The 46,672-nt window shown below is 69.9% G+C and carries 47 protein-coding genes and 1 pseudogene (1 of these 48 cut by a window edge); 31 read left to right on the top strand and 17 right to left on the bottom strand.

Going from position 1 to position 46,672, the window contains the following annotated elements; genetic code table 11:
* The 8 genes and pseudogenes from MKL09_RS15345 to MKL09_RS15310 all read left to right on the top strand — a co-directional run.
* Positions 1–115 (top strand): annotated as a pseudogene (locus MKL09_RS15345) (D-alanine--D-alanine ligase); the annotation flags it as partial.
* Positions 82–1,038 (top strand): cell division protein FtsQ/DivIB, encoded by a 957-nt coding sequence (locus MKL09_RS15340; protein ID WP_244021418.1) that lies wholly within the window; start codon positions 82–84, stop codon positions 1,036–1,038. The pseudogene MKL09_RS15345 and the gene MKL09_RS15340, both read left to right, overlap by 34 nt.
* A gap of 52 nt (positions 1,039–1,090) precedes the next feature.
* On the top strand, positions 1,091–2,413 hold the full coding sequence (gene ftsA / locus MKL09_RS15335) for a cell division protein FtsA (protein ID WP_243968722.1): 1,323 nt from the start codon (positions 1,091–1,093) through the stop codon (positions 2,411–2,413).
* 92 nt (positions 2,414–2,505) lie between these two features.
* Positions 2,506–4,269, top strand: coding sequence for a cell division protein FtsZ (ftsZ, locus tag MKL09_RS15330; protein WP_244021417.1), 1,764 nt, complete (start codon positions 2,506–2,508; stop codon positions 4,267–4,269).
* Between the two features lie 439 nt (positions 4,270–4,708).
* A complete protein-coding gene (gene lpxC / locus MKL09_RS15325) occupies positions 4,709–5,656 on the top strand; it encodes a UDP-3-O-acyl-N-acetylglucosamine deacetylase (RefSeq protein WP_244021416.1) in 948 nt (315 codons plus the stop codon).
* 192 nt (positions 5,657–5,848) lie between these two features.
* Positions 5,849–6,730, top strand: coding sequence for an outer membrane protein assembly factor BamD (locus MKL09_RS15320; RefSeq protein ID WP_244021415.1), 882 nt, complete (start codon positions 5,849–5,851; stop codon positions 6,728–6,730).
* A 179-nt stretch (positions 6,731–6,909) separates the two neighbouring features.
* Positions 6,910–8,583 (top strand): DNA repair protein RecN, encoded by a 1,674-nt coding sequence (gene recN, locus MKL09_RS15315; protein WP_244021413.1) that lies wholly within the window; start codon positions 6,910–6,912, stop codon positions 8,581–8,583.
* A 117-nt stretch (positions 8,584–8,700) separates the two neighbouring features.
* The gene (locus MKL09_RS15310) at positions 8,701–8,901 is read left to right on the top strand and encodes a hypothetical protein (RefSeq protein WP_244021411.1); all 201 of its coding nucleotides are present in this window, start codon (positions 8,701–8,703) and stop codon (positions 8,899–8,901) included.
* An 81-nt stretch (positions 8,902–8,982) separates the two neighbouring features.
* Here the strand turns inward: MKL09_RS15310 and MKL09_RS15305 are convergent, their stop codons facing one another.
* Positions 8,983–9,243, bottom strand: coding sequence for a hypothetical protein (locus MKL09_RS15305; RefSeq protein ID WP_244021409.1), 261 nt, complete (start codon positions 9,241–9,243; stop codon positions 8,983–8,985).
* Positions 9,244–9,508: 265 nt separating this feature from the next.
* Here MKL09_RS15305 and pstS point away from each other — a divergent pair, with 265 nt between their 5' ends.
* The 6 genes from pstS to phoB all read left to right on the top strand — a co-directional run bounded on the left by pstS (position 9,509) and on the right by phoB (position 15,313).
* Positions 9,509–10,549, top strand: coding sequence for a phosphate ABC transporter substrate-binding protein PstS (pstS, locus tag MKL09_RS15300; RefSeq protein ID WP_244021407.1), 1,041 nt, complete (start codon positions 9,509–9,511; stop codon positions 10,547–10,549).
* Between the two features lie 85 nt (positions 10,550–10,634).
* On the top strand, positions 10,635–11,612 hold the full coding sequence (pstC, locus tag MKL09_RS15295; RefSeq protein WP_244021405.1) for a phosphate ABC transporter permease subunit PstC: 978 nt from the start codon (positions 10,635–10,637) through the stop codon (positions 11,610–11,612).
* A 12-nt stretch (positions 11,613–11,624) separates the two neighbouring features.
* Positions 11,625–12,521, top strand: coding sequence for a phosphate ABC transporter permease PstA (gene pstA, locus MKL09_RS15290; RefSeq protein WP_244021403.1), 897 nt, complete (start codon positions 11,625–11,627; stop codon positions 12,519–12,521).
* Positions 12,522–12,604: 83 nt separating this feature from the next.
* Positions 12,605–13,420, top strand: a complete 816-nt coding sequence (gene pstB, locus MKL09_RS15285) for a phosphate ABC transporter ATP-binding protein PstB (protein ID WP_243945425.1) — start codon at positions 12,605–12,607, stop codon at positions 13,418–13,420.
* A gap of 315 nt (positions 13,421–13,735) precedes the next feature.
* Positions 13,736–14,458 (top strand): phosphate signaling complex protein PhoU, encoded by a 723-nt coding sequence (gene phoU, locus MKL09_RS15280; RefSeq protein WP_244021401.1) that lies wholly within the window; start codon positions 13,736–13,738, stop codon positions 14,456–14,458.
* Between the two features lie 159 nt (positions 14,459–14,617).
* Positions 14,618–15,313, top strand: coding sequence for a phosphate regulon transcriptional regulator PhoB (gene phoB, locus MKL09_RS15275; RefSeq protein WP_243945579.1), 696 nt, complete (start codon positions 14,618–14,620; stop codon positions 15,311–15,313).
* A 17-nt stretch (positions 15,314–15,330) separates the two neighbouring features.
* Here the strand turns inward: phoB and MKL09_RS15270 are convergent, their stop codons facing one another.
* The 4 genes from MKL09_RS15270 to MKL09_RS15255 all read right to left on the bottom strand — a co-directional run bounded on the left by MKL09_RS15270 (position 15,331) and on the right by MKL09_RS15255 (position 20,388).
* A complete protein-coding gene (locus MKL09_RS15270; protein WP_244021399.1) occupies positions 15,331–17,478 on the bottom strand; it encodes a protein-disulfide reductase DsbD family protein in 2,148 nt (715 codons plus the stop codon).
* A 155-nt stretch (positions 17,479–17,633) separates the two neighbouring features.
* Complete coding sequence (locus tag MKL09_RS15265) at positions 17,634–18,143, bottom strand: hypothetical protein (RefSeq protein WP_244021397.1); 510 nt, start codon at positions 18,141–18,143, stop codon at positions 17,634–17,636.
* Complete coding sequence (locus tag MKL09_RS15260) at positions 18,130–18,423, bottom strand: hypothetical protein (RefSeq protein WP_244021395.1); 294 nt, start codon at positions 18,421–18,423, stop codon at positions 18,130–18,132. Before MKL09_RS15260 ends, MKL09_RS15265 begins: the two co-directional genes overlap by 14 nt.
* A gap of 132 nt (positions 18,424–18,555) precedes the next feature.
* Complete coding sequence (locus MKL09_RS15255) at positions 18,556–20,388, bottom strand: aminopeptidase P family protein (protein ID WP_244021393.1); 1,833 nt, start codon at positions 20,386–20,388, stop codon at positions 18,556–18,558.
* A gap of 187 nt (positions 20,389–20,575) precedes the next feature.
* Here MKL09_RS15255 and MKL09_RS15250 point away from each other — a divergent pair, with 187 nt between their 5' ends.
* Positions 20,576–20,836 (top strand): hypothetical protein, encoded by a 261-nt coding sequence (locus MKL09_RS15250; RefSeq protein WP_244021391.1) that lies wholly within the window; start codon positions 20,576–20,578, stop codon positions 20,834–20,836.
* A 184-nt stretch (positions 20,837–21,020) separates the two neighbouring features.
* Here the strand turns inward: MKL09_RS15250 and MKL09_RS15245 are convergent, their stop codons facing one another.
* Entirely contained in the window at positions 21,021–21,941 is a 921-nt protein-coding gene (locus MKL09_RS15245; protein ID WP_244021390.1) for a 50S ribosomal protein L11 methyltransferase, read from the bottom strand.
* A 314-nt stretch (positions 21,942–22,255) separates the two neighbouring features.
* Here MKL09_RS15245 and MKL09_RS15240 point away from each other — a divergent pair, with 314 nt between their 5' ends.
* The 3 genes from MKL09_RS15240 to modB all read left to right on the top strand — a co-directional run bounded on the left by MKL09_RS15240 (position 22,256) and on the right by modB (position 24,394).
* Positions 22,256–22,399, top strand: a complete 144-nt coding sequence (locus MKL09_RS15240; protein ID WP_244021389.1) for a hypothetical protein — start codon at positions 22,256–22,258, stop codon at positions 22,397–22,399.
* A 477-nt stretch (positions 22,400–22,876) separates the two neighbouring features.
* Positions 22,877–23,686: a molybdate ABC transporter substrate-binding protein gene (modA, locus tag MKL09_RS15235; protein ID WP_244021388.1), complete on the top strand. Its 810-nt coding sequence runs from the start codon at positions 22,877–22,879 to the stop codon at positions 23,684–23,686.
* 15 nt (positions 23,687–23,701) lie between these two features.
* On the top strand, positions 23,702–24,394 hold the full coding sequence (gene modB / locus MKL09_RS15230) for a molybdate ABC transporter permease subunit (protein ID WP_244021387.1): 693 nt from the start codon (positions 23,702–23,704) through the stop codon (positions 24,392–24,394).
* Between the two features lie 39 nt (positions 24,395–24,433).
* Here modB and MKL09_RS15225 read toward each other — a convergent pair whose 3' ends face one another.
* Positions 24,434–25,090 (bottom strand): glutathione S-transferase family protein, encoded by a 657-nt coding sequence (locus tag MKL09_RS15225; protein ID WP_244021386.1) that lies wholly within the window; start codon positions 25,088–25,090, stop codon positions 24,434–24,436.
* 65 nt (positions 25,091–25,155) lie between these two features.
* Here MKL09_RS15225 and modC point away from each other — a divergent pair, with 65 nt between their 5' ends.
* The 3 genes from modC (at position 25,156) to MKL09_RS15210 (ending at position 28,476) form a co-directional block, all read left to right on the top strand.
* Positions 25,156–26,262: a molybdenum ABC transporter ATP-binding protein gene (modC, locus tag MKL09_RS15220; RefSeq protein WP_244021385.1), complete on the top strand. Its 1,107-nt coding sequence runs from the start codon at positions 25,156–25,158 to the stop codon at positions 26,260–26,262.
* Positions 26,263–26,425: 163 nt separating this feature from the next.
* On the top strand, positions 26,426–26,830 hold the full coding sequence (locus tag MKL09_RS15215) for a TadE family protein (protein WP_244021384.1): 405 nt from the start codon (positions 26,426–26,428) through the stop codon (positions 26,828–26,830).
* The gene (locus MKL09_RS15210) at positions 26,827–28,476 is read left to right on the top strand and encodes a TadG family pilus assembly protein (protein WP_244021382.1); all 1,650 of its coding nucleotides are present in this window, start codon (positions 26,827–26,829) and stop codon (positions 28,474–28,476) included. Before MKL09_RS15215 ends, MKL09_RS15210 begins: the two co-directional genes overlap by 4 nt.
* Before the next feature lie 123 nt (positions 28,477–28,599).
* Here MKL09_RS15210 and MKL09_RS15205 read toward each other — a convergent pair whose 3' ends face one another.
* A complete protein-coding gene (locus MKL09_RS15205) occupies positions 28,600–29,202 on the bottom strand; it encodes a PAS domain-containing protein (protein WP_244021374.1) in 603 nt (200 codons plus the stop codon).
* Positions 29,203–29,734: 532 nt separating this feature from the next.
* Here MKL09_RS15205 and MKL09_RS15200 point away from each other — a divergent pair.
* The 4 genes from MKL09_RS15200 to MKL09_RS15185 all read left to right on the top strand — a co-directional run bounded on the left by MKL09_RS15200 (position 29,735) and on the right by MKL09_RS15185 (position 32,553).
* Positions 29,735–30,634: an alpha/beta hydrolase gene (locus MKL09_RS15200; protein ID WP_244021372.1), complete on the top strand. Its 900-nt coding sequence runs from the start codon at positions 29,735–29,737 to the stop codon at positions 30,632–30,634.
* Between the two features lie 10 nt (positions 30,635–30,644).
* Entirely contained in the window at positions 30,645–31,424 is a 780-nt protein-coding gene (locus MKL09_RS32210) for an AraC family transcriptional regulator (RefSeq protein WP_244021371.1), read from the top strand.
* 101 nt (positions 31,425–31,525) lie between these two features.
* Positions 31,526–31,993, top strand: a complete 468-nt coding sequence (locus MKL09_RS15190; RefSeq protein ID WP_244021368.1) for a DUF1348 family protein — start codon at positions 31,526–31,528, stop codon at positions 31,991–31,993.
* Between the two features lie 5 nt (positions 31,994–31,998).
* Positions 31,999–32,553 carry a TetR/AcrR family transcriptional regulator gene (locus tag MKL09_RS15185; RefSeq protein ID WP_244021366.1) on the top strand — a complete coding sequence of 185 codons (555 nt, stop codon included), beginning with the start codon at positions 31,999–32,001 and terminating at the stop codon, positions 32,551–32,553.
* A 9-nt stretch (positions 32,554–32,562) separates the two neighbouring features.
* On the opposite strand, the gene MKL09_RS15180 is transcribed toward MKL09_RS15185, so the two are convergent.
* Together MKL09_RS15180 and MKL09_RS15175 are read right to left on the bottom strand one after the other, a co-directional pair.
* Positions 32,563–33,723: a M20 aminoacylase family protein gene (locus MKL09_RS15180; RefSeq protein ID WP_244021364.1), complete on the bottom strand. Its 1,161-nt coding sequence runs from the start codon at positions 33,721–33,723 to the stop codon at positions 32,563–32,565.
* A complete protein-coding gene (locus tag MKL09_RS15175) occupies positions 33,720–34,997 on the bottom strand; it encodes a GNAT family N-acetyltransferase (protein WP_244021356.1) in 1,278 nt (425 codons plus the stop codon). The genes MKL09_RS15180 and MKL09_RS15175 overlap by 4 nt, the downstream gene beginning before the upstream one ends.
* 130 nt (positions 34,998–35,127) lie before the next feature.
* Between MKL09_RS15175 and MKL09_RS15170 the strand changes: the two genes are divergently transcribed.
* Positions 35,128–35,514, top strand: coding sequence for a hypothetical protein (locus MKL09_RS15170; RefSeq protein ID WP_244021354.1), 387 nt, complete (start codon positions 35,128–35,130; stop codon positions 35,512–35,514).
* A 51-nt stretch (positions 35,515–35,565) separates the two neighbouring features.
* On the opposite strand, the gene MKL09_RS15165 is transcribed toward MKL09_RS15170, so the two are convergent.
* Together MKL09_RS15165 and MKL09_RS15160 are read right to left on the bottom strand one after the other, a co-directional pair.
* Positions 35,566–36,315, bottom strand: coding sequence for a glycerophosphodiester phosphodiesterase family protein (locus MKL09_RS15165; RefSeq protein ID WP_244021353.1), 750 nt, complete (start codon positions 36,313–36,315; stop codon positions 35,566–35,568).
* A 2-nt stretch (positions 36,316–36,317) separates the two neighbouring features.
* Complete coding sequence (locus tag MKL09_RS15160; protein WP_244021351.1) at positions 36,318–36,791, bottom strand: RidA family protein; 474 nt, start codon at positions 36,789–36,791, stop codon at positions 36,318–36,320.
* A 270-nt stretch (positions 36,792–37,061) separates the two neighbouring features.
* On the opposite strand from MKL09_RS15160, the gene MKL09_RS15155 reads away from it, so the two are divergent.
* From MKL09_RS15155 to MKL09_RS15145, 3 genes are all read left to right on the top strand, one after another.
* Positions 37,062–38,252 carry an aspartate aminotransferase family protein gene (locus MKL09_RS15155; RefSeq protein ID WP_244021349.1) on the top strand — a complete coding sequence of 397 codons (1,191 nt, stop codon included), beginning with the start codon at positions 37,062–37,064 and terminating at the stop codon, positions 38,250–38,252.
* A gap of 179 nt (positions 38,253–38,431) precedes the next feature.
* A complete protein-coding gene (gene argF, locus MKL09_RS15150; RefSeq protein ID WP_244021347.1) occupies positions 38,432–39,412 on the top strand; it encodes an ornithine carbamoyltransferase in 981 nt (326 codons plus the stop codon).
* A 279-nt stretch (positions 39,413–39,691) separates the two neighbouring features.
* Positions 39,692–40,717: an Hsp33 family molecular chaperone gene (locus MKL09_RS15145; protein ID WP_244021345.1), complete on the top strand. Its 1,026-nt coding sequence runs from the start codon at positions 39,692–39,694 to the stop codon at positions 40,715–40,717.
* A gap of 186 nt (positions 40,718–40,903) precedes the next feature.
* On the opposite strand, the gene speG is transcribed toward MKL09_RS15145, so the two are convergent.
* The 3 genes from speG to apaG are packed head-to-tail and all read right to left on the bottom strand — an operon-like array spanning position 40,904 to position 43,079.
* Positions 40,904–41,452, bottom strand: coding sequence for a spermidine N1-acetyltransferase (gene speG, locus MKL09_RS15140; protein WP_313901186.1), 549 nt, complete (start codon positions 41,450–41,452; stop codon positions 40,904–40,906).
* A 14-nt stretch (positions 41,453–41,466) separates the two neighbouring features.
* Complete coding sequence (gene argE, locus MKL09_RS15135; RefSeq protein WP_244021341.1) at positions 41,467–42,651, bottom strand: acetylornithine deacetylase; 1,185 nt, start codon at positions 42,649–42,651, stop codon at positions 41,467–41,469.
* Between the two features lie 35 nt (positions 42,652–42,686).
* Entirely contained in the window at positions 42,687–43,079 is a 393-nt protein-coding gene (apaG, locus tag MKL09_RS15130) for a Co2+/Mg2+ efflux protein ApaG (protein ID WP_007562424.1), read from the bottom strand.
* A 263-nt stretch (positions 43,080–43,342) separates the two neighbouring features.
* Here apaG and MKL09_RS15125 point away from each other — a divergent pair, with 263 nt between their 5' ends.
* Positions 43,343–44,467 (top strand): 2'-deoxycytidine 5'-triphosphate deaminase, encoded by a 1,125-nt coding sequence (locus MKL09_RS15125; RefSeq protein ID WP_244021339.1) that lies wholly within the window; start codon positions 43,343–43,345, stop codon positions 44,465–44,467.
* A gap of 38 nt (positions 44,468–44,505) precedes the next feature.
* Positions 44,506–44,967 carry an Lrp/AsnC family transcriptional regulator gene (locus MKL09_RS15120; protein ID WP_244021338.1) on the top strand — a complete coding sequence of 154 codons (462 nt, stop codon included), beginning with the start codon at positions 44,506–44,508 and terminating at the stop codon, positions 44,965–44,967.
* Positions 44,968–45,027: 60 nt separating this feature from the next.
* Here MKL09_RS15120 and MKL09_RS15115 read toward each other — a convergent pair whose 3' ends face one another.
* A complete protein-coding gene (locus MKL09_RS15115; protein WP_244021336.1) occupies positions 45,028–45,549 on the bottom strand; it encodes a cysteine dioxygenase in 522 nt (173 codons plus the stop codon).
* Positions 45,550–45,940: 391 nt separating this feature from the next.
* Positions 45,941–46,672: the 3' portion of an HD-GYP domain-containing protein gene (locus tag MKL09_RS15110; RefSeq protein ID WP_244021334.1), read on the bottom strand. Its footprint extends 336 nt past the window's final position; 732 of the gene's 1,068 nt are visible here — the last part of the coding sequence; the start codon falls outside the window, past its right edge — the gene reads right to left on this strand; the stop codon is at positions 45,941–45,943.

Here is a 46,672-nt window from a genome sequence, read left to right as displayed (position 1 = left end):
CACGCAACCCGGCATGACCCAGACGAGCCTTGTGCCTGAGATGGCGGCCCATGCGGGCCTGGGTTTCGGTGAGCTCGTCCGATGGATGGTGGAGGACGCTTCTCTGAATCGCTGAGCGGCGGTGACGCTGCCGGTCGCAGCCTTCCCGCGCGCCTCGTCGGCGCCGCGCTGGACCGGCTCACCGGACGCGCGCCCGCCCGCTCCCTCTCGGTGCGCCGGGCCCGCAAGGGCCAGCTCCTGACCGAGCGCCTGCCGCGGGGCGTCGGCACCGTGGGCGTCTCCGTGTCCCTCGCCGCCGTGGCGCTCGCCGGCTTCGTGGCGAGCGGGCGCTACGACTCCTTCGTGACCGAGCAGGGCCGGCCCCTCGATATCGCCGCCCGTGTCCTCGGCTTCGGCGTCCAGCGCGTGACCATCTCGGGCATCTCGCGGATGTACGAGCGTGAGGTGCTGGCCGCGGCCGGGATCGACTGGCGCTCCTCCGTTCCGTTCCTGGATGTCGTCGAGGTCCGCGAGAAGCTGCTGCGCGTGCCGCTGATCGCCCAGGCCTCGGTGCGGAAGATCTACCCGAACGAGATCGCCATCACCCAGGTGGAGCGCGAGCCCGCCGCCCTCTGGCAGAAGAACGGCGAGATCAACGTGATCGCCGCCGACGGCACCGTGATCGACGCCATGCGCGACGACCGCTACGCCACCCTGCCGCTGGTCGTCGGCGACGACGCCAACAACAAGCTTCCGGAATATCTCGCCCTCATCGCCGCCGCCGGGCCGCTCTCCGAGCGGATCAAGGCCGGGACCTACGTCTCCGGCCGGCGCTGGACGCTCAAGCTCGACGGCGTCGACGTGCGGCTGCCCGAGATCGACCCGGCCGCGGCGCTCGCCCGCCTCGTCCGGTTCGAGCGCGAGGCCGGCCTGCTCGAGAAGGACATCATCGCGGTGGACCTGCGCATGCCGGACCGCCTGGTGGTGCGCCTGACCGAGGAGGCCGCCGCCGCCCGCGCGGAAGCCCAGAAGGCGAAGAAGAAGGGCGCGGCCAGCTGATGCCCTCAACCGCAATCTCCGCCCGTCCCGCCTTCTGCGTCCGGTAGTGTCAATGCACAGCCAACACGGCCTCACGCCGCGACTGAAGCCGCTCTCGGCCCGACGCTCGACCACCCTGTCGGTGCTCGACATCGGCACCAGCAAGGTCGTCTGCCTCATCGCCGAATTGCAGCCCGCCGAGGCGCTCTCGACCCTGCGCGGCCGGACGCACCTCGCCCGGATCATCGGCATCGGCCATCAGCGCTCGCTGGGGCTGAAGGGCGGAGCGATCGTCGATCTCGCCGCCGCCGAGGGCGCGATCCGTCAGGCGGTCCACGCCGCCGAGCGGATGGCCAAGGTCGAGGTCCAGTCGGTCATCGTCAACATGTCCGGCGGGCGGCTCGCCTCGCAGCACTTCCAGGCCCGGGTGAACGTCCGCTCCGGCACCGTCACCGGCAGCGATGTCGAGCGGGTGCTGGAGACGGCGAGCGCCCACGGCGTCAGCCCCGGCCGGGCCGTGCTGCACGCGCTGCCCACCGGCTACGCGCTGGACGGGCAGGGCGCGGTCATCGATCCGTCGGGCATGATCGGCGAGGCCCTCGGGGTCGACCTGCACGTCGTCACCAGCGAGTTGGCCGCCGCCCGCAACGTCATGCTGGCGGTGGAGCATTGCCACCTCGGGGTCGAGGCGGTGATCGCCACGCCCTACGCCGCCGGGCTCTCGGCCCTGGTGGATGACGAGGCCGAGATGGGCGTGTGCGTCGTCGACATGGGCGGCGGCACCACCAGCGTCGGGGTGTTCTCGGGCGGCCACCTCGTCCACGTGGACGCTGTCGCGGTCGGTGGCCATCACGTCACCATGGACATCGCCCGGGGCCTCTCGACCCGCATGGCCGCGGCCGAGCGGTTGAAGACCCTCTACGGCTCGGCCCTCTCCACCCCGTCCGACGAGCGCGACATGATCGCCGTGCACGGGGTCGGCGAGGACGAGGGCGAGGCCCCGGCCCACATCCCGCGCTCGCAGCTGGTGCGGATCATCAAGCCGCGGGTCGAGGAGGTGGTCGAGCTGGTGCGCGACCGCCTGCGCGATGCCGGCTTCGCCGCCCAGGCCGGCCGGCGGGTGGTGCTGACGGGCGGCGCCAGCCAGCTCGTGGGCCTGCCCGAGGTCGCCCGCCGCATCCTCCAGGGCCAGGTCCGGATCGGCCGGCCGCTCGGGATCCGCGGCCTGCCCGAGGCGGCCAAGGGACCGGCCTTCTCGGCCGCCGTCGGCCTGCTGGTCTACCCGCAGGTGGCGCATGCCGAGCATTTCGAGCCGCGGGGGCACGGCGCCTTCGCGGCCACGGGATCGGACCGGTACATCAACCGGGTCGGCCGCTGGCTCCGGGAGAGCTTCTAGGGTTTCACCCCCGCCCTCACGGGCGGGGGATCGAAAAAATATCGGCGCCGCAGCGCCGCACGGAAAGCAGAGTAAGCGAGAGGCTCGACACCATGGCCATTACCCTCCAGGCGCCGGACATCCGGGAACTCAAGCCCCGCATCACCGTCTTCGGTGTCGGCGGCGCAGGCGGCAACGCAGTCAACAACATGATCGAGTCGGGCCTGCTCGGCTGCGAGTTCGTGGTCGCCAACACCGACGCGCAGGCGCTCACCTCCTCGAAGGCCGAGCGGGTGATCCAGATGGGCCTGGGCGTGACCCAGGGTCTGGGCGCCGGCTCGCACCCGGAGGTCGGCTCCGCCGCCGCCGACGAGGTGATCGACGAGATCCGCGACCAGCTCTCGGGCGCCCACATGTGCTTCATCACCGCCGGCATGGGCGGCGGCACCGGCACCGGCGCCGCGCCGGTCATCGCCCGCACCGCCCGCGACATGGGCATCCTGACGGTCGGCGTCGTGACCAAGCCGTTCCAGTTCGAGGGCGTGCGCCGCATGCGCACCGCCGAGTCGGGCATCCAGGAGTTGCAGGCCGCGGTCGACACCCTGATCGTGATCCCGAACCAGAACCTGTTCCGCGTCGCCAACGAGAAGACCACCTTCGCCGACGCCTTCGCGATGGCCGACCAGGTGCTCTACTCCGGCGTCGCCTGCATCACCGACCTGATGGTCAAGGAAGGCCTGATCAACCTCGACTTCGCCGACGTCCGGGCGATCATGCGCGGCATGGGCAAGGCCATGATGGGCACCGGCGAGGCGTCGGGCGAGAAGCGCGCCAACCGCGCCGCCGAGGCCGCCATCGCCAACCCGCTCCTCGACGACGTCTCCATGAAGGGCGCCCGCGGCCTGCTGATCTCGATCACCGGCGGCTCCGACCTGACCCTGTACGAGCTCGACGAGGCCGCCACCCGCATCCGCGAGGAGGTCGATCAGGACGCCAACATCATCCTGGGCGCCACCTTCGACGAGAGCCTCGACGGCATCATTCGCGTGTCGGTGGTCGCCACCGGCATCGAGCCGCTGCTGATCTCGGCCAACGCGACCAACAACCCGGTGATCGCCGAGACCGAGCAGCGCATCGCCGAGGTCGCCGAGCGCCTGCGCGCGGAGGCCCGCGCCCGCGCGTCGTCGCCGGTCCCGAGCATTCGCACGGACTCGATCGCCCAGGCCCCCGCGCAGAACCCGGCGCCGGCCGCCCCGCAGCCGGCCCCCGAGGCCCGGACCGAGACCCGGTTCGAGGCGCCCGCGCCGGTCGCCCGTGACGAGGTCGTCCTCGCCCCGTCTCAGCCGCGGGCCGCCGCGCCGTTCGTCCCGGCCCCCGCCCCGCAGCAGGCCGAGCCGGCGCCGCAGTTCCAGGCCGGTCCGTTCGTCCCGCCGCGCCCGGCCGCCCCGGCCGCCGCGCCGCTCGCCCGCGCCCCGCGCATGCCGCAGATCCACGAGCTGCCGCCGATCGCCCAGAACCAGATCCTGGCGAGCCGGTCGGCGGAGGAAACCGCTCCGGAATCCAAGCGGACCTCGCTGCTGCGCCGTCTCGCCACGGTCGGCTTCGGCGGCCGGCGCGACGAGATGGAGGGCGTGCCCGCTCCCCGGGCTGCGGCCCCGGTCGCGCCGCAGCCGCACATGGCGCAGCCTCCGCTGGCTCAGTCCCCGCTGGCTCAGTCCCATGTGCCGCCGGCCCCGCGCGCTCCGCTTCCGCAGGCGCCGCAGTACCGGCCGGCCCAGGGCGGCCTCGATGCCCAGGGTCGCGTCGCGCCGCAGTCCCGGATGATGGACGACGATCAGCTCGAGATCCCGGCCTTCCTCCGCCGCCAGGCGAACTGAACGGCCGAGCGACGGGACGGAACCGGGGAGCCGGCGGGAAACCGCCGGCTCTTCGCGTCGCAATGAAGCAACTCTTGGTTGCGGAGGGAAAGGACTGGAGTCACAGTCCGGTTAACGTCTGTGACGCTATCCCCAGCTGCGTGATGTATCGGCGCCACAGAATGGCCGTCGGTTAGCCACGCATTAACCAAGCTTTAAGCCTTTGTGCCGACAGGATTTTAGCTGCTCCAAACAGCAAGCGTGTCTGTAACAGAGCGTAAGAATCCGTGATTTGGCTGCCCTGTGCGGTGCAGCTATAGACACTCGCAGACCAATGAGACGCGCTGCAGGACACAACCTGATGGCGCGGATAGGGGCTTCAAGCAGCGGACGGATCGGACAGTTTCCTCACCATCCTGGGTCGGGATGGCGGGACCTGATCGCGGCCGGGGGCTAATGAATGCGAACGCATAAACAGACGACCCTGAAGGGGCCGGTGACACTCTCGGGCGTAGGGGTCCATTCCGGGAACCCGGCCGAGATCACGATCCGCCCCGCTCCGGCCAATCACGGCATCGCGTTTCTTCGTACCAGCACCACCCACGGCAACGACCGCCTGATCAAGGCCCATCACGCCCTCGTCTCCGCCACCGAACTCTGCACCGTCATCGGTGACGTCGAGACCGGTGCCGTCGCCACCATCGAGCACCTGATGTCCGCCCTCTACGGATTGGGCGTCGACAACGCCCTCGTGGAGATCGACGGGCCCGAGATGCCGATCCTCGACGGCTCCGCCCTCCAGTTCGTTCAGGCCATCGACGCGGTCGGGATCGCCTCCTGCGGCACCCCGCGCCGCTGGCTCAAGGTCCTGCGTCACGTCCGCATCGAGACCGGCCGCGCCTTCGCGGAACTCCGTCCGATCGACCGGGGCTTCCGCCTCGACGTGGAGATCGATTTCGACAGCCCGGTGATCGGCCGCTCGCGCAAGGCGATGGACCTGTCGCCCGCCACCTACCGCCGGGAGATCGCCGGCGCCCGCACCTTCGGGATGATGAAGGACGTGGAGCGCTACTGGAAGGCGGGGTTCGCGCTGGGTGCCTCCCTGGAGAACACCGTCGCGGTCGGCGAGACTGCGGTGGTCAACCCCGAGGGCCTGCGCTTCCCGGACGAATTCGTCCGCCACAAGATCCTCGACGCGGTCGGCGACCTCGCCCTGGCCGGCCTGCCGATCCAGGGCGCCTACCGGTCCTATTGTGGCGGCCACCGGATGAATGTCGGCGTGCTCTCCGCGCTGTTCGCCGACCGGTCGAACTACGCCATCGTCGAGGCGCAGGGCTCGCGCCGCGAGGCCGTGCTCTCGGAACTCGGCGTCGGCTTGAACATCGCCGCCTTCGCGGGCGAGCTCTGACCCCGGACCTGTAACCCGCGAGCCACAGCCGGCAACCGATCCTGGCTGCCGCAGCCTTGCCGCTTTCGTGCCCGAATCGAACGTCAGGGTTTAACGGTCCGTGAATGACGGGCACGGCCCGGTCGGGCCGGATCCACTCACGCGATGGCACGACGGCGCGGGACGTGCGCCGGTCCCGGGAAAGAACGCCAGATGCCTGTCACCATTCGTCATCGCCGGGCGGCGGCCTTCATGGCGCCCCTCGTGGCCGTTCTCGGCCTGGGCCTCGGCGGCTGCGACTTCGACCCGACCAATCTCTTCGCCGAGAAGTACAAGCCCGAGGTCGTGCCGGATGTTCCGGCGGACAAGCTGTACAGCGAGGGCTTGGCCAAGCTGGAAGACAGCGACTACGAGGGCGCCGTCAAGAAGTTCGATAATCTCGACAAGCAGTACCAGTATTCCGAGTGGTCCCGGAAGGCGCTGCTGATGACGGCGTACGCGAACTACGAGGGCCAGAAATACGACGAGGCGATCAGCGCCGCGAAGCGGTACCTGCAGCGCCACCCGGCCAGCAAGGATGCCGCCTACGCGCAGTACTTGATGGCGATGTCGAACTACAAGCAGATCCCGGACGTGACCCGGGACCAGGATCGCTCCGAAAAGGCGCTCGTCTCCCTGCAGGAGCTGGTCCAGAAATACCCGACCTCCGAGTACTCGACCGATGCGCGGTCCAAGATCCAGATTACCCGCGATCAGCTCGCCGGCAAGGAGATGGAGGTGGGCCGCTTCTACCTGGAGCGGCGCAACTTCCCGGCCGCGATCAACCGGTTCCGCGACGTGGTCGCCAAGTACCAGACCACCCGCCACGCGGAAGAGGCGCTTGAGCGCCTGACCGAGGCGTACTGGGCGCTCGGCATCACCCAGGAGGCGCAGAACTCCGCGGCCGTGCTGGGGCACAACTTCCCGGACAGCCCCTGGTACAAGGATGCGCACGCGCTCCTGGCCACGGGCGGCGTCGAGCCCCGCGAGGAGAAGGGTTCGTTCCTCTCGAAGATCTACCGCTCCGTGACGGGCAAGACCGCCTCGGCCGAGTGACGTCACCGGCAGGCCGCGGCCTGCCCGATCGAGCCTCAGGGCCCGGAGCCGCCGCTCCGGGCCTTTCTCGTCCGCGCAGCCCCGCGTCACCGGAGATGCGCCGCGACGCATTTTTGGGATGAATCTGCGCCGCAGCGGCCTTATGTCTGCGGTCCCGCCCTCAGGAATCCCGTCGCCGCATGCTGGCGCAGCTCGCGATCCGCGACATCGTTCTGATCGACAGGCTCGAACTGAATTTCCGGACGGGGCTGAGTGTCCTGACCGGAGAGACGGGCGCGGGCAAATCGATCCTGCTCGACGCCTTCGCCCTGGCTCTGGGCGGTCGCGGCGACGGCCGGCTCGTGCGCCACGGCGAGCCGCAGGGCGGCGTCACCGCAGTGTTCGACCTGCCGCTCGATCATCCGGCGCGCGCGATCGCGGCCGAGGCCGAGATCGACACCGAGGGCGACCTGATCCTGCGCCGGACCCAGATGGCAGACGGCCGCACCCGCGCCTTCGTCAACGACCAGCCGGTCGGCGTGCAGGTCCTGCGGGCGATCGGTGCGGCCCTGGTCGAGATCCACGGCCAGCACGACGACCGCGCTTTGGCCGATCCGGCCTCCCACCGGGCGATCCTCGACGCCTTTGGGGGCCTGCAGGCTCAGCTCACGAAGGTGGCCGCAGCGGCCAAGGCCGTGCGCGCGGCGCGTGGCGAACTGGCCGAGCACCGCGCTCGGATCGAGGCGGCCCGCAAGGAGGCCGATTTCCTGCGCCACGCGGTCGAGGAGCTCGCCGCCCTGGCGCCGCTTCCCGGGGAGGAGGCCCAGCTCGCCGAGCGCCGCAGCGTCATGCAGCAATCCGAAAAGGTCGCGCGCGAGCTGAACGAGGCGCTGGACGCGGTCGGCGGCCCGCATTCCGGGGTGCCACACATCTCGGCCGCCCTGCGCAAGCTGGAGCGCCGCGCCGGTCAGCTCCCGGCGCTGATCGATCCCTGCGTCAACGCCCTCGACGCCGCCATGGTCGCCCTCGACGAGGCACGCGCGGTACTGGACGCCGCCGTCTCCGAGACCGAGTTCGACCCGCGCGACCTGGAGCGCGCGGAGGAGCGGCTGTTCGCGCTCCGGGCGGCGTCCCGCAAATACGACGTCCCGGCCGACGACCTCGCGGCTCTCGCGGAGCGCTATGCCGGCGAGGTCGCGACCCTCGATGCCGGGGAGGCCGCCCTCGAAGGCCTGGAACAGACCCGCGCCAAGGCCGAGGCGCACTATGCCGAAGCGGCGGAAAAACTCAGCGCCGGGCGCCGCCGGGCGGCCAAGCAGCTCGACGCCGCCGTGAAGGCCGAGCTGCCGCCGCTGAAGCTCGAACGCGCCCGATTCATCACCGAGATTGCCACCGACCCGGAGGCGCGCGATCCCGCGGGGATCGACCGGGTCGAGTTCTGGGCGCAGACCAACCCCGGCACCAAGCCCGGTCCGATGATGAAGGTCGCCTCCGGCGGCGAGTTGTCGCGCTTCATGCTGGCCCTGAAGGTCGTGCTCGCCGACAAGGGCTCGGCCCCGACCTTGATCTTCGACGAGATCGACACCGGGGTCGGCGGCGCGGTGGCCGACGCGATCGGCCTGCGCCTCGCCCGGCTCGCCGCAACCGTGCAGGTGGTGGCGGTGACCCATGCGCCCCAGGTCGCGGCCCGCGCGAGCACGCACTTCCTGATCGCCAAGGCCCCCGTGAAGGGCGCCGGCCGGGTCGCGACCCGGGTGGCGAGCCTGCCCGTGGCCGAGCGCCGCGAGGAGATCGCCCGTATGCTGGCAGGCGCCACGGTGACCGACGAGGCCCGGGCGGCGGCGGCCCGGCTGCTCCAGGGCGCGGATGCGTGAACGGACGTCAACCTTAACCGCTGGTTGAGCGTAACGCTTCATTAACCATTTTCGACGAGACTGATTGCATCCCGGGACCGTGGTCAGGAGCGCGCGGTTGAAGGGCGGGAGGAACGCATGAAGCCGTCAATCGTCGCGTCCCAGGGGCGCCCGCATCTGGGTCGGTCCCTCAAACAGGCGATCGATACGCAGCAGCTCGGGCTGACGCTCCGCACCGTCTACGAGGGCAGCGTCGACACCCAGCCGATCACCGACACCCAGGTGGAACTGCTCCTGCGCCTGCGCCAGAAGGAGCGAGAGCTGCGTCGGGCCGGATAAGGCTCCCATCCGGGACCCGTCATCCCCGAATCGGTCTTCGTATCCGCGCAGAGTTTTTTTCAGACACACCGTCGCCGAGCGCTACCAGCGCCGCGAGCCGGGCCGCCGGCGGTATTCCGCCGCCCGGATCAGCGTCAGGATCCTGTCGAGATCCACCAGAAGTTCGGCTTCCTCGACGCGCGCCTGGGCGATGGCGTCGGCATCGGTGCCGAAGCGCTGGCGCGCCTGCGCCAAGGTCAACGCACGCTCCACCGCCTCACGGTCGGCATGCAGCGCAAGCCATGCGGCGTCCGGACCTGCCGCGTCGGGACCTTTCTCTGCATCGGTCCCCTGGTCAGTCACGATCCGAATACCTTCCTGAAGCCGCGCGCAGCATCGTCCGCCGATCGGCCCGGGCCGCCACCGGGCATGAACGCGCGAGCGCCCCGAACCGTGCCGTCGGTGGTGCGGCGCGGTGTCATGGCGGTGTCATCTCTCTGTCGTAACGCCCGGCCCATCGGGCGGCCGGCGCCGGGTCTCTTGGAAGACCGGCCGCACAGCTCTGCCGCGGGCATGGGCTTGCCGGCAGGGAAGCGCAGGCTTTCGCCCGACGGCAACGGAGATACCCTTGAGACCCTTCGCTTACGCGCTCGCCGTCGGCCTCGCGACGGTTCAGCTGGCGTCCGCGGCACTCGCTGCCGATATCACGGGAGCCGGCGCCACGTTCCCGTTCCCGGTCTACTCCAAGTGGGCCGAAGCCTACCGCAAGGAGACCGGCTCGGGACTGAACTACCAGTCCATCGGCTCGGGCGGCGGCATCAAGCAGATCCAGGCCAAGACCGTCGATTTCGGCGCCACCGACGCGCCGCTCAAGGGCGAGCAGCTGGCCAAGGACGGCCTCATCCAGTTCCCGACCGTGATGGGCGGCGTCGTGCCGGTGGTGAACATCGCCGGCCTCGAGCCCGGCAAGCTGAAGCTCACCGGCGACATCCTGGCCGACATCTACGCCGGCAAGATCTCGAAATGGTCCGACCCGCGGATCGCGAAGCTCAACGAGGGCGTGAAGCTCCCCGACGCCACCATCACCCCGGTCTACCGCTCCGACGCCTCCGGCACGACCAACATCTTCACCACCTACCTGTCCCAGGCCTCCGAGACCTGGAAGAAGGAGTACGGTGCGGCCACCACGATCTCCTGGCCGGTCGGGCAGGGCGGCAAGGGCAACGAGGGCGTGACCGCCACCGTGAAGCAGGTGCCGAACGCCGTCGGCTACGTCGAATCCGCCTACGCCAAGCAGAACAAGCTCGCCTACGCCCTGCTGCAGAACAAAGCCGGCAAGTATCCGCAGCCGGAGGACAAGGCTTTCCAGGCGGCCGCCGCCAGCGCCGACTGGAAGTCAGCCCCGGGCTTCGGGATCTCGCTGACCAACCAGCCGGGCGACGACGCGTGGCCGATCACGGCGGCGACGTTCATCCTTGTCCACAAGGAACCGGCTGATCCGGCCAAGGCCGCCGATACGCTCAAGTTCTTCGATTGGGCCTACAAAAACGGCGACAAGCTCGCCTCGGACCTCGATTACGTGCCGCTTCCGGACAATGTCGTCGGTCTGATCCACGAAGAGTGGAAATCCGTGAAGGGCAAGGACGGTAAGCCCGTCTTCAACATGTGAGTGAGACAGGGAGGGGGTGTGTCGCCCCCTCCCTCGCATCGCGGCCCGCACCGCGCTACCACGCCCCCTTCGCAGAGAATCGCGGATGCCCGCTTTGACCGAGACGATTGCCCTCGCACGACCCCGCGCCGCCGCCGCGCGCAAAGGGCCGAGCCGGAGCCTCGACACCCTGTTCCGGGTCTGCTCCTACGGCGCGGCCCTGTTCGTGCTCGTCGTGCTCGCCGGAATCCTGGGGTCGATCCTGTACGGCGGCTGGCCCGCTTTCCGCGAATTCGGCTTCGCCTTCCTGACCTCGAGCGCCTGGAACGTCGGGACCGAGCAGTACGGCGCCCTGGTCGCCGTCATCGGCACCGTGGCCTCCGCCACCCTGGCGCTGCTGATCGGCGTGCCGGTCTCCCTCGGGATCGCGGTCTACCTCACGCAGCTCTGCCCGGGCTGGGCGCGCAAGCCGGTGGCGATGACCATCGAGCTGCTCGCCGCGGTGCCGAGCATCATCTACGGCATGTGGGGCCTGTTCGTGTTCGCGCCGCTCTTCGCGCGCGTCATCCAGATCCCGGTCTCGAACGTCGTCGAGGGCCTGCCGATCGTCGGCACGCTGTTCTACGCCCGGGTGCCGTCGGGCGTCGGCGTGTTCACCGCCGGCATCATCCTGGCGATCATGATCGTGCCGTTCATCGCCTCGATCGCCCGCGACATGCTCGACCAGATCCCCACCGTGCTGCGCGAGAGCGCCTACGGGATCGGCTGCACCACCTGGGAGGTGGTGCGTCACGTGCTGGTGCCGCAGGCCTCCGTCTCGATCATCGGGGCGATCATGCTCGGCCTCGGGCGGGCGCTCGGCGAGACGATGGCGGTGACCTTCGTGATCGGCAACGCCAACCGCCTCTCGGCCTCGATCTTCGACCCGAGCTCGACGATCGCGTCGCGCATCGCCAACGAGTTCAACGAGGCGGACGGCCTGCAGCTCAACGCCCTGATGGCCCTGGGCTGCATCCTGTTCGTCATCACCTTCGTGGTGCTCATCATCGCCCGGCTGCTGACGCGCCGCGTGAAGGCGGCCTGAGGAGGGCTCACGATGGACGCGTCCAACCCCATGACCCTCTCCGACTCCGCGCCGCACCGCACCGGGCGCGTCCGCTCCAGCCGGCGGATCGCCGACCGGGTGCTGCGGACCGCTTGCCTGGTCGCCACGATCGTCGGCGCCGTGGTGCTCGGCTCGATCCTGCTGATGCTGATCATCCAGGGCGTGCGCGGCTTTACCCCCGCCATGTTCGTGCATCCGACCCCGGGGCCCGGCTCCGAGGGCGGCGGCATCGCCAACGCGATCCTGGGCAGCCTCGTGCTCACCGGCATCGGCATCACGATCGCGACGCCGATCGGCGTCATGGCCGGGACCTACCTCGCCGAATACGGCCGGTTCTCGAAGATCGCCGGGCTGATCCGCTTCCTCAACGACATCCTGCTCTCGGCGCCGTCGATCCTGATCGGCCTGTTCGTCTACACCCTGATGGTGCGGCCGATGGGGACCTATTCGGGCTGGGCCGGCGGCGTGGCGCTCGCGATCATCGCAGTTCCGGTGATCGTGCGCACCACCGAGGACATGATGCGCCTGGTGCCGGGCACCCTGCGCGAGGCCGGCGCGGCGCTCGGCGCTCCGGCCTCGACGGTGATCATCAGCGTCACCTGGCGGGCGGCCTCGGCCGGCATCGTCACGGGCATTATCCTGGCCCTGGCTCGCATCGCGGGCGAGACCGCGCCGCTCCTGTTCACGGCGCTCAACAACAATTCCTGGTTCTCGCCCGACCTGATGGGCGGCGTCGCGAACCTCCCGGTGATGATCTACCAGTTCGCCCTCTCGCCCTACCCGAACTGGCAGAGCCTTGCCTGGGCCGGTGCGCTCCTGATCACCGCGACGATCCTGGTGCTGTCGATCATCGCCCGTCTCGTCATCAAGCCGCAGATGTCGCGCTAGACGTCTGATTTTGCATCATCGCTCCCGAAGGCCGAAGCCACCTTTCGGGCTGATGCGTGAAGACCCTTTTCGAGGACACGACGATGAACGCCGCCTCCGCGATCCCCACGGTCGATCTCACCCGCAACCACGCCAACGAGGGCGGGGCGGTCCGCATCGCCGTGAAGGGCCTGAATTTCTACTACGGCAGCTTCCACGGGCTGAAGAACGTCGACATCAACTTCCACGACCGGCAGGTCACGGCTTTGATCGGCCCGTCCGGCTGCGGCAAGTCCACCCTGCTGCGCTGCTTCAACCGGATCTACAGCCTGTACCCGGAGCAGCGGGCCGAGGGGCAGATCCTGCTCGACGGCCAGAACGTGCTCGACCCCTCCGTCGACCTGAACGAGCTGCGCTCGCGCATCGGCATGGTGTTCCAGAAGCCGACGCCGTTCCCGATGTCGATCTACGACAACGTCGCCTTCGGGTTGCGCCTCTACGAGAAGCTGCCGAAATCCGAACTCGACGGACGGGTGGAGCAGGCGCTGCGCAAGGCCGCCCTCTGGGACGAGGTCAAGGACAAGCTGCGCCAGGCCGGCACCGGGCTCTCGGGCGGCCAGCAGCAGCGCCTGTGCATCGCCCGCACCGTGGCCCAGAGCCCGGAGGTGATCCTGTTCGACGAGCCGACCTCGGCGCTCGACCCGATCTCCACCGGCCGCATCGAGGAGCTGATCGAGCAGCTGCGCGACGAGTTCACCATCGTGATCGTCACTCACAACATGCAGCAGGCGGCGCGCATCTCGCAGTTCACCGCCTTCATGTATCTCGGTGAGCTGATCGAGTTCGGCCCGACCAACCGGATGTTCATGAATCCTGTGGAGCAGCGGACGCAGGATTACATCACCGGCCGGTTCGGCTAAGCATTCGCTCAAGAGTTGAGTAAGCTTCCGGCGTAGACACGTGAGCCACCAGCAACACCCGAGGCCGCGCTCGATCGCGAAGCGCTTGGCGCGACCTTGGAACACGCCGCGCTGATCTGGGAACATCGGCACACCCGCGCTGTTTGTTGGGACGTGCGGGTGAGAGGGCGCCAATCCTCACCTCGGCGCCGCGTGTTCCAGACCATGCAAGGGATTGGGTACCGGGGAACGCGCCGCGGTATCCGTGATCGTAGCGGCGGGTTTCCGCCAAACCTCGCGGATCAAGGTTTGCGGGACGCCATCGAAGGATCCACCATGCCCGGCCATATCGTCAGCTCCTACGACACCGACCTGGACGACCTCCGCCGCTCGATCTCCGAGATGGGCGGCGTCGCCGAGAAGATGGCCGCCGAGGCGACCGATGCCCTGGTCCGCCGGGACGATACCCTCGCCCAGGCGGTGATCCTCGCCGACAAGCGCCTCGACGCGCTCCAGCGCGATATCGAGGAGCGGGCCGTGCTGCTGATCGCCCGGCGCCAGCCGCTGGCGATCGACCTGCGCGAGACCATCTCGGCGATCCGCGTCTCGGGCGATCTCGAGCGGATCGGCGACCTCGCCAAGAACGTCGCCAAGCGCGTGGTCGCGATCTCCGATCAGGCGCCCGCCCAGAAGATCGTGCTCGGCGTCCGCCACATGAGCGACCTCGCGGAGGCACAGCTCAAGGACATCCTCGACGCCTATGCCAGCCGCGACGTCAAGGCCGCCTATGATGTCTGGGAGCGGGACGGCGAGATCGACGCGCTGTACAATTCGCTGTTCCGCGAGCTCCTGACCTACATGATGGAGGATCCGCGCAACATCTCGTTCTGCACGCATCTGCTGTTCTGTGCGAAGAACGTCGAGCGGATCGGCGACCACACCACCAACATCGCTGAGACGATTCACTACCTCGCCACCGGCGAGACGCTGGTGGGCGAGCGGCCGAAGAACGATGCGTCGAATTACGCGACGGTCGGCCCCGCCGCCACGGCGCCGTGACGGGCGGATTGTGACGCGTCCGGCGCGGCGCGCGATCCTGCCTGTGAGGCAGAGTCGGATTAAGGGTGCGCGCAGGTTGAGGGAGCGCGGCATCTGCCGCACCATCCGCCTGCCCGAGCCGTCCGGTGCCGTTTACAGAACAGGTTATCGCACGTGAGCATGCAAGTCCTGATCGTCGAGGACGAGGAGGCCCTGACCACCCTGCTGCGCTACAACCTCGAAGCCGAGGGTTTCTTGGTGGATTCCGCCACGCGCGGCGACGATGCGGAGCTTCTTCTGGCCGAGCGCACGCCCGATCTCGTCCTGCTCGACTGGATGCTGCCGGGCCTCTCGGGGATCGAGCTGTGCCGCCGCATCCGGGCCCGGCGCGAGACCGAGCGGCTGCCGGTGATCATGCTCACCGCCCGCGGCGAGGAGGGCGACCGGGTCCGCGGCCTCGGCACGGGTGCCGACGACTACATCGTCAAGCCGTTCTCGGTCCCGGAGCTGCTCGCCCGGGTTCGGGCGCTGCTGCGCCGGGCCAAGCCCTCCCATGTCGCCGATCGGCTGGCGGCGGGCGACATCGAGCTCGACCGAACCGGCCATCGGGTACGCCGCGCCGGCGAGGAACTGCATCTCGGCCCGACCGAGTTCCGGCTGCTCGAATTCCTGATGCTGGCGCCCGGCCGGGTCTTCTCCCGCGAGCAGCTCCTCGACGGGGTCTGGGGCCACGACGTCTATATCGACGAGCGCACCGTGGACGTGCATGTCGGGCGCCTGCGCAAGGCGCTCAACGCCCCGCGGCAGGCCGACCCGATCCGCACGGTCCGGGGCTCGGGCTACGCCTTCGACGAGACGTTTTCGCTGGAAGCCTGACCGGGCGAGGGTCTGGATCAGCGGGACAGAGCCGCGCTCTTGGCCGCAGCGGCCGGCACCGTCTCCAGGGCCGCCAGAACCGTCCCCTCGGTGAGGATCTGCGGCAGCACCTGGGGTTCTCCGGTCCCGGCGTAGAGCAGGTACAGCGGCACGCCGCTGCGCCCGTGCTTCTCCAGGAGACGGGTGATCTCGGGGTTCTGGTTGGTCCAGTCGCCCTTCAGGTAGATCACGCCCCGATCCTTCATGGCGGCCCGGACGGCTGTCGTGGACAGCGACGTCGTCTCGTTGACCGCGCAGGTGATGCACCACGCAGCGGTCATGTTCACGAAGACCGGCCGGCGCTGGTTCACCAGGGTGTCGAGGCGGGCCTGGGTGAACGGCTCGATGCCGTTGGCGGCCGCCTGGGCAACCGGGGCGGCCCGGTCGAGGCTCAGCGTGAGGGCCGCGACGGCCAGGATCGTCAGCAGCGCGAGGCCCTGGGCGATCCGCCCGGCACGCGGGGCCGCGGCGCGCCCGTGCTCCCAGGCCCAGGCTGCGAAGCCCACCAGCACGAGGCCGATCAGCGCCGCCAGCAACCCCTGCGGGCCGACCTGCTGCGCCAGAACCCAGACCAGCCACGCCACCGTGGCGTAGACCGGGAAGGCCAGGACCTGCTTCAGGGTCTCCATCCAGGCCCCGGGCCGCGGCAGCGCCCGCAGGGCCGGCGGCCACAGGGTGACCGCCAGGAACGGGAGGGCGAGGCCGAGCCCGAGGCTGGCGAACACCGCCAGCGCGACGCCGGCGCTCTGGGTCAGGGCGAAGCCCACCGCCGAGCCCATGAACGGGGCCGTGCAGGGGGTCGCCACCAGGGTCGCGAGCACGCCCGTGAAGAACGAGCCGCTGAGCCCCGAGCGCTGGGCCAGCCCGTCGCCGAGGCCGGCGAGCCGGCCGCCGAGATGGACCACGCCGGACAGGCTCAGACCCATCACCAGCAGCAGGTAGGCAAGCCCGGCCACGACGGCCGGCGATTGCAATTGAAAGCCCCAGCCGATCGCCGCCCCGCCGCCCTTCAAGGCGAGCAACAGGCCGGCCAGCCCGAGGAAGCTCGCCAGCACCCCGGCGGTGTAGGCGAGGCCGTGCAGGCGGACCCGGGCGGGACTCTCGCCCGCGTGTCGCACGAGGCCGAGCACCTTGATCGACAGGACCGGGAAGACGCAGGGCATCAGGTTGAGGATCAGGCCGCCGAGAAAAGCGAGCCCGGCCGCGGTCGCTAGCGTCAGGGCATCGAAGGCGGGGGCGCCCGGCAGTGCAGCCGCGGCCTCGGGCGCGACCGTGGCGGCCACCGGCAGCACCGGCTCGTCGCCATACGCGAAGGCGAGGCGGTGCGTGCCGGCGCCGGTCGCCTCGTCGATCGTCAGCAAGCCCGGCAGGGCGGCCGGCGCCGGCTCGTTCGGGTTGCTCCGGGCGAGGGTGAGATGCAGGCCGGATGCGTCGATCGTCATCACCTGCGCGGCGGCGTTGTCGATCGCGGTCTCGGAATAGGGGAAGAAGGACGCGCCCTTGATGGTCTCGGGCTTGAGGCCGGTGGCGGCGAAATCGAGCTGCAGCGTGTCGCCCTGGCTGGAGAGGTGCAGCGGCCAGAGCGCCGGGGCGGGCAGGGCGGCCCGAGCCCGCTCGAACAGAGCGGCCTGGTCGGAATCGGGTCGAGGCTCGCCCACCGGCAGGGTCAGGGCGAGGTCGGCGGAGCCCGGCACACATTCGGTCTCGCAGACCAGATAGGTCAGCTTGGCCTGGATCCGCACCGGATCGGCCGGATCGAGGCTCGGCGGCGGCGTGACCGGCACGAGCAGCGTGACCTCGCCCTCGTAGCCATAGTTCATTAGCGTCGCGATCGCGATGCGCTCGGGCGCCGGCCACCGGATCGCGCCGACGTTGAAGCCCGCCGGCAGGGTCCAGGTCACCTCCGGCGGCAGGCCGGAATCGCCCGGATTGCGCCAGTAGACGTGCCAGCCCGGCTTCACCTGCATCCGCACGGCCAGAGTAAAAGGTTGCGCGCCCGCCGCCGCGACGGGCTCTGCGACGAGGCTCGGCCGCACCAGATCGGGCGGCGTGCGGAAGCCTTGAGCCGACGCGGCCGACAGGCTCGCGGCAAGCATCAGGACCAGGAATGCGAGGCGGCGGATCATACTGTCCCTTCGCGCGCGGGGCGGCCGTGGTTTCGCCGACGATGTTGTCCGGCCCGGCGCAGGCTTTTCGTGCAGGGGACCTTATAGCGCGCTGGTCCACGCCCTGTCCTCCGCTCAGCTCTGTGAGACCGAGACCATGACGCCGCTGGGATCGCTCAGCGGGGCTCGAATAGGATGAGGTAGAGGAACGCCCGTCGCTGATCCGCCCTCAGATGGGCCAGCCGGTTGACCGCCGACCGGGCCGTCTGAAGCGCAGCCCGCGCATCGGTTTGCAGGAAGGAGAGGGACGGATCGTAGTCGGCGGCGTGGCGCCGGTCCTGCAAGTCCGAAACGGCCCCGGCAATCGTGATGACGTGACCACCAAATCCACCGGGCGGCTCGTACCGCCTGATCTTCGGCTTGAGCGTCGCGGCCTGGAGATCGTTGCAGATGCTTTTCAACCGCTGGTGAGAGACTGAACGATACGCCAGCGTCCAGAGCGGATCCTTGCGCCGCGTCCGCCCCAGCGCCTCGTCGGCCGCAGCCGTCAGGATCGCATGAAACAAGCCGTAATAGGCGTTCGAGAAGGTCCGGCGCAGATCGGCCTGCCGCAACGAGCCGCGGCCGATTTGGAGAAGAAGCGCATCCGCCTGGCTGAACAGATGTTCGGGATTAATCAGCGCCAAGTTCGTCGAGCTCGCGCTGCTCGGCATACTCGACGACAACGCGCAGCGTCTCGCCGGCCTTCTGCAAGGCCTTGCGGATAGCCAAGCCGGCATCGAGCAGCTTGTCGCCGTCGAGCTGGTCGATGGCGTCGTCGGCGACGATCAGCTGGACGCGTCGGACATCGTCACCGTCGGACCCTTCCATGTCGCCGAGGCGGACAGCTTGCACCAGGGGGCTGCCGAAGGACGCGTTGGCGGCCTTCTTAGCGACTTCGGCGAGATCCGGAGAACGTCGGGGCATGATCGAGCACCCTCGATAAGTCTGGCCGGCCGGCCCGTTGTGCGAACGAACAGACGCCGACCCGGCGGCCCGCTCACTCTGTCGTGCCGCCTTCGCCCGCACAAGGGTGCGCCCGGAGCAACGTCGCGTCCCTCAATCAGCCAGCGGCGCCGTGGCGCGGTCCAGCCACACGCGGGCTTCCGCGTCGACGAGCGGTGCCAGGGTGCTCCGCACCCGGGCGTGATAGGCGTCGATCCAGGCCCGCTCCTCCGGCGCGAGCAGGTCCGGGCGGATCAGCCGCCGGTCGTAAGGGGCGAGCGTCAGGGTCTCGAAGCCGAGCATCGAGCGCTCGCCGCCGGGGATCGCGCGCGGCTCGACCAGGACGAGGTTCTCGATCCGGATGCCGTAGGCGCCGCGCGCGTAGTAGCCCGGCTCGTTCGACAGGATCATGCCGGGTTCCAGGGCGACGGTCCCGGTCTTGGCGATGCGCTGCGGCCCCTCGTGCACCGACAGGAAGGACCCGACGCCGTGGCCGGTCCCGTGGTCGAAGTCGAGCCCGGCCTGCCAGAGCGGGGCGCGGGCGAAGGCGTCGATCTGGGCGCCGGTGGTGCCTTTCGGGAAGACCGCCCGGGCGATGGCGATGTGGCCCTTCAGCACCCGGGTGAAGCGGTCGCGCATCTCGTCCGTCGGTTCGCCGACCGCGACCGTGCGGGTGATGTCGGTGGTGCCGTCCGGGTATTGCGCGCCCGAATCGATCAGGAACAGCTCCCCCCGCCGCACCACACGGTCGCTGGCGCGGGTGACCCGGTAATGCACGATCGCCCCGTTCGGGCCGGAGCCCGAGATCGTCGGGAACGACACGTCGCGCAGGTCGCCGCCGGCCGCGCGGACATCCTCCAGGGCCTCCACGGCGGCGATCTCGCTCAGGCCCCCCGCGGCGGCGGCGGCGTCGAGCCAGGCCAGGAAGCGCACCACGCTCGCGCCGTCGCGGGTATGGGCGGCGCGGGCGCCTTCGATCTCGGCAGCGTTCTTGACCGCCTTCATGGCGGTGATCGGGTCCTTGCCGATATCGGCGGTCCCGCCCGCGGCCTCGATCTTCTCCTTGAGGGCGACGGCGCCGGTGGTGGAATCGACCCGGACGCGCACGCCGCTGAAGGACCCGAGCCCGTCATCGAGGTCGGCCCGGGTCAGGATCTCGGCTACGGGCGCCAGGGCCGCCCGCAAGCCCGGATCGACCTTCGGTGAGACCAGGAACAGCCGCGCCCGCCCTTCGCGGGGCAGGATCGCGTAGCCCAGCGCCAGGGGAGTATGGCCGACATCGGAGCCGCGCAGGTTGAACGCCCAGGCGAGATTGTGCGGGTCCGAGATCACCAGGGCGTCGCAGCCGCCCTCGGCCAAGGCCGCGCGCACCCGGGTGAGTTTTTCAGCGACCGCCTCGCCCGCGAAAGCCTCGGGATGGATCACCACCGGCCCGGACGCCGGCTTCGGCCGGCCGGCCCAGACGGCGTCGACGAGGTTGGGCACGGCCCGCACCGAACCGCCGGCCTTCACCGCCGCCCGCTCCAGGCGCGCGACACCGTCCGACGTGTGCAGCCAGGGATCGTAGCCCAGCACCTGATCGCGCTTGAGGTTTTCGGCGATCCAGGCCTCGGCGGTCGATTCGGCCAGCGGCACCACGGTGACCACGCCGGTATCGACCTGCTCGGGGGCCTGCAGGGTGTAGCGGCCGTCGACGATCAGGGCCGCGGATTCACCGAGGATCACCGCGGTCCCGGCCGATCCGGTGAAACCGGTGAGCCAGGCCAGCCGCTCCGCGTCGGCGGGCACGTATTCCGATTGGTGCTCGTCGGCGCGGGGCACGACGAAGCCGTCGAGGGCGGTCTCGCGCAGGGCCGCGCGCAACGCTTCGATTCGCTCGGCCCCCTTGCGGTGGCTCGGATCGTCGAAGGTCTGGAAACGGGGTCGGGACGGACTTGGCTCTGTCATGCGACGAGCCTATCGCCGGGCGGTCCCCGGTCGCAACCGCGCGGGATCCGCGCGCGGTGTATCGGTTTCGCATCACCGCGTCCGAAAGCCGGACATTCCCTGGCGGGACGATGCTCCATCCCTTAACCTATGGTTTAGCATCGCGCGCAATCTTATCACGTCAGTTCTTCGCCCTATCTCCCCACTTATGCCACGCCGCGTCTTCTACCGGATCAGCGACAGACCCGATGGCCTCTTCGACGCCATCACTACGATCGAGCCCGACACGGTGATCCGGCGCGATGGGTTCGGCTCGCTGGCCGAGGTGGAGGAGTGGGTCGACGGCCTGCGTGTACTGATGGCCGCACTGGGCGCTCCGGTCGCACAAGCGGATGACGTCGAAAGCCCGGTCGTCGAGACGAGTTCCGAAACCCCGGGCCGGCCGGGGCGGCTCCGGACCGCACCATAGAGCCCTGGGCGTCGTGCGCGCCGTCAGTCAGGAAATCCGTCAGGGTCGGATGCGGCCGGGTAGGGGCAGGATCCTTGGGCTGGCCGCGGGCCCGTGCATATGCGCCCTCGGTGACGGAATCGGCGAGCGGATCATGATCCGGCGTCTGACTCAGGCCCGGGCAATGCGCAGGCCCGGCGCCGATTCAGCGGCGCGGCCGTTTCGCCGCCCCGCCGCGGGCCAGCACCAGCGCGACCCAGCCCTCGATCAGGCCGTGGCGCACGAGGTGGAAACCCTGGTGGCGATAGGTCGAGAGCACGCCCGGCACGTCGCGCTCGATCAGCCCGGAGAGCACCAGCACCCCCGCGGGCGCGACCACCCCGGACAGCGTCGGGGCGAGGCGCCGCAGGGGACGCGCCAGGATATTGGCGAAGACGAGGTCGAAGTGCCGCGGCCGGTCTGCCAAAAGGTGGCGCACGCCGGGGCCCTCGTAGAGCTTGAGGTAGGGCGCAAGGCCGTTGAGCCGCGCGTTCTCCCGGGCGGTCCGCACCGCCTCGCCGTCGAGGTCGCCGGCCACCACCGGCTGCCGCAGCGCCTTGGCGGCCGCGAAGGCCAGGATCCCGGTCCCGGTGCCGACATCCAGGACATGGGCCGGACGCCGCCGCTTCAACTCGGAGACCAGGGCGCGCAGGCAGCCCAGCGTCGTACCGTGATGGCCGGTGCCGAAGGCCAGTGCCGCCTCGATCTCGATCGGCAGGTCGTTGCCGCGGACCGCGTCGCGGTCGTGCGAGCCGTGCACGAGGAAGCGGCCGGCCCGGACCGGCTTCAGCCCCTCCAGCGAGGTGCGGACCCAATCCTGCTGCTCGATGGTGCGGAACTCGGCGATGTCGGCCTCGTCCCCGATCACCGGGCGGATCAGCGCGCGGATGTAATCCTCGTCCGGCGCGTCGGCGAAATAGGCCTCCAGCCGCCAGGTGCAGCCATCCGCATCCTCGAACGCCGCGACGGCGGTCTCGGTGGGATCGAACATTTCGCCCAGCAGGTCGGTCATCGCCCGAGCCGACCGCTCGTCGGTCGTGAGGCGCAGGACGTGAGTCGGGCGGTGGGGCGGCAGACCTTCGAGCATGATGTCCGGCTGTAACGCCCGGAAGCGCCGCATCACAGGGGCCGGGGTGAAAAAATCGCGTCCGAGGCGACGGGGCCGGGCCGGGCCGGGCCGCGGCATTCGTGCGCCGTGGCGCCGCGCGGCCGATCAGGATTGCTGGTTTGTTGCTGCTCAGACACATCTGACAATGCCCGCATCGAAAGCCATGCAAATCTGTTTCCGCACACGAATTCTGTGATTACAACAGTCTTGGCTTCCCCAAGGCCAGACCCTCAACTCTGGCGCGCCGCTCTTCGTGATCCGGCGCGCCCGTTTTGATCAACGACAGCGCCACCATGAATGCGCCTTTTCTCATCAGCGTCGCCGTCACGCTCACGACGACCCTCGCGGCCACGCTATGGGCGGTGCTGGTCGCAGCCGGCATGACCCCGGCGCCGGATGCCGAGCCACGGGAGCGAGGCAACATCCAGACTTGGTGACGGCGCTGCCCGATTCCGGATTCGCGGATGGAACCGCCCAGGAATGCGGCAGGGTGTCTGCGCGTTAATCACAGAATCCATCGGCTGCCCGCGGAACCGGCGACACCGGCCGGCGTTTTTGCCGGCTCTCGCGAGCGCCGTCATCGAGCAGGGTGCGTACAGCGTGACCAAGTCCAGGCGTTCAGGACCGCGCGGGCCCGTCGTCGTCAGCGATGGGGCCGTCCTTCCTTCCCCCCGCGAGCGTCTTTTCGGCGGTCCCGCGTTGGAGGGTCCGCTTCCCGGCCACCTCCTGGTCCTGCTGAGCCGGCTGCATCGGGCGGAGGCCGCACCGGAGCGGGAGCGTCGCGAGGCGCCCCACTCCTGACCCTCACGGGTTCCCGCCAGCCCTGGCCCCAGGCTTGGCCCGAATGCGTCGCGAGCCTATGGTCCCGCAGCACCCGATGGGATCACGGGTCGCGACAGGGAATGCCCGCGCCGATGCGATTTCACCGACGGATCTGGATCTTCCTCGCGGCGCTGGCCCTCGTCCCGGTTGCGGGTCCGAGTCGGGCCGCCGATCCGGTCGTCGTCTTCGCTGCGGCGAGCCTGAAGAACGCGCTGGACGACGCGACCGGCGGCTGGACGAAAGACGCCGGCAAGACCGTCCGGATTTCCTATGCGGGCTCGAACGCCCTGGCCAAGCAGATCGAGGCGGGGGCACCGGCCGACATCTTCATCTCGGCGGACCAGGCCTGGATGGATTACGCCGAGAAGGCCGGCAGCCTGAAGCCGGGCTCGCGCGTCGAACTCCTGCGCAACGCGCTGGTGCTGATTGCGCCCGGCCCGAAGGATGCCGGCGCCGACCCGCGCGTCGCCCTCGCGCCGAATCTCGGTTCGACGCTCACCCGGCTCCTCAATGGCGGCAAGCTCGCGATGGCCACGATCGATGCCGTCCCGGCCGGGAAATACGGCAAGGCCGCCCTGGAGAAGCTCGGCGGCTGGGACGCCGTGAAGGGGCAGGTCGCCCAGGCCGAGAACGTGCGCGCCGCCCTGCTGCTGGTCGCCCGGGGCGAGGCGCCGCTGGGCATCGTCTACGCGACGGATGCGGCGGCCGATCCCAGTGTGCACGTGGTCGCGACCTTCCCGTCCGACAGCCATCCGCCGATCGTCTACCCGGCGGCCCTCCTCAAGGATTCGTCAAACCCGGATGCCGCCGCCCTGCTGGCCTATCTGCGCGGCACAGCGGCACGCGGCTTCTTCGAGCGCCAGGGTTTCACCGTGATCGGAACCCCCGGCACCGGCCACTAGCCCCGCGCCCCGGCCTTGTTCGACCTGCCCCCCGACGCCTGGAACGCCGTCACCCTGAGCCTGCGGGTGGCGAGCGTCGCGACGCTCGCGAGCCTGCTGCCGGGGCTCGCCGTCGCGTGGCTGCTGGCGCGACGCCGCTTCCCGGGCCGGGCGTTCCTCGACGGGCTGGTCCACCTTCCGCTGATCCTGCCCCCGGTGGTGACCGGCTACCTGCTGCTGCTGATGCTCGGCCGGCGCGGATTCCTCGGGAGCGCGCTCGCGGAGATCGGCATCGTCTTCGCCTTCCGCTGGACCGGGGCGGCGCTCGCCTGCGCGGTGATGGGGTTCCCCCTGATGGTGCGGGCGATGCGGCTGTCGATCGAGGCGGTCGACCCCAGGCTCGAACAGGCGGCCGGCACCCTCGGGGCGAATCCGTTGCTCGTCTTCCTCACCGTCACGCTGCCGCTCAGCCTGCCGGGCTGCATCGCGGGCGCCGTGCTCGCGTTCGCCAAGGCGATGGGCGAGTTTGGGGCGACGATCACCTTCGTGTCGAACATCCCCGGCGAAACCCAGACGCTGCCGTCGGCGATCTACACGCTGACCCAGGTCCCCGGCGGGGAGGGGCCGGCCCTGCGCCTGACCCTGATCTCGGTCGCCCTGTCGGTCGCGGCCCTGCTGGTCTCGGAGTTCCTGGCGTCTCGCGCCGCGCGCCGGTTGCAGGCGGCCTGAATGGCGCGGGGACCGAACGCACCCGCGCGCGGGCACCCATTAGGCATAGGCGTAGGGTCCGCCCCGCTCCAGCGCCCGCCGGTACGCCGGACGCGCATGGATGCGCGCGAGCCACGCGGTGACGCGCGGTCCGGTCCCGGTGCCACGGGCCGCGAAGGCTTCCAGCGGGAAGCTCATCATGATGTCGGCGGCGGAAAATTCCGTGCCGCAGAAATACGGTCGGTCGGCGAGTTCCCCCTCCCAGAACGCCGCGTGCCGTCGCAAATCCGGATCGACGAAGCTTTTGAGCACCGTGTCGGCGATCCCGCGGACCAGGGGCCGCAAGGCCCAGGGGCTCTGCGGGGCCAGGCGTGCGAAGACCAGCTTGAGCAGCAGCGGCGGCATCGCCGAGCCTTCGGCGTAGTGCAGCCAGTAGGTGTAGCGCGCGCGCTCGGGCGTTCCCGGGGCGGGCACCAGGGCGCCGCCGGACCGGTCGGTCAGGTAGGTGACGATGGCGCCAGTCTCGGCCACCACGATCCCGTCCTCCGTGATGATCGGCGACTTGCCCAGCGGGTGGATGGCCGTGAGTTCCGGGGGCGCCCGCATGGTCTGCGGATCCCGATCGTAGCGCTTCACCGTGTAGGGCAGGCCGAGTTCCTCGAGGAGCCAAAGCACGCGCTGCGAGCGGCTGTTCTCGAGATGGTGGACCGTGATCATCGTGGGCGCTCCGTGCCGGGTGCCAACGCGCATCGCCGCCGCCCGTGCCACCGGGGGCGGACCGCGTGAGCATCCAAGTCGATGTATACCTCGGGCGCGGTGCCTTCGCCCTGGAGGCGGCGTTCGAGGCCGGGCCGGGCCTGACCGCCCTGTTCGGCCGCTCGGGCTCCGGCAAGACGACGCTGATCGACCTGATCGCCGGGCTGGCCCGGCCGGATCGGGGCCGGATCGTCATCGACGGCGCGACGCTGGTCGATGTCGCGCGCGGCGTCTTCCTTCCGCCTCATCGACGCCGAGTCGGGGTGGTGTTCCAGGATGCGCGGCTGTTCCCGCATCTCAGCGTGCGGACCAACCTCGGCTACGGCCGCGTCTTCGGGCGACAGCCCGCCGACCCGGCCGGCTTCGCCGCGGTGACCGAGATGCTCGGCATCGGCCACCTCCTCGACCGGCGGCCCATCGGCCTGTCGGGGGGCGAGCGCCAGCGGGTCGCGATCGGCCGGGCGCTGCTCGCCAAGCCCCGCCTGCTGCTCATGGACGAACCGCTGGCGGCCCTCGACGAGGCCCGCAAGGCCGAGATCCTTCCCTATATCGAGCGCCTGCGCGACGAGGCCGGTGTGCCGATCGTCTATGTCAGCCATGCCGTCGCCGAGGTGGCGCGGCTTGCCACCACGGTGATCGTGCTGGAGGCGGGGCGCGTGGCCGCGTCCGGTCCCGCCGAGGCGATCCTGCGCCGGGCCGACCTCGTGCCGGTCCACGAGGCCGAGGCTGGGGCGCTGCTCGACATGGTGGTCGCAGGCGCCGATCCGGAGACCGGGCTGACCCGGCTGACCGGTCATGCGGGGCAGCTTCTGGTCCCGGGCCTGGCGGCGCGCCCGATCGGGACGCGGCTGCGCGTGCGGATCCCCGCCCGCGACGTTCTGGTGGCGACCGAGCGCCCCCGGGGCTTGAGCGCGCGCAACATCCTGCCCGGCTACGTCACGACGCTGACCCGGAGCGGCGCCGAGGTGGCGGTGGAGATCGACTGCAACGGCGCGCTGCTGGCGGCACGCGTCACGGCGGCCGCAGTCCGGGAACTGGAGCTGGCGCCGGGCCGTCCGGTTCACGCCGTGATCAAGAGCGCCGCCTTCGATCCATCGGGGATCGGCACCGCGCGACCGGCCGTGGAGATCTGAATTTTCCGTATTCGCCCCGAAACACGGGAATTCGGGCCACGAATACAACCTTTGATTAGAGGATCGATGCGACCATGGGTTGTGTCGCTGCCGCAGCAGCGCGCTCCCGGAGGGCGTTTCGATGGGCTGGCTCCAAGGATTTCGGCGAAACGGACGCTCGGGATTGGCCTGCCGGCGCGGCAGCTCGGCGGTCGAATTCGCCCTCGTCGCGCCGGTGCTGCTGATGCTGTTTGCCGGCATCACGGCGTTCGGCATCTGCCTGGGCGCCGCTCATAACCTGCGCCAGATCGCGGCCGAAGCGGCACGCGCCTCCATCGCGGGGGTCACCGACACCGAGCGCGCGACCCTGGCTCAGACTACGGTCAACCGCAGCCTGAGTTCGGGCGCGATGTTCCGCCCCGGGAGCATCGCGGTCCAGGTCGGGCCCGATCCGAACGACGCCACGGTCTACGTGGTCACCGTGACCCTGGACGCCGCCTCGTTGGGGATCAACGTCTTCTCGAAGCTGATCCCGATGCTGCCGAACGTCCTGCGCAGCACGATCAGCGTGCGGAAGGGCGGCCTGTGAGCCGGTGGCGGGCGGTCGCCCGGGCACGGGGCTTCGGCCGGGCCCGGGGCGGCAACGTCGTGATCCTGGTGGCGCTCGGCAGTTCGTTGCTGATGGGCGCCGGCGCCGTCGGGATCGACCTCGGTCAGGTGTTCCAGGCCCGGCGCAAGGCGCAGGGCGCGGCCGACATCGCCGCGATGCTCGCCGCCGTCGACCCGACCCAGGCGGACACGGTGGCGCGCCGCTCGCTCGGCGACAACGGCTACGGCACGGCGCAGGCCACGGTGGCGACCGGCGGCTACGATGCCAGCGCACCCAACGTCGCCCCCGGCAGCCGCTTCAGCCCCGGGTTGAACCCGGCGAACGCCGTGCGGGTCGGCCTGTCGACCAATGTCCCGGTGACCTTCGGCCGGGCGATCGGCTTGCCCGGCACCGTGCCGATCCGGGTCAGCGGCACGGCTGCAAGTGCCCAGTTCGCGGCGTTCACGATCGGCTCGGGCACGGCGGCCTTGAGCGGCGGCATCGCCAACGCCGTCCTCGGCGGCTTGCTCGGGGCCAAGCTGTCCTTGAGCGTGAGCGATTACACCGCGCTGGCCAGCGCCAAGGTCGACGGTCTGCGCGTCCTCGACGCGCTGGCGGCGAGCCTCAATCTCCAGGCCGCGAACTACACCGACATCGTCCAGGCCAATGCCAGCGTCGGCCAGTTGCTGATGGCGATGCGGGTCGCTGCGCAGGACAATTCCGCCGCGGTCTCGGCGCTGTCCGGTATCCTCAATGCGCTGCCGAATGCCGGCAATCTCGTACCGGTCGGGCAGGTCGACGCGCTGGGCGATGCGGCGGCTCTGGCTCCCGGTCGCGGCCTGGCCGGCCCGTCGCTGGACCTGATGGACCTCGTGGCCGCCACGGCGTCGCTGGCCAATGGCCAGAACCAGGTCGCGATCGATCTGGGCGCCACCGTGCCGGGGCTGCTCTCGACCCGGCTGACCCTGGCGATCGGCGAGCGCCGCCGCAGTTCCGGCTGGGTCCGGCCCGGCAGCCAGAATGCGACGGTGAAGACCGCCCAGACCCGGCTGCTGATCGAGGCCACGGTCTCGGCCCCCCTCGGGCTCGGGACGGTGTACCTGCCGATCTACGCCGAGATCGCCTCCGCCCAGGCGACCCTGCGCACGCTCACCTGTTCGGGTACCGGGGGCGGCCGCCAAGCCGGCATCGAGGTCCAGACCGGGCTCGCGACCCTGGCCGTCGCGGCGGTGAACCGCGCCGCGATCAACGGCGGCACCACCAGCCCGGACCTGTCGCAGCCCGCGGTGCTGATCGGGCTGCCGCTGGTGAACATCTCCGGCCGGACGGTGACGACGATCGGCACCAACACGCAGACCCTGACCTTCACGGATGCCGACATCGTCAACCACACCGTGAAGACGGTGTCGTCGAACAACGTCGCCCAGTCGCTGACCGGCAGCCTGCTCGGCAACCTGACCCTCAGTCTGAACGGCCTGCCCCTCACCGGGCTGCTCCAGACTTCGCTCGCGACGACGCTCAGCCTCGCCGCCGCGCCCCTCGATCTGGTGCTCAATGCCGTCCTGCAGAGCCTCGGCCTGCGCATCGGCTACGCCGATGTCGAGATGGACGGCACCCTCTGCAGCCAGGCCGTGCTGGTGCAGTAGGCCTTCGCTCGACCCGGCGGTGGAGTTGGATGCCGTCGGACTCACGCGCGAGCCGAGCCGCGCGCATCCAAAAGACGCCCGACGCTCGTCGCTCGCCGGGGTTGGGAGACGCCTTCCGGCCGATCAGTGACCGCGCCGGGCTCCGGTCCCGGCAGGCGCCTTGGCAATGCTCTGCCCGAGGCGCAGCAGCAGCATGTCGATCAGTAGTTGCAGCTCCGAATCCGCCACCCCTTCGAGGGCGTCACGGCATTCGAGCGCCCGGTCGATCGCCACCGAGAGCGCATCCAGCGGTTCGACGGGTGGCAGAATGCTCGGCGCGTCATCGAGCCGATTGTCGGTGACGTCGATGATGAGGCCGTGCCCGATCCGGCGGGTCGATGCGCGCGCCGGCACCCGGCCCCGGTCGAGGATCCACCGGACCTGACCGGATGGCGAGAGCGTGCGGTATTGGGCCACGAACAGGCCGCCGCGCTCGCACACCGCCTGGAAATGCCGCACCAGAGCCGGCCGGTCCTCGGGATGGATGCAGGATCTGGCGATCTCCAGGGGGATCGGGCGGCCGGCGAGACCCGGATCGCCCGCCAGCACCTCGGCGGCGCCGGCATCCAGGGTGCACTGATCGGTGCGGGGCGACCACGACCACGCACCGATGACGCCGGACGCGTCGAGGGCCGCCGACAGATCGACCGGCAGGCCGCGCGTGCGCTTGATCGCGTCGACAACCATGGACGATCTCCGAAACCGGCGTGCCCCTCGCACGCATCTTTCGCAGCCATACAACCCATGATGGAATTAAGAGCTGGTTAACTCAACATCGCGATCGGGTTCCCATGCAGGTCATTCTACTGACAGCACGAGACAATTCCGATCGAACCCCCTGCGGCCATCAGCGTTCCGCCAAAGCCGAGACCATGCTTGGGTTGTATTATCCGGCAGGACCTTCACCCGATCTGCGTGAGCAACGTGAACGCGCCGAACAGCAGCACCGCGCCGACAGCGGCCGCCAGCAGGATCAGGGCAGCCCGCGATTCCCGAATGTCCGGCGTCATAACTCCCCCCGATCGTCCTGCGCGCGCCCGGCTCGGGTTGTGCGCGTCCTTGGACATCAGCGTCGCACCGATCGGCTTGGCTGTCGACGGCGGGGAGGAGGATCGAGCGCTTCGAAACTTTGGCCGATCCGGTACGGCTTTTAACCGATTTTGCCGCGCCGACCTATGGATTGTCCGGCACGATGCCCCGGCGTCTGAGGGAGCGGCCGATGCGAAGCGATATCGAGTTCAGTTCGGAGGGACGGACCTTACGAGGCTGGCTTTACCGACCGGATGCCCAGGATAGCGCCTCGGCGGCCGTGGTGATGGCGCATGGCTTCTCGGCGGTCAAAGAGCAATATCTCGACCGCTACGCCGAGGTCTTCCAGGCGGCCGGCCTCGGCGTTCTCGTCTACGACCACGCCCATTTCGGCGCGAGCGAGGGGCTGCCCCGGCAGGAGGTCGATCCGGTGCTGCAGAAGCGCGGCTACCGCGACGCGATCAGCTTCGCGCAGACGATCCCGTGGATCGATCCCGCGCGCGTCGGGATCTGGGGTACGAGCTATAGCGGCGGGCACGTGATCGAGGTGGCGGCGATCGACCGGCGGGTCCGCTGCGTGGTCGCGCAGGTGCCGTTTATCAGCGGCTCGCTCTCGGCGCGGCGCCGGACCCGGTCCGATCTCGTGCCGGCCCAACTCCGCCGCTTCGAGGCCGACCGCGCCGCGCGCTTCCGCGGCGATGAGCCGGCCACGCTGCCGGCGGTGTCGGACGATCCGCTCCAGCCCTGCGCGATGCCGGGACAGGACGGCTACGCCTTCTTCACGGGCACGCGCGCCTCCGCGCCGAACTGGCACAATGCGGTGACGCTGCGCAGCGCCGAACTGTCCCGCGAGAACGAGCCGGCGGTGCATATCGCCCGGATCAGCCCGACGCCGCTGCTGATGATTGTCGCCGAGGACGACGTGCTGACCGCCACCGACCTGTGCCTGGAGGCCTATCAGCGCGCCCTGCCGCCCAAGGAACTCGTGATGGTGCCGGGCGGCCATTTCGATCCCTATCTCCGGCACTTCGACCGCACCAGCACGGCCGCGCGCGACTTTTTCGTCGCCCATCTCGGCGCGACCACCTGACCAGTCGGCCGTGTTCGGTCCCCCATCGTTCCGCGGCCCGAAGGTGGTCTGCGTCGGCCGCGACTACCCGGATGGCGGGATCGTCGGCCCGCATTGTCACGCGCGGGCGCAGCTCATCTACGCCACGGCCGGCGTGATGGAGATCCGCGCGGCGGGGAGCCTGTGGCTGGTGCCGCCGCAGCGGGCGCTCTGGGTCGGAGCCGGCATCGATCACGCGATGCGTGCCCGTGGCGCGGTCTCACTCCGGACCCTCTACATCGCCGACCGCGCCGTGCCGGCGGCCCTGCCGGACGTGCCGACCAGCCTCGCGGTGACCCCACTCGTGCGCGCGTTGATCCTCCGGGCGGTTGAACGCGCCGAAGAGGCTGACGCGGACGGACGGCAAGGCCGCCTGCTCGATGTCCTGCTCGATGAAATCGCCGTCCTTCCGCGGTGCCCATTAGGCCTCTCCATGCCGACCGATCCTCGGCTCCGGCGCGCCTGCGAGGCCGTCCTGGCCGGTCCCGGCGAACGGCGGGGCATGGCGGCGCTCGCCCAGATCGCCGGAGCCTCGCCGCGGACGCTGGCGCGGCTGGCCGAGCGGGATCTCGGGGTTCCGTTCTCGGTCTGGCGGCAACAGGCGCGTATCCTGGCCGCGCTTCCGATCCTCGTCGGCGGCGGATCTGTTGCCGAGGCGGCCTTCTCGCTTGGCTACGACAGCCCGAGCGCCTTCGCGTCCATGTTTCGCCGCATGATCGGCGCGGCGCCGGCGACCTATCGGCCGCGCAATGCCGATCCAGCAGAGCCATGACCATCGCGGCTTCGTCAGCCGCGCGGGCCATTCCGGTTGACTCGGCATGTGCCGGCCGTCATCTCTGTACCGATCGGTACAAAGCTAGGAGGACACGCGTCATGTCGGACCGCCCGCCCGTTCCGCCCTTCACCGAGGAGACCGCCGCTCAGAAGGCGCGCATGGCCGAGGATGCCTGGAACGGGCGCGATCCCGAGCGCGTCTCGCTCGCCTACACGGCCGACAGCGTCTGGCGGAACCGCAGCGAGTTCCTGGTGGGGCGCGAGGCCATCGTGGCGTTCCTCCGGCGCAAGTGGGCGCAGGAGCTCGAGTATCGGCTGATCAAGGAACTCTGGACCTGCGGCGGCAATCGAATCGCCGTGCGCTTCGCCTATGAGTGGCACGATGCGGCGGGGCAATGGTTCCGCGCGTACGGCAACGAGAACTGGGAATTCGACGCGCATGGTCTGATGCGCCGGCGGATCGCCAGCATCAACGATCTGTCGATCACGGAGTCGGAGCGGAAATTCCACTGGCCGCTCGGCCGGCGCCCCGACGATCATCCGGGCCTGAGCGATCTCGGCCTCTAGACGCGGTGACGACGCGGATCGAGACGCTGCCGGCGCTCGCGGAGGTGTTTCGCGAGCACGGCTACGCGGGCGCCAGCCTGGCGCTGATCAGCGCGGCGACGGGCCTGGGCAAGGGCAGCCTGTATCACCTGTTCCCGGGCGGCAAGGCCGAGATGGCGGCCTGCGTGCTCGCCGAGATCGATGCCTGGTTCGAGACCAACCTGTACCGCCCGCTGCGTGAACAGGATCCGCCCGAACAGGCGGTCTCGGACATGTTCGATGCGGTCGAGGGCTACTTCCGGTCCGGGCGGCGGGTCTGCCTGGTCGGCGTCCTAGCTCTGGGCACGAGCCGCGACCTGTTCGCCGAAGCGGTCCGGGGCTACTTCGCCCGCTGGGTCGCCGCCTTGGCCGACGCCCTGCGGCGGGCGGGGCACGGTGAGGCGGCGAGCGCCGCGCTGGCGGAAGAGGTCGTCGCGCAGATCCAGGGGGCGATCGTCCTGTCACGGGCGCTCGACGAGCCCGCGCTCTTCACCCGCGCCCTGGCGACGCTGCGGTCGCGGGTGGCGACCGCAGCGGGTTGAGGCGCCGTATCAGGCGGCGGTGCGGCTCTCGACCATCCGGGCCAGGAAGGCGCTGCCGATCGGGATGATCGAATCGTCGAAGTTGTAGCTGGCGTTGTGCAGGCCCGGGCCGGGGTTGGAGCCGAGCCAGACATAGGCGGCCGGGACCGCCTGGGCCATGTCGGCGAAATCCTCGCTGCCCATCTTCGGGCCGGCGTTCGGCTCGACATTCTCGGGTCCGAGCAGCTCGGTCGCCACCGCGGTGGCGGCGGCGGCCTGCGCGGGGGCGTTTTCCAGAACCGAGAACATGTCCTGGATCTCGACCGTGACCTCGGCCCCGTAGGCGGCCGCGAACCCGGCGGCGATCTCGCGCATCCGCGTGCCGGCCAGCGCCCGGATCTCCTTGTCGAAGGTGCGGATCGTCCCGGCCAGATGCGCCGTCTCCGGGATGACGTTGTAGGCGGTGCCCGCCTCGATCCGGGTGATCGACAGCACGATCGACTTCAGCGGGTCGGCGTTGCGCGAGACGATCGACTGGAGCGCCTGGGCGAGGCCGGTGGCGATGATGATCGGATCGTTGCCGCCGTGCGGCTGAGCGGCGTGCGCGCCCCGGCCGCGGATGCGGATATCGAAGAAATCGGCCGCCGCCATGATCGGCCCGGGGCGCAGCTTGATCCGCCCGTGCCCGCCGCCCGGCTGGTTGTGCAAGCCGTAGATCTCGTCGCAGGGAAATTTTTCGAACAGCCCGTCCTTGAGCATCGCCCGGGCGCCGCCGCGGCCCTCCTCGGCGGGCTGGAACACGAACACCGCCGTGCCATCGAAGTCCCGGGTCTCGGCGAGGTAGCGGGCGGCGCCGATCAGCATCGTGGTGTGGCCGTCATGGCCGCAGGCGTGCATCTTGCCGGCATAGGTCGAGCGGTAGGGGAGGTTGGTCTCCTCCTCGATCGGCAGGGCGTCCATGTCGGCGCGCAGGCCGATCCGCTTGCCGTTGTCGGTTCGGCCCTTGAGCAGCCCGACGACCCCCGTGCCGCCGACGCCCCGATGCACCTCGCAGCCGAACGTCTCCAGCAAGTCGGCGACGATGCCCGAGGTGCGCACCTCCTCGAAACCCAGTTCCGGATGAGCGTGCAGGTCGCGGCGCAGGGCCGTCAGCTCGTCGGCAAAGGTCTTGATGTGGTCGATCGGGCTCATGTGCTCGGGCTCTCGGGGTCGGGTCGTGCGGGGTCTGCCGCAGCGTCGCAGGCTCCGGGCGCGCGGACCTCGTCCGTCCGCCGGAACGGCGTGAGCGTGTCGAGGACGTCCACCGCTTCGGCGACGTGGGCACGCTCCCGCTGCAAGTAATCGGCCACCGCCCGGCGGAAGGCCGGGTCGGCGATGTCGTGAGCCGAGTGCATCAGCACCGGCTTGTAGCCGCGCGCGAGCTTGTGCTCGCCCTGCGCCCCGGCCTCGACCCGTGTCAGGCCGCGGCTAATCGCGAAATCGATCGCCTGATAGTAGCAGATCTCGAAATGCAGGAACGGGTGGTCCTCGATGCAGCCCCAGTTGCGCCCGTAGAGCGCCGTGTCGCCGATCAGGTTGATCGCGCCTGCGATGTAGGCGCCGTCCCGGCGAGCCATGATCAGCAGCACCCGGTCGGCCATGCGCTCCGACAGGAGCGAGAAGAACCGGCGGTTGAGGTAGGGCCGCCCCCATTTGCGCGCACCCGTGTCCATGTAGAAGGCGTAGAACGCGTCCCAATGGGCCTCGGTGATGTCGGCGCCGGTTAGGTGCTCGACGGTGATGCCGGGCGCCAGCGCGTCGCGCCGCTCCTTGCGGATGTTTTTTCGTTTGCGCGACGCGAGCGCTTCGAGAAAGTCCTCAAAGCTCGCGTAGCCGGCATTCTCCCAGTGGAACTGCTGGTCGGTGCGCTGCAGGAAGCCCGCGGCCCCGGCCCGATCCCATTCCGCCTCCTGCATGAAGGTGACGTGGACCGAGGAGGCCTTGGTCTCGCCCCGCAGGGCCCGCAGACCGGCGACCAGGCCAGCGGTGGCCTCGTCCGGATCGGCGCCGGGGGCGATCAGGAAGCGCGGGCCGGTGACGGGCGTGAACGGCACGCTTACCTGGAGCTTGGGATAATAGGAGCCGCCGACCCGCTCATAGGCATCGGCCCAGCCGTGATCGAACACGTACTCGCCCTGGCTGTGCGATTTCAGATAGCAGGGCGCCACGCCGAGCAGCGTGCCGTCGCGCTCGACCATGACGTGGAGCGGCAGCCAGCCGGTCTTGCGCGAGACGCAGCCGGACTCTTCCAGCGCCGACAGGAAGGCGTGCGAGACGAACGGATTGTGGGTCTCGTCGCCCGCCGCCAGGGTCTCGGGGGAGAACGCGCAGGCGTCCCAGGCCGCCGCGCCGATCTCCTTCAAGCCGGTGATCGCCCGCACGGTGAGCGTGGGGGTCTCCGGCGCCGGCCCGGGTTCTTGCTTCATGGGCCCAATCTAGCCGGGGCGGGCAGGGGGGCAAGCGGGCGGATGCGCGCGGCTGACCGGCGGCCTTGTCAGATGGGCGGGGGCGTTACACCATCGAGCTTGCCGGATGGTGTGAAGGACAGGTCGAGACGTGGTTCGTCAGGATGCAGATCCCGGGATCCGGAGGGCTGCGGAGCGGCGGCCGCCAGACGATTTCGCCGACGACATCCCGTGCGAGACGAGCAACCTCGACACTCAGGACACCAACGTCCCCGGCACGATCTCCATGTCCGCGGCACTCGGCTCGCATGGCCCGCGGGTGAAATGGTATCCCGACCGCGCCGGGCGGACGCTGCGTTGCCTGATCGTGTCGATCGAAGCCGATCCCAAGATACGAGAGGAATTCGTTCAGAGCCCGGCCTCGCGCGCTGCAGCGCCGAAGCTGAGCGCCTTTCGCTCGACCAACCTAAACCGTCATTGCGAGCGCAGCGAAGCAACTCAGTGCGGCGCGCGATCCCTCCGTGTCGCGTATCCCTAGGTTGCTTCGCTGCGCTCGCAATGACGGTGGGAAGCGCTCTTGGTCGAGTGCTCACGGCACGAACCCCTCGAACACCATCTGGTCCGCATGCGCGCTCGCGTGGGTGCGCTGGTCCTCGCTCCGCACCGTCCAGGCCATCACCGGGATGCGGCTGAGAAGCCGACACAGGTAGGTCGGCGCACAGGGCAGGTCGTCGACTCGCCAGGACAGGAAGTCCGGCCGCGAATCCGAAAAATGCAGCAGGTTGGACAGGGCCCGGCGCGTCGCCCAGGCCATGCCGACATAGGCCGGGTCGTCCTGGGTGGTCTCGGCGACGATCCCGCGCGGGATCGCGGGCGGGCACAGGTCGCGGAGCGCCGCGACCACCTGCGGATCGAAGGATTTCAGCGCGACCGGACCGGCATAGGCGGCGGCGATCTCGGCCGCCCGGGTCGCCAGCCGCGGATCGCCGTCGTAGCGGGATTTGACCTCGACCACGACCGGCACCGCCCCGGCCACGGCGGCCAGGAAATCCGCAAGCGTCGGGATCATCTCCGATGTCCCGGCGACGGCGAGCGCTCCGAGCTCAGCGGCGGACTTGGTCCCGATCGCCTCGCTCGCCCCGGTCAGCCGCCCGAGGGCGGCGTCGTGGAACACCATCGCTTCGCCGTCGGCACTCAGTTGCACATCGCATTCGATGGCGAATCCCCCCGCCACTGCGGCGCGGGCGGCGGCCAGGGTGTTCTCCGGCCGGCCCGCCGCCCGGTCGTGCAGCCCGCGATGGGCGATCGGCCGCGCGGTGAGCCAGTCGGGCGCGGCCACGCTCAGCGGACCTCGAAGATCGCCTCGACCTCGACCGCGGCGTCGAGGGGCAGCTCGGCGACGCCGACCGTCGAGCGGGCATGGCGCCCGCTATCGCCCAAAAGCTCGACCATCAGGTCCGAGGCGCCGTTCATCACCCCGGCGACCGCGGAAAAACCCGGCGCGGCGTTGATGAAGCCGCCCAGCCGCACGCATTGCTCGAGCGCGCGGTCAAGATCGCCCACCGCGGCCTCGAGCTGGGCCAGGACGTTGAGGGCGCAAAGCCGGGCGGCGGCCTTGCCAGCCTCGGGCGAGACGCTGCCGCCGACCTTGCCCTTGTGCTCGGGGGCAATGGTGCCGTCCGCGCCGAAGCAGACCTGGCCGGAGATCACCACGAGGTTGCCGGCGCGCACGAACGGCACATAGTTCGCCACCGGCGCCGCGGCCTTCGGCAGGGCGAGACCCAGCTTCTCGAGGCGTTCCTTGATCGTGCTCATCGGATTCTCCGCGCTGACTCGACTCTGCGGGAGCAGGAGCATGACCGCCCCCCGCCGCGCAAGGGGACGAGCCCAGCAATGCGGCCCTGAAATCCGGCTCGCGCAAGCATCGTGCAGAGCAGCCGCGCGCCCGGAAATGACCCCGCAACGTTGACAGGAGCCGGTCGTTTCATAGTAATCGCGCGCGTGCCGCCCATGACGAGGCGGCACTTTCATTTGGAGCCGGCACAACGCTTGCTCCGAGCCTTCTGAGATACGGAGACGGGATCCGTGACGTCAGCCCTTCTGCCGACCTACGTCCGCGCGCCGCTCGCTTTCGAGCGCGGCGAGGGCGCCTGGCTCGTGACGGAGGCCGGGGAGCGATACCTCGATTTCGGCGCCGGCATCGCGGTCAACGGCCTCGGCCACGCCCATCCGCACCTGGTCGGCGCGCTCACCGAGCAGGCCGGCCGGATCTGGCACACGTCGAACCTGTTCGAGATCCCGGGCGGCGAGCGCTTCGGGCAGCGCCTCGTGGACGCGACCTTCGCGGACGTGGTGTTCTTCTGCAACTCGGGGGCCGAGGCCAACGAGGCGGCGATCAAGATCGCCCGGAAGTACCACGCGGCCGGCGGCAACCCGGAGCGCTACCGGATCGTCACCTTCGCGGGCGCCTTCCACGGGCGGACCCTGGCGACGCTGGCGGCCGGCGGCCAGCAGAAATACATCGAGGGCTTCGGCCCCAAGGTCGACGGCTTCGATCAGGTCCCGGCCGGCGACTACGCGGCGCTAGAGGCCGTGATCGGTCCGGAGACCGCCGCCCTGATGATCGAGCCGATCCAGGGCGAGGGCGGCGTCCGCGTCATCCCGCACGCGGATCTGCGCCGGCTGCGCGAGATCTGCGACGCGCACGGCCTGCTGCTGATCATGGACGAGGTCCAGACCGGCGTCGGCCGCACCGGCAAGCTGTTCGCCCATGAATGGTCCGGCATCACCCCGGACATCATGAGCGTCGCCAAGGGCATCGGCGGCGGCTTCCCGATGGGCGCCTGCCTCGCCACCCGCGAGGCCGCGCGTGGCATGACCGCCGGCAGCCACGGCACCACCTTCGGCGGCAACCCGCTCGCCATGGCGGTGGGCAACGCCGTGCTCGACGTGGTGCTGGCGGACGGCTTCCTCGACCGCGTCGCCCATGCTGGCCTGTTGCTCAAGCAGAAGCTCGCCGCCTTGCGCGACCGCCACCCGCACGTGTTCCAGGAGATCCGCGGCGAGGGGCTGATGCTCGGCCTCAAGCTCGGCGTGCCGAACACCGATTTCGCCGCCGCCGCCCGGGCCGCCCACCTCTTGGTGATCCCGGCCGGCGACAACATCGTCCGCCTGCTGCCGCCGCTGATCGTCGGCGACGGCGAGATCGACGAGGCGGTCCGGCGGCTGGACGAGGCCGCCGCCTCCTTCGAAGCCCTGCGCGGGGCCGCCGAATAGCAGGCCGAACCCGCTCTACAAGAATCACCGCCCTGCGGCGCGTTCCGGCGCAGGGCGGTGCGAAGCATTTTCGGGTGCGGTCGATCCCCGCCGCGCGTGACGAGAATGCCCCTCACCAGGAGATAGAGTGTCGTTCATGATCAGGTGATCGTGGAGCAGGCTCTAGCGAACGTGACGCGATGACAGCCCAGATTGACGGCCGGGCGCGTGCCCCAGTCCCGCACCTGAACGGTGCCGGCCCCCGCCACTTCCTCGACCTCAAGGATTTTTCCGGAGTGGAGCTGCGTGGGGTGCTCGATGCGAGCGCCGCCCTGAAGGCCCGCCGCCGCAAGGGCGAGCGCGCGGCCGAGCGCCCCCTGGTGGGCAAGACCCTGGCGATGGTGTTCGACCGGCCCTCGACCCGGACCCGCGTCTCGTTCGATGTCGCGATGCGCGAGCTCGGCGGCGAGACCCTGATGCTCACCGGCTCCGAGATGCAGCTCGGCCGCGGCGAGACCATCGGCGACACCGCGAAGGTGCTGTCGCGCTTCGTCGACGCGATCATGATCCGCATCCTCGACCACGGCCAGATGCTGGAACTGGCCGAGCATGCCACCGTGCCGGTGATCAATGCCCTGACCAAGGTCTCGCATCCCTGCCAAATCATGGCCGACGTGATGACCTTCGAGGAGCATCGCGGGCCGATCAAGGGCCGCAAGGTCGCGTGGTCCGGCGATTCCAACAACGTCCTGGCGAGCTGGGTCCACGCGGCCGCGCGGCTCGACTTCAGCCTCGACATCGCCAGCCCGCCCGAGCTCGCGCCCCCGCCCGGCCTGATCGCCTGGGCGAAGCGTGAGGGCGCGACGATCAACGTCACCACCGACGCCTTCGCGGCCGTCCAGGGTGCCGATGCCGTGGTGACGGATTGCTGGGTCTCGATGGGCGACGACGACGAGGGTCACCGCCACAACCTGCTGAGCCCCTACCAGGTGAACGCCGCGCTGATGGCCGCCGCCAACCCGGACGCGATCTTCATGCACTGCCTGCCCGCCCATCGCGGCGAGGAGGTGACGGCCGAAATCATGGACGGGCCGCGCTCGGTGGTGTTCGACGAGGCCGAGAACCGTCTGCACGCGCAGAAGGGGATTTTGGCCTGGTGCCTGGGCGCGGGCACGCCCTGATCCCGGGCTCGCGCTTTCCGGGACTGCGCTCCATATAATGGACAGCGGGCTGCGCGTGCGGCCCGCCTCCCCATCACGGCTGCCGGACGGCAGCATCCCGGCGACGGATGTGGCGCGATGCGCCCCCTCTCCCGTGCGGGCGCGGGCGGGGTGAGGGAACAGATCGCTCCGGACGGGTCCTATTTCCTCACGCCATCCTTCTCCTTGCGGGAGCGGGATCCGCGCCCCGGCACGTCGGAGCGGCCGCTGCGGGAACAGGACCAATCGATCGGAGCGGGCATGACCTCAGGACCAGAGTCTCAACCTCAGGCGCAGGCGGTCGGCAACGGCCACGGCGGCGCGGACGATGCGGTGCTGCCCTTCGCCGTCGAGGCCCTCGACGTGCGCGGACGCCTGGTCCGGCTCGGCCCCTCGGTGGACACGATCCTGCGCCGTCACGGCTACCCGGATACCGTCGCCCGGCTGCTGGGCGAGGCCGCCGCGCTCACGGTTCTGCTCGGCTCCTCACTCAAGTTCGAGGGCCGCTTCCAGCTCCAGACCAAGACCGACGGCCCGGTGGCCATGATCGTGGTCGATTTCGAGGCGCCGGACCGCCTGCGCGCCACCGCCCGGTTCGACGCGGAGCGGGTCGCGGCGCTCGGCGAGCGCCCGCTCAAGGATGCCGACCTGATCGGGGCGGGCCATCTGGCCATGACCATCGACCAGGGCTCCGCGGCCAGCCGCTACCAGGGCGTTGTCGCCCTGGAGGGGCAGGGCCTGGAAGAGGCCGCGCACCAGTATTTCCGCCAGTCGGAGCAGATCCCAACGCAGGTGCGCCTCGCGGTCGCCGAGGCCGTGGAGGAGGGCGCCGGGCACTGGCGTGCCGGTGGCCTGATCGTCCAGTTCCTGCCCCAGTCGATCGACCGGGCGCGGCTCGCCGACCTGCCGCCGGGCGACATCCCGGAGGGTCATACGCACCTGTCCGGGGAGGCGGTCGAGGACGATGCCTGGGTCGAGGCGCGGGCCCTGGTCGGCACCGTGGAGGATCACGAGCTGGTCGATCCGGGCGTGTCGAGCGAGCGCCTGCTCTACCGGCTGTTCCACGAGAGCGGCGTGCGGGTGTTCGACCGCCAGCCGGTGCACGAGGCCTGCCGCTGCTCGCAGGAGCGGGTGATGGGCATGATCCGCTCGTTCTCGCCGCAGGAGCGTCGCGACATCGTGGCGGATGACGGCCGCATCGTCATCACCTGCGAATTCTGCTCCCGCCGCTACGACCTCGACCCGCAGGAGGTCGAAGCCGAGATCGGCGAACAGCCAACCCAGTAGGACTTTTCGCTTATCGTCGATCGGCCGCTCGATGGGGCTTCCCAATCACACCCTCATCCCGAGGTGACCGCGCAAGCGGGCCTCGAAGGAGCTCTCCTTCGAGGCCCGCTTGCGCTTCGGCACTTCAGAATGGGGGGAAGATTTGGACAGCGACGGCTGCGGCGCTTTCTTTACCCGGAAAACCCATCAGACCTTCAGCACCGGGTCGGCGATGTCGCCGCCGCCGCGGTTCTTGAGGTAATCCGGCTGGAACAGGCACATCCGCACGGCGTCGCGGTAGCGGCCGTTCACAAAGAATTCGTCCTTCAGGACGCCCTCGGGGTGGAAGCCGCAGCGCTCGTAGATCCTCACCGCCCGGGCATTGTCCCGGTCCACGTGCAGATACAGCTTGTGAATGTTGAGCACGCTGAAGGCGTAGTCCATGGCGATCCGCGTCGCCTGCCAGGCATAGCCCCGGCCCTGGAAGCTCGGGTGGATCGCGATCTGGAACTCGCAGCGCCGGTGCAGGTGGTTGATCTCCACGAGCTCGATCAGTCCCGCGGGCTCGCCGCTCGGGTCGGCCACGATGAAGCGGCGCTCGGTCTGATTATGGATGTTGCGCTCGTAGAGCTGCTGCAGTTCGGCGAAGGACTCGTAGGCCTCCTCGAACCAGTAGCGCATGATGCTGTCGTTGTTGTTCAGCTGGTGGACGAAGCGCAGGTCCTCGCGTTCCAGCGGGCGCAGCTTGATGGTGATGCCAATGAGCGCGTTCATGACGCGTAAGCCTCGATCAGGGCCCTCAGGAACCGCTCGCCCTTGCCGAGCGCGTCGAGGGTGATGAACTCGTCGGGTTGGTGGGCCTGGGCGATGTCGCCGGGCCCGCACACGACCGTCGGGATCCCGGCCTGCTGGAAGCGCCCGGCCTCGGTGGCGTAGGGCACCGCGATGGTGCGGTTGCGCCCGGCCAGCCGCAGGCACAGCCGCTCGGCCTCGGAGCCGGGTTCGGGTGCGAGCCCCGGAATGTCGACCTCCTCCAGCGTTTCGATTCGCCCGAAATCACCGTAGCGGTTCAGGCGCTCGCGCGTCACCCGTTCGACCTCCTCGGCGAACAGGCGCGGAATCTCGCCCGGGTCGAGGTCCGGCAGGCCGCGATATTCCCAATGGAAGCGGCACTCCTTGGCGAGGATGTTGCGCGCCGTGCCGCCGTGGATCGTCCCGACATGGACCGTGGTTGCGGCCGGATCGAACCGCCCCGACGCGTCGCCGCGCTCGATCATCCGATCGGCGATCCGGCTGAGCCCGGCGACCAGCTCGCAGGCCGCCGCCACCGCGTTCGCCCCGAGCGCCGGCCGGGCGGAATGGGCCTCATGGCCGTGCACCGTGGTCAGGCAGGTGACGATGCTCTTGTGCGCGTCCGCCACCTCCATCCCGGTCGGCTCGCCGACGATCACGGCGCCGGGCCGCGGCAGGTCGGCGCCGAACCGGGTGATCGCGTCCATCGAGCCGAGGCAGGTGGTCTCCTCGTCGTAGGACAGCAGGATGTGGATCGGCCGCTTGAGACCGACCGCCAGCATGTCGGGCACCAGGGCCAGCGCCAGGGCGTCGAACGCCTTCATGTCGACGGCGCCGCGCCCGTAGGCCCGGCCGTCGGCGACGCGCAGGGTGAACGGGTCGCTGGTCCAGGCCTGGCCCGCCACCGGGACCACGTCGGTATGGCCGGAGAGGACGACACCGCCCTCGACCATCGGGCCGACCGTGGCGAACAGGGCCGCCTTGTCGCCGGCCGCGTTCGGCAGGCGTAAGGTGGGGACGCCCCAGCCGTCGAGATAGGCACCGACGGAATCGATCAGGGCGAGGTTCGACTTGTCGCTCTCGGTATCGAACGCCACGAGGCGGGCGAGCATGTCGAGCGGGCTGAGCCGCTCGCCGTTCCCAGACTCACCCAACCCAAACATGGATCCCTCCGGAGCGAGGCCCCGGCGGCGGGACCTCAGTGCAGGCTGCGGCGGACGTGCGGGCTGTCGAGGGAGAAGGCGGGAATCTCGGCCTCGAAGCTCTCGCCGGCCACCGTCGCCATGGTGTAGCTGCCGGCCATCAGGCCGTCGGGCGTGTTGAGCGGGCAGCCGCTCGTGTAGCAGAAGGACTCGCCCGGCTCCAGCACGGGTTGCTTGCCGACCACACCGGTTCCACGCACCTCCTGGCAGGCCCCGTGGCCGTCGATGATGCGCCAGTGGCGGGAGCGCAGCTGCACCTGCTCGCTGCCGGTGTTCACGATCTCGACCGTATAGGCGAAGAAATATCGGCTCTCGTTCGGCGAGGATTCCTCCTCGACGAAGCGGGGCTGAACGGTCACTCGAATTCCCCGCGTTTCGGCCTTGTACATCGCCCTATTAGGCCCTTCTTCGAACGGTGCGATTCGATGAAGACGAATTGAACACGCTTCACTGGCGGTGGTAGTGGGCGGTGAAATCGGCGTCAATTGCGGCGGACTACCTCGCGCGGATGATGCCGCAGGCCCGTCGGAGGGTGGCGGGTAGCGGTGCCGGACGCCTGGCGCATCCGGGTTAAGCCGGCATTAGCCAGTCCCGTCGGAGAACGTATCGGGACGCGGATCCACCCGGAGGCGCGCGAAGGAGTCGAGGCGCGATGAACGCGGGCGCAGGAAAGCAAGCCGCCGATTCGAGCGCCGGGACCCGCTCCGGCATCCTGCCGGCCGAGGCGATCGCCGCGCTGGCCCAGGCGGGCGGCATCCGCGTGGCCGAAGCCTTCGCCGGCGACCAGATCCAGCCCGCGAGCCTCGACCTGCGCCTGGGCGCCACCGCCTACCGGGTCCGCACCAGCTTCCTGCCGGGCGCGACCCGCACGGTCCAGGCCTGCGTCGAGCGCCTGTCGCTGCACACGATCGACCTGCGCCCCGGGGCCGTGCTGGAGACCGGCTGCGTCTACATCGCCGAGTTGCAGGAAGGCTTGGCGCTGCCCGGCGACCTGGCGGCGGCGGCCAATCCCAAAAGCTCCACCGGCCGGATCGACGTGTTCACCCGGGTGATCACCGACCGGGGCGAGGCGTTCGACCAGGTCGAGCCCGGTTATACCGGGCCGCTCTACGCGGAGATCTCGCCGCGGACCTTCCCGGTGCTGGTCCGGACCGGCTCGCGCCTGTCGCAGATCCGCTTCCGCCAGGGATCGCCGCGGCTGTCGGAACAGGAACTCGGCCAGCTGCACGCGCGCTCGCCGCTGGTGGATGCCGACGCCCCGTCCTTCCACGGTGGCGTCGCGGTCTCGGTGGACCTGTCGGGCTTCGACGGCCTGATCGGCTACCGGGCCAAGCGCCATACCGGGCTGGTCGACGTCGACGCCCCGGGCCGCCACCGGGCGGCGGATTTCTGGGAGCCCCTGGCGGCGGACGGCTCGGGCGCGCTGATCCTCGATCCCGGCCAGTTTTACATCTTGGCCTCCAAGGAATCGGTGCAGGTCCCGCCCGACCACGCCGCCGAGATGGTGCCGTTCGATCCTCTGGTGGGCGAGTTCCGGGTCCATTACGCCGGGTTCTTCGATCCCGGCTTCGGCCATGCCGGGGCCGGCGGCGCGGGCGCCCGCGCGGTGCTGGAGGTCCGCTCCCGCGACGTACCGTTCCTGCTGGAGGACGGCCAGATCGTCGGCCGCCTCGTCTACGAGCGGATGCTGGCGGTGCCCGGGATGCTCTACGGGGCGGGGGCCGGCTCGAACTACCAGGCCCAGGGGCTGAAGCTCTCGAAGCACTTCTTCCTGTAGGCCCGTCAGCCCGGATCCCGCGCGGGAGCAGCTTTCGTATGGACGCGGTGGACCGGAAAATCCTGGACGTCCTCCAGCAAGACGCGACGCTGCCGGTCGCCGAATTGGCCGAGCGGGTCGGCGTGAGCGCCGCACCGTGCTGGCGCCGGGTCAAGAAGCTGGAGGCGTCGGGGGTGATCCGGGGCCGGGTCGCCCTCGTGGACCGCCGCAAGGTCAACGTTCCGACCACGGTGTTCGTGGCGGTGAAGGCGCCCCGCCACGCCACCGACTGGTCGGATGCGTTCCGCCGGGTGGTGGCCGGCTTTCCGGAGATCGTCGAGGCCTGGCGCCTGACCGGCGAGATCGACTACCTGCTGCGCATCGTCGTGCCCGACATCGAGACCTACGACGCCGTCTATCAGCGGCTCATCGCCAAGCTCGAATTCTCGAACCTGTCCGCCTCCATCGCCATGGAGGAGATGAAGTACACGACTGCCGTGCCGACGATGTATATGGCGTGATCGTTTCGGGTTGAGCGGTCGGTGACCGCCTCCACCGTCATTGGAAGCGCGGGTATCACATCACCCCGCCGCGATCGCGTAGGTGCGGTGGACCGACGAGGCCTGCTCTCGGGGATCGTAGCCGTAGACGTGGATCGAGATCGCCGTATCCGGTCCGTCATTGGCGATCCGGTGAAGGTTCGGTCCCGAGGGCATCATGCAGGCCACGTAGCCGGGGCTGCGGACCACATCCAGGGTCGCGACCGCGTGCGTGTCGCTGATCGGGCGATACCAGGTCTCGCGCAGGCTGCCGCTGAGCAGCCCGAAGCAGCAGGAGCAATGGTGATCGTGCACGGGCGTGACCGCGCCGGGACGCCACACCATGGCCCAGACGCTGATGGCCCCCGTGCCGAACAGCAGGTTGCGGCCAAGCCCCTCCTGCGGCGCGACTAGCCGCGTCCGGTCCAGCAAATCCGGCCGGGCCAGGATCTTCAGCAGGGTCGCCCTAGCCGACGCCAGATAGGCGTCCGGCGAGCGGCCAGACGAGAGCGCAAGATCCGCCAGCATCGCCTCGACGTCGGCCGGATGGGTCAGCGGGCTCATGCGCGATCTCCTCAGATGCCCTCCGTCAGGCTGGATGAAGCCTAGCGCGGAGGGGCCGGAGACGGGTTGCGAAGGTCGCGCTCGGACGGCCTGCATAAGCAATGCAATTGCGCGGAATGGCAGAAGGTAGGAATGTCATTCCAAACCTACCGAACGATATGCAGTCAGCTCGCGCGTCGGCCTCGTGTAGCGCAATAGAACCCCCGCGCATGCGTTGCGATTTTTTGATCGATCCGTGCGCAGCTCAACCACCGTCATTGCGAGCGCAGCGAAGCAACCCAGGGATTCGCAACGTTCGGGGATCGCGCGCTACGCTGGGTTGCTTCGCTGCGCTCGCAATGACGGGCGGGATAGAAGGGCCGGATCGTGCTTCGGCACCTGCAAGCGCCGGTCAGGACCCTGCGACGGAGCGCTCGAAGGCCCGCACCAGGGCCCCGTCGAGCTTGCCGTCCATGCCGTGCAGGATCGCCATGGCCTCGGCGGCCGGCATCGGGGCCCGGTAGGGGCGGCGCTCGACCAGGGCCGCGTAGACGTCGCAGATGGTGATCAGGCGGACGATGTCCTCGATGGCGTCCCCGGCCAGCCCGTCCGGGTAGCCCGAGCCGTCGAGCAATTCGTGGTGGTGGCGCACCACCCGCAGCACGGCGTCGTCGAAGCCGCCGGCCTGGACCAGGATCTGGTGCCCCAGCGCTGAATGCTCGCGCATCACCGCCCGCTCCGCCGCGTCGAGGGGGCCGGGCTTGTTCAGGATCGCCAGGGGGATCTTGGCCTTGCCGACATCGTGCACGAGGGCGGCGCGCACGAGCTGCTGGCGGTCGGCCACCGAGAAGCCGAGATCGATCGCGAAGGTCGCGGCGAGGCCCGCCACCAGCAGGCAATGCTGATAGGTCGCGTCGTCGTAGGCGCGCACCGTGTCGAGCCAGGCGGTCAGGCCGCCCTGGCCGATCGCCCCGAGAATCGGCTCCAGGCCGTCATTGACCAGGGCGGCATCGACCGTGCCCGAATCCCGTGCGGCATCGAGCAGGTTGGCGATGACCGCACCCGCCTTGTCGGCGGCCTGCACGACCAGCGGGGAGCGACCCCGCGCGCCCGGTTCGGGCGCGTCCGGCACGGGCGACACTTG

Origin of the sequence: Methylobacterium sp. J-048 (assembly GCF_022829515.1) — a bacterium.
GTDB lineage: Bacteria > Pseudomonadota > Alphaproteobacteria > Rhizobiales > Beijerinckiaceae > Methylobacterium.
The sequence above is the reverse complement of the archived record's forward strand: the minus strand, read 5'-3'. Positions and strand labels throughout refer to the sequence as shown.

Excerpts from the sequence above, each read along its gene's own strand:
- MKL09_RS15340 (WP_244021418.1), top strand. The coding sequence starts at position 82 with ATGGATGGTGGAGGACGCTTCTCTGAATCGCTGAGCGGCGGTGACGCT.
- ftsA (WP_243968722.1), top strand. The coding sequence starts at position 1,091 with ATGCACAGCCAACACGGCCTCACGCCGCGACTGAAGCCGCTCTCGGCC.
- ftsZ (WP_244021417.1), top strand. The coding sequence starts at position 2,506 with ATGGCCATTACCCTCCAGGCGCCGGACATCCGGGAACTCAAGCCCCGC.
- lpxC (WP_244021416.1), top strand. The coding sequence starts at position 4,709 with ATGCGAACGCATAAACAGACGACCCTGAAGGGGCCGGTGACACTCTCG.
- MKL09_RS15320 (WP_244021415.1), top strand. The coding sequence starts at position 5,849 with ATGCCTGTCACCATTCGTCATCGCCGGGCGGCGGCCTTCATGGCGCCC.
- recN (WP_244021413.1), top strand. The coding sequence starts at position 6,910 with ATGCTGGCGCAGCTCGCGATCCGCGACATCGTTCTGATCGACAGGCTC.
- MKL09_RS15310 (WP_244021411.1), top strand. The coding sequence starts at position 8,701 with ATGAAGCCGTCAATCGTCGCGTCCCAGGGGCGCCCGCATCTGGGTCGG.
- pstC (WP_244021405.1), top strand. The coding sequence starts at position 10,635 with ATGCCCGCTTTGACCGAGACGATTGCCCTCGCACGACCCCGCGCCGCC.
- pstA (WP_244021403.1), top strand. The coding sequence starts at position 11,625 with ATGGACGCGTCCAACCCCATGACCCTCTCCGACTCCGCGCCGCACCGC.
- pstB (WP_243945425.1), top strand. The coding sequence starts at position 12,605 with ATGAACGCCGCCTCCGCGATCCCCACGGTCGATCTCACCCGCAACCAC.
- phoU (WP_244021401.1), top strand. The coding sequence starts at position 13,736 with ATGCCCGGCCATATCGTCAGCTCCTACGACACCGACCTGGACGACCTC.
- phoB (WP_243945579.1), top strand. The coding sequence starts at position 14,618 with ATGCAAGTCCTGATCGTCGAGGACGAGGAGGCCCTGACCACCCTGCTG.
- MKL09_RS15270 (WP_244021399.1), bottom strand. The coding sequence starts at position 17,478 with ATGATCCGCCGCCTCGCATTCCTGGTCCTGATGCTTGCCGCGAGCCTG.
- MKL09_RS15260 (WP_244021395.1), bottom strand. The coding sequence starts at position 18,423 with ATGCCCCGACGTTCTCCGGATCTCGCCGAAGTCGCTAAGAAGGCCGCC.
- MKL09_RS15255 (WP_244021393.1), bottom strand. The coding sequence starts at position 20,388 with ATGACAGAGCCAAGTCCGTCCCGACCCCGTTTCCAGACCTTCGACGAT.
- MKL09_RS15250 (WP_244021391.1), top strand. The coding sequence starts at position 20,576 with ATGCCACGCCGCGTCTTCTACCGGATCAGCGACAGACCCGATGGCCTC.
- MKL09_RS15245 (WP_244021390.1), bottom strand. The coding sequence starts at position 21,941 with ATGCTCGAAGGTCTGCCGCCCCACCGCCCGACTCACGTCCTGCGCCTC.
- MKL09_RS15240 (WP_244021389.1), top strand. The coding sequence starts at position 22,256 with ATGAATGCGCCTTTTCTCATCAGCGTCGCCGTCACGCTCACGACGACC.
- modA (WP_244021388.1), top strand. The coding sequence starts at position 22,877 with ATGCGATTTCACCGACGGATCTGGATCTTCCTCGCGGCGCTGGCCCTC.
- MKL09_RS15225 (WP_244021386.1), bottom strand. The coding sequence starts at position 25,090 with ATGATCACGGTCCACCATCTCGAGAACAGCCGCTCGCAGCGCGTGCTT.
- MKL09_RS15205 (WP_244021374.1), bottom strand. The coding sequence starts at position 29,202 with ATGGTTGTCGACGCGATCAAGCGCACGCGCGGCCTGCCGGTCGATCTG.
- MKL09_RS15200 (WP_244021372.1), top strand. The coding sequence starts at position 29,735 with ATGCGAAGCGATATCGAGTTCAGTTCGGAGGGACGGACCTTACGAGGC.
- MKL09_RS15190 (WP_244021368.1), top strand. The coding sequence starts at position 31,526 with ATGTCGGACCGCCCGCCCGTTCCGCCCTTCACCGAGGAGACCGCCGCT.
- MKL09_RS15180 (WP_244021364.1), bottom strand. The coding sequence starts at position 33,723 with ATGAGCCCGATCGACCACATCAAGACCTTTGCCGACGAGCTGACGGCC.
- MKL09_RS15175 (WP_244021356.1), bottom strand. The coding sequence starts at position 34,997 with ATGAAGCAAGAACCCGGGCCGGCGCCGGAGACCCCCACGCTCACCGTG.
- MKL09_RS15160 (WP_244021351.1), bottom strand. The coding sequence starts at position 36,791 with ATGAGCACGATCAAGGAACGCCTCGAGAAGCTGGGTCTCGCCCTGCCG.
- argF (WP_244021347.1), top strand. The coding sequence starts at position 38,432 with ATGACAGCCCAGATTGACGGCCGGGCGCGTGCCCCAGTCCCGCACCTG.
- MKL09_RS15145 (WP_244021345.1), top strand. The coding sequence starts at position 39,692 with ATGACCTCAGGACCAGAGTCTCAACCTCAGGCGCAGGCGGTCGGCAAC.
- argE (WP_244021341.1), bottom strand. The coding sequence starts at position 42,651 with ATGTTTGGGTTGGGTGAGTCTGGGAACGGCGAGCGGCTCAGCCCGCTC.
- apaG (WP_007562424.1), bottom strand. The coding sequence starts at position 43,079 with ATGTACAAGGCCGAAACGCGGGGAATTCGAGTGACCGTTCAGCCCCGC.
- MKL09_RS15125 (WP_244021339.1), top strand. The coding sequence starts at position 43,343 with ATGAACGCGGGCGCAGGAAAGCAAGCCGCCGATTCGAGCGCCGGGACC.
- MKL09_RS15120 (WP_244021338.1), top strand. The coding sequence starts at position 44,506 with ATGGACGCGGTGGACCGGAAAATCCTGGACGTCCTCCAGCAAGACGCG.
- MKL09_RS15115 (WP_244021336.1), bottom strand. The coding sequence starts at position 45,549 with ATGAGCCCGCTGACCCATCCGGCCGACGTCGAGGCGATGCTGGCGGAT.